At 44.6% G+C, this 57,671-nt stretch carries 46 protein-coding genes, 2 rRNA genes and 3 pseudogenes (2 of these 51 cut by a window edge); 34 read left to right on the top strand and 17 right to left on the bottom strand.

The annotated features are described in order from the left end of the window. Together AAC853_RS05185 and AAC853_RS05180 are read left to right on the top strand one after the other, a co-directional pair. On the top strand, window positions 1–152 hold the end of the coding sequence (locus AAC853_RS05185; protein ID WP_340613867.1) for a TetR/AcrR family transcriptional regulator. It extends 388 nt beyond the left edge of the window; only the last 152 of its 540 coding nucleotides appear in the window; its start codon lies beyond the left edge, outside the window; the stop codon is at window positions 150–152. Window positions 153–351: 199 nt separating this feature from the next. Continuing rightward, window positions 352–1,689 carry an NCS2 family permease gene (locus AAC853_RS05180; RefSeq protein WP_340613866.1) on the top strand — a complete coding sequence of 446 codons (1,338 nt, stop codon included), beginning with the start codon at window positions 352–354 and terminating at the stop codon, window positions 1,687–1,689. 62 nt (window positions 1,690–1,751) lie between these two features. On the opposite strand, the gene AAC853_RS05175 is transcribed toward AAC853_RS05180, so the two are convergent. After that, window positions 1,752–3,221, bottom strand: coding sequence for a glycosyltransferase family 39 protein (locus AAC853_RS05175; RefSeq protein ID WP_340613865.1), 1,470 nt, complete (start codon window positions 3,219–3,221; stop codon window positions 1,752–1,754). A gap of 146 nt (window positions 3,222–3,367) precedes the next feature. Here AAC853_RS05175 and yihI point away from each other — a divergent pair, with 146 nt between their 5' ends. From yihI to AAC853_RS05160, 3 genes are all read left to right on the top strand, one after another. Then, window positions 3,368–3,889 (top strand): Der GTPase-activating protein YihI, encoded by a 522-nt coding sequence (yihI, locus tag AAC853_RS05170; protein ID WP_340613864.1) that lies wholly within the window; start codon window positions 3,368–3,370, stop codon window positions 3,887–3,889. A 218-nt stretch (window positions 3,890–4,107) separates the two neighbouring features. Then, the gene (gene hemN / locus AAC853_RS05165; RefSeq protein ID WP_340613863.1) at window positions 4,108–5,481 is read left to right on the top strand and encodes an oxygen-independent coproporphyrinogen III oxidase; all 1,374 of its coding nucleotides are present in this window, start codon (window positions 4,108–4,110) and stop codon (window positions 5,479–5,481) included. 84 nt (window positions 5,482–5,565) lie between these two features. Then, on the top strand, window positions 5,566–5,892 hold the full coding sequence (locus AAC853_RS05160; protein WP_338884052.1) for a hypothetical protein: 327 nt from the start codon (window positions 5,566–5,568) through the stop codon (window positions 5,890–5,892). Between the two features lie 221 nt (window positions 5,893–6,113). Here the strand turns inward: AAC853_RS05160 and glnG are convergent, their stop codons facing one another. From glnG to glnA, 3 genes are all read right to left on the bottom strand, one after another. Continuing rightward, window positions 6,114–7,541, bottom strand: a complete 1,428-nt coding sequence (gene glnG, locus AAC853_RS05155; RefSeq protein WP_338884053.1) for a nitrogen regulation protein NR(I) — start codon at window positions 7,539–7,541, stop codon at window positions 6,114–6,116. 20 nt (window positions 7,542–7,561) lie between these two features. Continuing rightward, window positions 7,562–8,605 carry a nitrogen regulation protein NR(II) gene (glnL, locus tag AAC853_RS05150; RefSeq protein ID WP_422824192.1) on the bottom strand — a complete coding sequence of 348 codons (1,044 nt, stop codon included), beginning with the start codon at window positions 8,603–8,605 and terminating at the stop codon, window positions 7,562–7,564. Window positions 8,606–8,811: 206 nt separating this feature from the next. After that, a complete protein-coding gene (gene glnA / locus AAC853_RS05145) occupies window positions 8,812–10,221 on the bottom strand; it encodes a glutamate--ammonia ligase (protein WP_189759863.1) in 1,410 nt (469 codons plus the stop codon). A gap of 375 nt (window positions 10,222–10,596) precedes the next feature. On the opposite strand from glnA, the gene parS reads away from it, so the two are divergent. From parS to typA, 3 genes are all read left to right on the top strand, one after another. Next, window positions 10,597–11,046, top strand: coding sequence for a type II RES/Xre toxin-antitoxin system antitoxin (parS, locus tag AAC853_RS05140; protein ID WP_340613861.1), 450 nt, complete (start codon window positions 10,597–10,599; stop codon window positions 11,044–11,046). Then, the gene (locus AAC853_RS05135; protein WP_340613860.1) at window positions 11,043–11,507 is read left to right on the top strand and encodes an RES family NAD+ phosphorylase; all 465 of its coding nucleotides are present in this window, start codon (window positions 11,043–11,045) and stop codon (window positions 11,505–11,507) included. Before parS ends, AAC853_RS05135 begins: the two co-directional genes overlap by 4 nt. A gap of 145 nt (window positions 11,508–11,652) precedes the next feature. Continuing rightward, complete coding sequence (gene typA / locus AAC853_RS05130) at window positions 11,653–13,482, top strand: ribosome-dependent GTPase TypA (protein WP_189759866.1); 1,830 nt, start codon at window positions 11,653–11,655, stop codon at window positions 13,480–13,482. 122 nt (window positions 13,483–13,604) lie between these two features. On the opposite strand, the gene tnpA is transcribed toward typA, so the two are convergent. Next, entirely contained in the window at window positions 13,605–14,021 is a 417-nt protein-coding gene (gene tnpA, locus AAC853_RS05125) for an IS200/IS605 family transposase (protein WP_340614159.1), read from the bottom strand. 22 nt (window positions 14,022–14,043) lie between these two features. On the opposite strand from tnpA, the gene AAC853_RS05120 reads away from it, so the two are divergent. The 5 genes and pseudogenes from AAC853_RS05120 (at window position 14,044) to AAC853_RS05100 (ending at window position 17,958) form a co-directional block, all read left to right on the top strand. Continuing rightward, entirely contained in the window at window positions 14,044–15,252 is a 1,209-nt protein-coding gene (locus AAC853_RS05120) for an RNA-guided endonuclease InsQ/TnpB family protein (RefSeq protein ID WP_340613859.1), read from the top strand. A gap of 44 nt (window positions 15,253–15,296) precedes the next feature. Then, window positions 15,297–15,428 carry a hypothetical protein gene (locus AAC853_RS05115; protein ID WP_340613858.1) on the top strand — a complete coding sequence of 44 codons (132 nt, stop codon included), beginning with the start codon at window positions 15,297–15,299 and terminating at the stop codon, window positions 15,426–15,428. 51 nt (window positions 15,429–15,479) lie between these two features. Next, a complete protein-coding gene (locus AAC853_RS05110; RefSeq protein ID WP_340613857.1) occupies window positions 15,480–15,965 on the top strand; it encodes an NUDIX domain-containing protein in 486 nt (161 codons plus the stop codon). Between the two features lie 9 nt (window positions 15,966–15,974). Continuing rightward, window positions 15,975–16,475: a P-loop NTPase family protein gene (locus AAC853_RS05105; RefSeq protein ID WP_340613856.1), complete on the top strand. Its 501-nt coding sequence runs from the start codon at window positions 15,975–15,977 to the stop codon at window positions 16,473–16,475. Window positions 16,476–16,834: 359 nt separating this feature from the next. After that, window positions 16,835–17,958, top strand: a pseudogene (locus AAC853_RS05100) (ISAs1 family transposase). A gap of 145 nt (window positions 17,959–18,103) precedes the next feature. Here the strand turns inward: AAC853_RS05100 and AAC853_RS05095 are convergent. After that, window positions 18,104–19,492, bottom strand: a complete 1,389-nt coding sequence (locus tag AAC853_RS05095; protein WP_340613855.1) for a transposase — start codon at window positions 19,490–19,492, stop codon at window positions 18,104–18,106. Between the two features lie 151 nt (window positions 19,493–19,643). Beyond that, window positions 19,644–21,133 (bottom strand): annotated as a pseudogene (pitA, locus tag AAC853_RS05090) (inorganic phosphate transporter PitA). 308 nt (window positions 21,134–21,441) lie between these two features. On the opposite strand from pitA, the pseudogene AAC853_RS05085 reads away from it, so the two are divergent. Then, a pseudogene (locus AAC853_RS05085) lies at window positions 21,442–22,646 on the top strand (BaiN/RdsA family NAD(P)/FAD-dependent oxidoreductase). 84 nt (window positions 22,647–22,730) lie between these two features. Here AAC853_RS05085 and AAC853_RS05080 read toward each other — a convergent pair. After that, window positions 22,731–23,297: an Ail/Lom family outer membrane beta-barrel protein gene (locus tag AAC853_RS05080; RefSeq protein ID WP_338883966.1), complete on the bottom strand. Its 567-nt coding sequence runs from the start codon at window positions 23,295–23,297 to the stop codon at window positions 22,731–22,733. Between the two features lie 605 nt (window positions 23,298–23,902). Here AAC853_RS05080 and AAC853_RS05075 point away from each other — a divergent pair. The 5 genes from AAC853_RS05075 (at window position 23,903) to AAC853_RS05055 (ending at window position 30,671) form a co-directional block, all read left to right on the top strand. Then, window positions 23,903–25,033: a LuxE/PaaK family acyltransferase gene (locus AAC853_RS05075; RefSeq protein WP_340613854.1), complete on the top strand. Its 1,131-nt coding sequence runs from the start codon at window positions 23,903–23,905 to the stop codon at window positions 25,031–25,033. Between the two features lies 1 nt (window position 25,034). After that, window positions 25,035–27,455 carry an acyl-CoA reductase gene (locus tag AAC853_RS05070; protein ID WP_340613853.1) on the top strand — a complete coding sequence of 807 codons (2,421 nt, stop codon included), beginning with the start codon at window positions 25,035–25,037 and terminating at the stop codon, window positions 27,453–27,455. 15 nt (window positions 27,456–27,470) lie between these two features. After that, complete coding sequence (locus tag AAC853_RS05065; RefSeq protein ID WP_340613852.1) at window positions 27,471–28,715, top strand: phenylacetate--CoA ligase family protein; 1,245 nt, start codon at window positions 27,471–27,473, stop codon at window positions 28,713–28,715. An 11-nt stretch (window positions 28,716–28,726) separates the two neighbouring features. Beyond that, window positions 28,727–29,653, top strand: a complete 927-nt coding sequence (locus AAC853_RS05060; RefSeq protein WP_340613851.1) for a GNAT family N-acetyltransferase — start codon at window positions 28,727–28,729, stop codon at window positions 29,651–29,653. A 322-nt stretch (window positions 29,654–29,975) separates the two neighbouring features. Continuing rightward, window positions 29,976–30,671, top strand: a complete 696-nt coding sequence (locus tag AAC853_RS05055; protein WP_340613850.1) for a pirin family protein — start codon at window positions 29,976–29,978, stop codon at window positions 30,669–30,671. Between the two features lie 67 nt (window positions 30,672–30,738). On the opposite strand, the gene pckA is transcribed toward AAC853_RS05055, so the two are convergent. The 4 genes from pckA to AAC853_RS05035 all read right to left on the bottom strand — a co-directional run bounded on the left by pckA (window position 30,739) and on the right by AAC853_RS05035 (window position 36,006). Continuing rightward, on the bottom strand, window positions 30,739–32,358 hold the full coding sequence (pckA, locus tag AAC853_RS05050) for a phosphoenolpyruvate carboxykinase (ATP) (RefSeq protein WP_340613849.1): 1,620 nt from the start codon (window positions 32,356–32,358) through the stop codon (window positions 30,739–30,741). A 188-nt stretch (window positions 32,359–32,546) separates the two neighbouring features. Beyond that, complete coding sequence (hslO, locus tag AAC853_RS05045) at window positions 32,547–33,419, bottom strand: Hsp33 family molecular chaperone HslO (RefSeq protein WP_338883957.1); 873 nt, start codon at window positions 33,417–33,419, stop codon at window positions 32,547–32,549. A gap of 81 nt (window positions 33,420–33,500) precedes the next feature. Further along, window positions 33,501–33,920 (bottom strand): ribosome-associated heat shock protein Hsp15, encoded by a 420-nt coding sequence (hslR, locus tag AAC853_RS05040; protein WP_340613848.1) that lies wholly within the window; start codon window positions 33,918–33,920, stop codon window positions 33,501–33,503. Next, entirely contained in the window at window positions 33,901–36,006 is a 2,106-nt protein-coding gene (locus AAC853_RS05035) for an IgaA/UmoB family intracellular growth attenuator (protein ID WP_340613847.1), read from the bottom strand. The genes hslR and AAC853_RS05035 overlap by 20 nt, the downstream gene beginning before the upstream one ends. Before the next feature lie 350 nt (window positions 36,007–36,356). Between AAC853_RS05035 and nudE the strand changes: the two genes are divergently transcribed. Next, window positions 36,357–36,908 carry an ADP compounds hydrolase NudE gene (nudE, locus tag AAC853_RS05030; RefSeq protein ID WP_338883953.1) on the top strand — a complete coding sequence of 184 codons (552 nt, stop codon included), beginning with the start codon at window positions 36,357–36,359 and terminating at the stop codon, window positions 36,906–36,908. 329 nt (window positions 36,909–37,237) lie between these two features. On the opposite strand, the gene mrcA is transcribed toward nudE, so the two are convergent. Further along, window positions 37,238–39,769: a peptidoglycan glycosyltransferase/peptidoglycan DD-transpeptidase MrcA gene (gene mrcA / locus AAC853_RS05025; protein WP_338883951.1), complete on the bottom strand. Its 2,532-nt coding sequence runs from the start codon at window positions 39,767–39,769 to the stop codon at window positions 37,238–37,240. A 221-nt stretch (window positions 39,770–39,990) separates the two neighbouring features. Here mrcA and pilM point away from each other — a divergent pair, with 221 nt between their 5' ends. The 11 genes from pilM to trpS all read left to right on the top strand — a co-directional run bounded on the left by pilM (window position 39,991) and on the right by trpS (window position 49,673). Beyond that, window positions 39,991–40,839, top strand: coding sequence for a type IV pilus biogenesis protein PilM (pilM, locus tag AAC853_RS05020; protein WP_340613846.1), 849 nt, complete (start codon window positions 39,991–39,993; stop codon window positions 40,837–40,839). Continuing rightward, window positions 40,839–41,387, top strand: coding sequence for a PilN domain-containing protein (locus tag AAC853_RS05015; protein WP_340614158.1), 549 nt, complete (start codon window positions 40,839–40,841; stop codon window positions 41,385–41,387). Before pilM ends, AAC853_RS05015 begins: the two co-directional genes overlap by 1 nt. Next, a complete protein-coding gene (locus AAC853_RS05010; RefSeq protein WP_340613845.1) occupies window positions 41,377–41,916 on the top strand; it encodes a hypothetical protein in 540 nt (179 codons plus the stop codon). The genes AAC853_RS05015 and AAC853_RS05010 overlap by 11 nt, the downstream gene beginning before the upstream one ends. 107 nt (window positions 41,917–42,023) lie before the next feature. Beyond that, window positions 42,024–42,998 carry a secretin N-terminal domain-containing protein gene (locus AAC853_RS05005; protein WP_422824191.1) on the top strand — a complete coding sequence of 325 codons (975 nt, stop codon included), beginning with the start codon at window positions 42,024–42,026 and terminating at the stop codon, window positions 42,996–42,998. A gap of 443 nt (window positions 42,999–43,441) precedes the next feature. After that, entirely contained in the window at window positions 43,442–43,963 is a 522-nt protein-coding gene (aroK, locus tag AAC853_RS05000; RefSeq protein WP_038237472.1) for a shikimate kinase AroK, read from the top strand. A 45-nt stretch (window positions 43,964–44,008) separates the two neighbouring features. Beyond that, a complete protein-coding gene (aroB, locus tag AAC853_RS04995; RefSeq protein WP_338883947.1) occupies window positions 44,009–45,106 on the top strand; it encodes a 3-dehydroquinate synthase in 1,098 nt (365 codons plus the stop codon). A gap of 256 nt (window positions 45,107–45,362) precedes the next feature. Next, window positions 45,363–46,286: an SPOR domain-containing protein gene (locus AAC853_RS04990; protein WP_340613843.1), complete on the top strand. Its 924-nt coding sequence runs from the start codon at window positions 45,363–45,365 to the stop codon at window positions 46,284–46,286. 85 nt (window positions 46,287–46,371) lie between these two features. Further along, window positions 46,372–47,190, top strand: a complete 819-nt coding sequence (gene dam / locus AAC853_RS04985; RefSeq protein WP_338883945.1) for an adenine-specific DNA-methyltransferase — start codon at window positions 46,372–46,374, stop codon at window positions 47,188–47,190. Window positions 47,191–47,249: 59 nt separating this feature from the next. Further along, window positions 47,250–47,924 carry a ribulose-phosphate 3-epimerase gene (rpe, locus tag AAC853_RS04980; RefSeq protein WP_338883943.1) on the top strand — a complete coding sequence of 225 codons (675 nt, stop codon included), beginning with the start codon at window positions 47,250–47,252 and terminating at the stop codon, window positions 47,922–47,924. Next, window positions 47,924–48,646: a phosphoglycolate phosphatase gene (locus tag AAC853_RS04975; RefSeq protein ID WP_338883942.1), complete on the top strand. Its 723-nt coding sequence runs from the start codon at window positions 47,924–47,926 to the stop codon at window positions 48,644–48,646. The genes rpe and AAC853_RS04975 overlap by 1 nt, the downstream gene beginning before the upstream one ends. Before the next feature lie 4 nt (window positions 48,647–48,650). Further along, window positions 48,651–49,673, top strand: a complete 1,023-nt coding sequence (trpS, locus tag AAC853_RS04970; RefSeq protein ID WP_340613842.1) for a tryptophan--tRNA ligase — start codon at window positions 48,651–48,653, stop codon at window positions 49,671–49,673. Between the two features lie 60 nt (window positions 49,674–49,733). Here the strand turns inward: trpS and yiiM are convergent, their stop codons facing one another. Both yiiM and sodA read right to left on the bottom strand, forming a co-directional pair. After that, a complete protein-coding gene (gene yiiM, locus AAC853_RS04965; RefSeq protein ID WP_193852214.1) occupies window positions 49,734–50,405 on the bottom strand; it encodes a 6-hydroxyaminopurine reductase in 672 nt (223 codons plus the stop codon). Between the two features lie 130 nt (window positions 50,406–50,535). Beyond that, window positions 50,536–51,162: a superoxide dismutase [Mn] gene (sodA, locus tag AAC853_RS04960; RefSeq protein WP_340613841.1), complete on the bottom strand. Its 627-nt coding sequence runs from the start codon at window positions 51,160–51,162 to the stop codon at window positions 50,536–50,538. 377 nt (window positions 51,163–51,539) lie between these two features. Between sodA and acs the strand changes: the two genes are divergently transcribed. From acs to actP, 3 genes are all read left to right on the top strand, one after another. After that, entirely contained in the window at window positions 51,540–53,495 is a 1,956-nt protein-coding gene (gene acs, locus AAC853_RS04955) for an acetate--CoA ligase (RefSeq protein ID WP_340613840.1), read from the top strand. 105 nt (window positions 53,496–53,600) lie between these two features. Continuing rightward, entirely contained in the window at window positions 53,601–53,912 is a 312-nt protein-coding gene (locus AAC853_RS04950; RefSeq protein ID WP_189760227.1) for a DUF485 domain-containing protein, read from the top strand. After that, the gene (gene actP, locus AAC853_RS04945; protein ID WP_340613839.1) at window positions 53,909–55,558 is read left to right on the top strand and encodes a cation/acetate symporter ActP; all 1,650 of its coding nucleotides are present in this window, start codon (window positions 53,909–53,911) and stop codon (window positions 55,556–55,558) included. Before AAC853_RS04950 ends, actP begins: the two co-directional genes overlap by 4 nt. A gap of 77 nt (window positions 55,559–55,635) precedes the next feature. On the opposite strand, the gene rrf is transcribed toward actP, so the two are convergent. Continuing rightward, window positions 55,636–55,751: ribosomal RNA gene (rrf, locus tag AAC853_RS04940) — 5S ribosomal RNA — on the bottom strand. A gap of 87 nt (window positions 55,752–55,838) precedes the next feature. After that, a 23S ribosomal RNA gene (locus AAC853_RS04935) occupies window positions 55,839–57,671 on the bottom strand; it runs 1,077 nt beyond the window's last position.

The raw sequence follows: 57,671 nt of genomic DNA, 5'->3' as shown, positions 1-57,671 counted from the left end.
TGGATACAACGACGGAAGAAGGTCGTCAGGCACGTTTGGCGTTTTTAGCTACAGAAGGGGCATTTGTTCTGCGCTTTTTTGGCTTAATGGATATGACAGAGGATGAGTGGAGAGATATCTTTAACGACATTCTTGTTGCTATGTCACCCTGAATTGCTTTTGCAAGATTAATCGCGGACAAATCGAATAAAATATCGTCGCAAAATGAATCCCCTCAAGAATCATAATGTTATTTAACCTATTGATTACACGTATCGCAAACGTTTTCTTTTTTTGCCATTTCAGGGTAACGATTTATATAGGTTTCCTGTAGGATAAGCCGAAAACTTCGTTTTTTGGGAAACAATATACATGAGCACAATAAATTCTGGCTCTGCTCATCGTCAGGGCTTGCTTCAGCGCGTGTTTAAATTAGGGGAACATGGCACGACAGTTCGTACTGAAATCATTGCCGGTTTAACGACGTTTCTGACGATGGTTTATATCGTCTTTGTTAACCCGCAAATTCTGGCGGTGGCAGGTATGGATATTAAAGCCGTATTTGTCACAACCTGTTTAATTGCCGCCGTTGGCAGCATTATGATGGGATTGGTAGCGAATCTGCCTGTTGCCGTTGCACCTGCGATGGGATTGAACGCGTTTTTTGCCTTTGTTGTGGTCGGTGCGATGGGTATTTCGTGGCAGGTTGCCATGGGAGCCATTTTCTGGGGGGCAGTGGGACTATTTATATTGACTCTCTTTCGTGTCCGTTACTGGATGATCGCCAATATTCCATTGAGCCTGCGTGTGGGTATTACCAGTGGTATCGGCCTTTTCATTGCCATGATGGGGCTGAAAAATGCCGGCATTATTGTGCCTAATCCCGACACGATTGTCTCAATCGGCAACTTTGCTTCCCATAATGTCTTGTTGGGGACATTGGGTTTTTTCATCATTGCCATTTTAGCGGCACGTAGTTTTCATGCGGCGGTGTTGGTTTCAATTATTGTGACAACGGGTATCGGCTTGCTGATGGGATATGTGGAATATCACGGTATTTTTGATCTGCCCCCCAGTGTGATGAGCGTGGTAGGTAACGTAGATGTCAAAGGTGCACTGGATATTGCGTTGGCTGGTGTGATTTTCTCATTTATGTTGGTGAACTTGTTTGATTCTTCCGGCACATTGATTGGTGTGACGGATAAAGCGGGTATTGCCGACAGCAATGGCAAATTTCCACGCATGAAACAAGCCTTGTACGTAGACAGTATCAGTTCTATGGCGGGTTCTTACATAGGAACTTCTTCGGTTACCGCGTATATTGAAAGCTCGTCTGGCGTTTCTGTTGGCGGCAGGACTGGTTTGACGGCGATTGTCGTGGGTATTTTATTCCTGTTGGTGATGTTTATCTCTCCGCTGGCAAGCATGGTGCCTGCCTATGCCACAGCGGGAGCGTTGGTCTATGTGGGCGTTTTAATGACGTCCAGCCTGACAAGGGTGAAATGGAATGATCTGACCGAATCCGTTCCTGCTTTTATCACCGCGGTGATGATGCCATTTAGTTTCTCCATTACTGAAGGCATTGCACTGGGTTTTATCGCCTACTGTGCCATGAAATTGGGTACGGGCAAATGGCGTGAAGTTGGCCCATGTGTTTTTGCTGTGACACTATTGTTTGTATTAAAAATGGCGTTTGTGGATGCCCACTGAGCACGATTGAAACAGTGATTAAGAGAAAGCCTGACAGCAACTTATGTCAGGCTTGTTGATTATCATTGAATATTCTTAGGCGCGATAAAGCCAATACAAATAGTGTCTAACCCCGCACTGGGTTGGGCTTGGAAGGAAATCTCTTCTTTGTGACTGAGCACCAATGATGGCCATTGTGCAAGCGTATGCTGGAAACTTTCCTCCGCACAATTTTTTCCTCTCTCTCCCACTAGCAAGGCACCATATTTCATAATATTTTCCTGTTTGATATGGCGGTTATAGATATTCGGTGGCACACCTTTATCTAATTTCCAGGGTTGTATCGTTTTTGGGTGATAGTGGCTATAAAATGTCAGCCATTGATGCAGATATTCGCCACCCACATAACGCAATGGTGTTGGATACAGTTCGTTCCAGCGTTGATCAAGTTGGCTGGCAAGAGTTTTTATGCCAACAAATTTTTGTCCTGCATCACGGACATTTGCCATCATCACACCGACATAACCGATCAACACGAATACACCAAACACGACCAGCCCTCGTAATGTGCCTCGTAGGGGTTTGTTGGGGAATACCGTTATTGAGCCTGCCAACAGCGCCGGTGAAACGACCATAAAAGGTTGTACCCATTCAGTCATACGCCCACCCTGATTGAAGGAGAACCAGCCGTAAATAATCAGCAGGGGCAGCAGGATCACGATATTAGCCAGCGCATTGGTTTGTTGCCTGGGCCAGCCAATCCGGCCACCCAACAGATAAATAATGACACTGACGATAATTAACGGGTAGAACACGGAAAGTAGGGCGCGCGTAGTATGTAAATTGAATCCTTTTTGAATTTGGGAACCGACCCATTTAAAGGCGGCGAAATCGTTATGCACCAGCCACCAAACGTTCGGCAGTATCAGCGCGAACCAGATGACAATAGCAAGATAAAACAGCGGTTCCCGATAGTTGCGGCGTATTTTAGGCACGAACAGGGAGAGCAAAAAGACCGAGCCAACAATAGAAAGCGAAGAATATTTTGCCATCGTTGCCAGCCCTGTGGAGAGGGCGAATGCCAGCCACCATTTGGGGTGATCGTCAATGGCACGCAGGAAAAACAGCAATGACCACGGCCAGAGCATCACTAAAAGGTAATTGTCATTATAAGGAATGATATCAAAATTGATGACACCGGATAGGTTCAAAGTCAGCATGGCAAGCCATGCGAGTACAATTTTGCCCGTCAGCCGGAAAGCCAGTTGCCAAACCCCAAGCATCCCGATGGCAATAGCAACAAAGTGGGTGAAATACCAATAAAAACTGAGAGAAATGTCGCTGATAGTGATAGCGGGTAGCATGATGGCTCCCACTAGCCACGGATTTTTGGGTGAACCCCATTCCCCATTAATCCCCCAGTTCAAGGCTTCTACGGTATCATAGGGAACAGTGGGATCAAGAAAGTAACTTGCTATTATCCACAAAACGGCATAACCAGTGACCCAAAGATACAATGGCATGCGATAAGAAGAGGTATCAAAAAAACGCATGGTAGCCTGAAAATATTATTTTAGTTAAATCTATCCATAATACTAGACGAAATTTAAACAATAAGTGAATGGCATTGGATGTTAAAGGGAGTTTCTGTTAGATTCCGCCGAAAATATCTTGATAAAAATGAGTTGAGTCACACGCTATGAGCCTGTTAAAGAAAAAATCACCGGCGAAACCTTCCGCTGGTAAGCAAAAAAGAAAAAGCCGTGCAGAGCTGGATGCTGAAGGTCGCGAACGTAAACGCCAGAAAAAACAACGTGGCAAACCGTCAGGCAGCCGCCATAACGGTCATGACAGTAATAAAAAGCATTCAGTAGCCAGACAAGAAAAAGATCCACGTATCGGCAGTAAAGTTCCGGTTCCTCTGATCGTCGGTGATCAAGAGAGGGTAGTGAAACCAACGGCTAAACCGGCTGTAGAGAAACAGAAACCGCGCCTATCACCGCAGGAAGAGCTGGACATGTTGGAAAATGATGAACGATTGGATGACTTGTTGGCACGCCTTGAACAGGGGGAAAAACTGTCTCAGGAAGACAATGCTTATGTCGACAATATGCTCGATCGCATTGATACCCTGATGGAAGAGTTGGGTATTGCGCTGGAAGAAGAGGACGGCGAGGAAGAACCACAGGAAGATATTATGCAATTGTTGAAGGGTAAGTAGCGCCTTCATCAATGAATTGTGATCGTAAAAGGCGGGTTCATTCTGATAACCATGATATTAATAACCACAATATCAGTATGTTATTTATTGTGGTTATTGGGTAAACTATGGCGGCTATCGCAACGTAAACGTCGGTTGCGTATTATCATCATGGCACGACGTTTCGATTCCACGAAAATGTTGCGTTTTGATGGGCGAAAACAGCGGAAGGAATAAGCATGTCAGAGCAAGCCATTGTTTGGGATCTGCCTTTGATCCAAAAATACAACTATTCAGGTCCCCGTTATACGTCGTATCCAACAGCATTAGAGTTTAACCAACACTACGATGCATCTGCTTTTGCTCAGGCTGCTGTCCGTTATCCTGATCGTCCGCTTTCCCTCTATATTCATATCCCGTTCTGTCATAAGCTGTGTTATTTCTGTGGTTGCAATAAGCTGGTTACGCGCCAAAAGCACAAGGCGGATGACTATCTGAATGTGCTGGAAAAAGAGATTACTGCCCGTGCCAAATTATTTTCCCAGCGGAAAGTCAGCCAGATGCACTGGGGCGGAGGCACGCCGACCTATCTGGACAAAACGCAGATCAGTCGATTGATGTCGATGCTGCGTAGCCATTTCCATTTTCTGCCTGATGCTGAACTTTCCATTGAAATTGATCCGCGTGAAATTGAACTCGATGTCATTGATCACTTGCATCACGAAGGCTTTAATCGCCTGAGTATGGGGGTGCAGGATTTCAATAAAGATGTACAACGTTTGGTGAATCGAGAGCAGGATGAAGCGTTTATTTTCGCACTGATCAAGCGCGCCCGTGAAACAGGTTTTACATCCACCAGCATTGATCTGATTTATGGCCTGCCGAAACAGACACCTGAGAGTTTTGCCTTTACCTTGCAGCGGGTTTTAGCCTTGTCTCCTGATCGCTTAAGTGTCTTCAACTATGCCCACTTACCGAATTTATTTGCGGCACAGCGCAAGATTAAGGAGCAGGATTTACCCACTGCGGCGCAGAAGTTGGATATCTTGCAAGAAACGATTGCGACCCTGACAGGGAATGGTTATCAGTTTATTGGGATGGATCACTTTGCTCGTCCTGATGATGAATTGGCGATTGCGCAACGCCAAGGCATCTTGCACCGTAACTTTCAGGGATATACCACGCAGGGGGAATGCGATTTACTGGGTATGGGGGTTTCCGCGATCAGTATGCTGGGGGATAGTTACGCCCAGAACCAGAAAGACCTAAAAACTTACTATGCGGCGGTGGACGCACAGGGCCATGCTTTATGGCGTGGTTTATCCTTGACGCAAGATGATTGCATTCGCCGTGATGTGATTAAGGCATTAATCTGTAACTTTCGGCTGAATTTTGCGGATATTGAGCGGTGTTATGGGCTGAATTTCACGGATTACTTTGCCGAAGACCTGCAATTGTTGGCACCGTTGGCAGCAGATGGGTTAGTTGAAGTGACTGAATCGCAGATCCAGGTATCCCCGAAAGGGCGATTGCTGATACGTAATATTTGTATGTGTTTTGATAGCTATCTGCGTATTCAGATGCGGCAGCGGCAATTTTCGCGGGTGATATGAGGATTAAGCAGCTTGATTAACATTTATCAAATAATTGGTTAAAATTAATTCAGAAATCCGACTGCCTGAATAGGGGAGATTTATATGAGTGCTGAAATTAAGCTCCGTATTGCAGAGCTTCCTGAAGGACTGAGAGCGGTAATCAGGGAAGGGCAAGCCATTGTTATTAAAAATGCAGGTGAAGACACTATACAGGTAAGGACCTATCGGCGCTGGCGTCGTGAACAGATACCAGAAAAAGAAAATAATAAACCAGTAGTACAGAGACCCGTTGGTGTGTTGACCAAGCCGAAAAAAACATTGAGGCCGATTGGGGTTTTGACTGGAGAGTTACCCGTACCAACAGAAGAAGAGTTTGCTAAATATGATAGCGAAATCCTTTCAATGTTTGAGGGGAGAGATCAGGGCTGATGCGCTATTTGTTAGATACTCATATTCTGCTTTGGTATTTGGCTGCTCCTTCTAAACTAAAAAGGGAAATCAAGGAATTACTAAGAGATACAGATAATGACATTTATGGCTCAAGCCATATGTGAAAGTGTGGTATTAGTAACGAATGATGAAGCGATATTGACTCAGTTCGTTGATCTCTCGGAGTATTTACTCAGTAATAGGTAGTATTGTGGAGCCTGTTATAACCCCAATTCCTTCAATTTCCGCGTTATTGTATTTCTTCCCCAGCCCAGTAAACGGGCGGCTTCCTGTTTATGTCCGTTGGTATATTCCAGTGCGCAATTAAGCAAAGTGCGTTCCAGCAATGGTAAGGCATCGGCAAGGAGATCCGTTTTTCCCTCTTTTAAGGCATGTTGTGCCCATTCAGCCAACAGTTGTGGCCAGTTTTCAGGTAGCGTGGCGCGTGAAATCGGGGCGTTTCCTGTTTGTCCTGTCGATTGGTTGCTAATCAGGTCAGCGGGCAGATCTTGTACCAGTACTTCCTTACTTGCCGCCATCACGGTCAGCCAGCGACAAACATTTTCCAACTGGCGGACATTGCCTGACCATGGCAAGCGCATCAGGGCGAGTTCTGTATCAGGATGCAGCACCTTGGCTTCAACGCCCAACTCTTTGGCAGTTTGTTGCAGGAAATGGTATGCCAGGCGAGGTATATCTTCGATTCTGTCCCGCAAAGGCGGTAGCTGGATGCGGATCACATTCAGACGATGGTAGAGGTCTTCCCTGAATTTACCTTCTGTAACGCGTTGCTCAAGATTCTGGTGAGTGGCCGCGATAATACGGACATCCACCTTCACCGGTGCATAGCCCCCGACACGATAAAATTGCCCTTCAGCCAGAACCCGCAGCAGGCGAGTCTGGATATCCAGCGGCATATCACCAATTTCATCTAAAAACAGTGAACCCCCATTGGCTTGCTCAAAACGACCGTGACGTACTTGATTGGCACCTGTGAACGCACCTTTTTCGTGACCAAACAGTTCGGATTCAATCAGATCTTTCGGGATTGCCGCCATATTCAGGGCAATAAAGGGGGCTGAGGCGCGTGGACTGTGGCGGTGAAGGGCATGGGCAACCAGCTCTTTTCCTGTGCCGGATTCACCATTGATTAACACACTGATGGAGGAACGGGAAAGGCGGCCGATAATTCGGTATACCTCCTGCATAGCGGGGGCTTCTCCGATCATATCTGAAACCGATACCGGCAACCGTGGATTGGAGGCTGATTGATGTTGTTCCCGATAATGACTCAGTGCTCGTTCAACCAGCGCAACAGTTTCATCAATATCGAAAGGCTTTGGCAGATAATCGAATGCGCCATGTTGATAGGCACTGACAGCGGCATCCAGATCAGAATGAGCCGTCATAATGATGACCGGAAGCTGTGGATAGTTCTGCTTGATCTGGTTGAGCAAACTCAGTCCGTCCAATCCGGGCATACGGATATCCGACAGAATAACTTCTGGATGACCCTGTCCTAGCGCGGCCAATACGGTATCGGCATTTTCAAAACTGATACACTCCATCCCCGCGCCACTCAACGCCCGTTCAAGTACCCAGCGGATAGAACTGTCATCATCAACGATCCAAACTTTTCCTCGTTGCATTGTCACCCCCTACTTAACGGTTATTTCTTGATCGGCAGGTAAATGGAAAATTCTGTATGCCCTGGCCAACTGGTAAATTCAATTTTGCCCGCATGTTGGTCGATAAGATTACGTGCTATGGATAAGCCAAGTCCAGTGCCTCCTGCATACCCGCTGACCATCGGGTAAAAAAGCGTATCCTGAATATTGGGAGGAATACCAGGCCCATTATCTGCAATATCAATTCGGGCCGCCAAGCGGTAACGTACACCCTGTAAGGTAATCTGGAATGCGGTTCGCGTTCTCAGGGTGATCATTCCTCCTTTCTCATCCAGTGCTTGTAGGGCATTGCGGGTGATATTCAGCAATACCTGTTCAATCTGGTCAGGATAATGTGCCAGTTCAGGCAAACTCGGATCATAATCTTTAATCAGCGTGACATTGGCAGGCATTTCCAGTGAGACCAGTTGACAAACCCGTTCAACCACATGGTGAATGCTCTGACGGGTTTGGAAGCCAGGGTGCTGTGGCCCCAGCAATCGATCAACAAGGTTGCGTAGCCTATCTGCCTGCTCAATGATCACTTGGGTATATTCCCTCAAGGATGGATCTGGCAGTGCCTTGGCAAGTAACTGTGCAGCGCCCCGTAGTCCACCGAGAGGATTCTTGATTTCATGTGCCAGCCCCCGAACCAGTTCCCGCGCAGCCGCCTGCTGTGCTTGTTGGATCTGCTCTTGGCTTAACCGGCGTTGACTGTCCATAGATGCCAGTTCCAGCAGGATAAACTGTTCGGAAATTGGTTGGGCACTGAGCGACATGACATGAGAGTGATTATTAATCACTAATATGACTTCGTTATCGGTAAAGCTATGACCGTTGATCAAACTGGAACGCATCAATTCTGTATCCAGTGAAATATAGCTAAACAGGATAGGAAGAGGCGTGCCGAATAATTTACGGGAACTTTGTGCCAGAAGTTGCATAGCAGAATGATTGGCGTAGCGAATAATCAAATCATTATCCAATACCAAGACGTTGTTTATCTGTGAGTCGAGAATCTGTTCTGCTTTGGGCAAACTAACCATGGTCATTCAGTTCCTGCACTTTTTTGGTGCATTGTAGCTTATTTAAGCATAGTTCGATGAATCCTTTTGCTCAGCATATATCGTCAATCATGATGTAGTTGTGTATATGCGAGGAAAAAAGCCCATCCAAAGATGGGCCAAAAGTTTCACGGCAACAAAAAACACGAGTAATGCCATCACGTTATGCAACATTACCTAATAAAGCACTACACACTGTAATACAGTTCAAATTCCAGGGGATGTGGTGTCATGCGGACACGTTCAATTTCCCCGTTCAATAAATTGATATAAGCATCAATCGTATCATCAGTGAAAACACCACCACGCGTCAGGAATTCGCGGTCGGCATCCAATGCGGCCAGCGCTTCTTCCAAAGAAGAGGCCACGGTTGGGATCTCTTGGGCTTCTTCTGCGGGCAGGTCATACAAGTTTTTATCCATCGCGTCACCGGGATGGATTTTGTTGATGATGCCATCCAAACCTGCCATCAACAGGGCAGAAAAGGCCAGATAAGGGTTTGCTGCGGGATCAGGGAAACGCACTTCAATACGGCGAGCTTTAGCGCTGGCGACCACAGGAATACGGATAGAGGCAGAACGGTTACGGGCAGAATAGGCCAGCATCACCGGCGCTTCAAAACCAGGTACTAGGCGTTTGTACGAGTTAGTTGTTGGGTTGGTAAAGGCGTTTAACGCACGGGCGTGTTTGATGACACCGCCAATATAGTAAAGCGCCATTTCGGACAAGCCACCGTATTTGTCACCTGCAAACAGGTTAGTGCCATTTTTGGACAGTGACATATGACAGTGCATACCTGAACCATTATCGCCCACCAACGGTTTTGGCATAAATGTCGCGGTCTTACCAAATTTATGGGCAACGTTATGAACCACATATTTATAAATCTGGGTTTCATCCGCTTTTTTGGTCATGGTATTAAAGCGGGTGGCCACTTCGTTTTGTCCGGCAGTTGCAACCTCATGATGGTGGGCTTCAACGACCAAACCCATTTTTTCCATGGTCAGGCACATGGCTGAACGCAGGTCTTGGGAAGAATCCACAGGAGGAACCGGAAAGTATCCTCCTTTAATACCAGGACGATGGCCTTTGTTACCCCCTTCATAGCGTGTGCCGCTGTTCCAGGCGGCTTCCGTATCATCAATATGGTAGTAAGAGCCAGAGATGGAGCTGCCGAAACGGATATCATCGAACAAGAAGAATTCGGGTTCTGGCCCGAATAAAACGGTATCAGCAATATCGCTTGCCCGCAGGAAATCTTCTGCGCGTTTCGCAATGGAGCGAGGATCGCGGCTATAGCCTTGCATGGTGCCAGGTTCGAGGATATCGCAGCGCAGGATGAGGGTAGCGTCATTAAAGAAGGGATCCAGCATCGCGGTGCTTGGATCTGGCATTAACACCATGTCGGATTCATTGATACCTTTCCAGCCACCGATAGATGAACCGTCAAACATTTTGCCATCTTCAAAGAAGTCTTCATCAACTTGGTGGGCGGGAATAGTGATATGTTGTTCTTTACCTTTAGTATCAGTAAAACGTAAGTCAATAAACTTCACCTGATGTTCTTCAATCATGGACAAAACATGTTCAGCGGACATACTGGCTCTCCTGGTTACATTGGCCTGATAAAACGGAGCGAGAAATAAACCGTTTTATCTTAAAAGTTAAGGGCAATTGTGGATCTCGGTATGATCAATTTTATAGAACCACTATTAGCAGAGATAAATGCGAAAAGTGTGCCAATATTTAAAAATCATTTAATATCAATGTGATAAAAATGTATGGCAGAAGGGAAGAGAAATAAGATGAATAATATAGCGTGTAGCTTTAGGTGCTTTGCACCAAGTTGGTGATTTTCCATAATGTGATCGCATTATTATGGTGCAACTGGCCGACTGAAATTTCACAAATTTGCTTATCACGTAATCAATTGATATGTTGTTATTATATCAATTGAATATTTGGAGGCTCGCATGGTCTTTACTATCAAAGAATATCAGGCCACTCGTGATACCAACACCAACTTATGGAAAGCCGTTGGAATACCTTCCCGTGGTGCAAAATTGCACCAAGCCTTACGGGAAGGAATGCCCTATGCTGTCTACACCAAACTCGCTGATGTAGCAGGTCTGGAACTCAAGGAACTCGCGAAGTATGTCGCCATTCCCCAGGCTACGTTGCAGCGCCGAGCTAAACTAGGCCGATTCAAAACGGATGAGAGCGATAGGCTGTATCGCTTTGCAGAAGTTCTGAAAGCCGCGACTGCTCTGTTTGAAGGTGACACAGAGCGAGCTTGTCAATGGTTACTCAATCCTGCTCGTGGTCTTGGTGGTCGCAAGCCTGTAGAGATGATCGCCATCTCCGCTGAGGCGGAAGCTGTGTTGGACTTGATTGGTCGCCTGGAACATGGTGTCTTTGTATGAATGAGATTGTTGCTTACCGGCTTATCAAGAGGAAATGGCGGGGGACGGCTTTCGATGGTGAGGGAGCACGTCTTTACGGTGGTCGCTGGAATAGCCGAGGACGACCTTGTGTATATCTGGCGAGTTCGGAATCATTGGCATTGTTGGAAGTGATGGTTCACCTCAATGATTACAGCCTATTGCAATATTACGCGCTATTGGAAGTAAGGTTGCCCGCGGAGGCTGTTTTGCATTTCACTTCTGACCAATTGCCGGAAGATTGGCGGGATGAGCCGGCTCCACCATCAACAGCGGAAATTGGGGATGGGTGGTTAGAAAGTGGTGAAAGCCTTGCTTTGGCTGTCCCCAGTGTTGTTGTCCCGCGTGAGTTGAACTACATCATCAATCCGGCTCATCCTCTGTTCGAGCAGGTCACTGGCGATGCCGTTGAACTCGACTTCCAGCCAGATGGACGCCTATGATTTAGGTGTCCCCAACTTTTAATACCCGTGCAACCATCCAAAGTGTATAATGCTGCACTTTTGTTCGGCGGCGGCCAAGTAAAACAGAATTCTTTTTATGTACGTTTGAGTACATAAATGATTTTCGCGTTATCGGAATTTTTAAATGTCAAATGAAATTAGTAAGTTAAGAAATATAGCAATTATTGCTCACGTCGACCATGGCAAAACCACGCTGGTTGATAAACTCCTGCAACAGTCCGGTACTTTTGGGGAACGTGCTGCAACAACTGAGCGCGTGATGGATTCCAATGATCTGGAAAAAGAACGCGGTATTACCATCCTGGCAAAGAACACAGCCATCAAATGGAATGACTATCGAATCAATATCGTAGACACCCCAGGCCACGCCGACTTCGGTGGTGAAGTTGAACGTGTAATGTCAATGGTAGACAGCGTCCTGTTGCTGGTTGATGCGATGGATGGCCCAATGCCACAGACTCGCTTTGTCACCCAGAAAGCGTTTGCTCATGGCCTGAAGCCTATTGTCGTGATCAACAAAGTTGACCGTCCGGGTGCTCGCCCTGACTGGGTAGTGGATCAGGTATTTGACTTGTTTGTGAATCTTGGTGCAACCGATGAGCAGCTGGATTTCCCAATCATTTATGCTTCTGCACTGATGGGCGTTGCGGGTAACGATCATACCGATATGGCTGAAGACATGACTCCGCTGTATCAGGCAATCGTTGATCATGTTGAGCCACCAAAGGTTGACCTTGATGGCCCATTCCAGATGCAAATTTCGCAGCTGGATTACAACAACTACGTTGGCGTTATCGGTATCGGTCGCATTAAGCGTGGTATGGTAAAACCAAACCAAAATATCACTATCATCGATAGCGAAGGTAAAACTCGCAACGGTAAAGTTGGCAAGGTCTTTAGCCATCTGGGATTGGAGCGTATTGAGTCGGATAAGGCGGAAGCTGGCGACATTATCGCTATTACCGGTCTGGGTGATCTGAATATTTCCGATACCCTGTGCGAAGTCAATGCGGTTGAAGCGTTGCCAGCACTGGCCGTTGATGAACCTACCGTCAGCATGTACTTCTGTGTCAATACTTCTCCATTCTGTGGTCGTGAAGGTAAGTACGTAACTTCTCGCCAGATCCTTGATCGTCTGAAAAAAGAGCTGGTTCATAACGTAGCGTTGCGTGTTGAAGAAACTGAAGATCCAGATGCATTCCGTGTATCAGGCCGTGGTGAACTGCACTTGTCTGTTCTTATCGAGAACATGCGTCGTGAAGGTTTCGAGTTAGCGGTTTCCCGTCCAAAAGTGATTTTCCGTGAAATTGATGGCCGTAAGCAGGAGCCTTTTGAGCAGGTCACTCTGGATATCGAAGAGCAGCATCAAGGCGATGTCATGCAGGCATTGGGTGAGCGTAAAGGTGAAATGCGTGACATGCTGCCAGATGGTAAAGGTCGCGTTCGTCTTGATTATGTCATTCCAAGCCGTGGTCTGATCGGCTTCCGTACTGAATTCATGACCATGACTTCGGGTACGGGTTTGTTGTATGCCACATTCAGCCACTATGATGACATCCGCCCAGGTGAGATTGGCCGTCGTCTGAATGGCGTATTGATTTCCAATGGACAAGGCAAGGCGGTGGCTTACGCGCTGTATGGTTTGCAGGAGCGTGGTAAGTTGTTCCTGGGTCATGGTACTGAAGTGTATGAAGGCCAGATTATTGGTATTCACTCACGTTCAAATGACCTGACCGTTAACTGTCTGACCGGTAAGAAACTGACTAACGTGCGTGCATCAGGTACGGATGAAGCGACAACGCTGTCTCCACATATCAAGAAAACCCTGGAGCAGGCGTTGGAGTTTATTGACGACGACGAATTGGTTGAAGTCACTCCAGTGTCAATTCGCTTGCGTAAGCGTCATTTGACTGAGAATGATCGCCGTCGTGCAAATCGTAGCAAAGAAGTTTAATTTCTGGATTATGCATTGCATATGACAGTTTGAACATCAATAGCTTAGGGCATTTCGGTGCCCTGAGTTCTTTTATGATATCCCCCCTTCCTGCCATTTTTTTATCAGGCGCGGTTTTCCGACTAACCTGGTGTTTTCTGCTGCTCGATGTATTGCCGGATGATCGAGATCGGCGCACCTCCGCAACTACTTGCAAAATAGCTCGGTGTCCACAGAACGCCTTTATAGTAATAGCGTAGAGCAATATCTGGACGGTCACGCCGAAGCAGCCTGCTGGAAACGCCTTTAAGACTGTTGACCAGATTCGATACTGCGAGCTTTGGCGGGGAGTTGATCAGCAAATGCACGTGGTCGTATTCACCGTCCATTTCAACCAGTTCAACACCAAAATCAGCACATACGCTGCTAAAGTAGCTGCGTAGCTTTTCGATGGCATCAAGATCGAATATCTTTCGTCGATACTTGGCGACGAATACCAAGTGGACGTGCATCAGGAAAACACCGTGTCTTCCGCGTCGAATATCAGTTTCTTTTGTCATAGACCAAAGTATAATGATAGTCATGATACGACTTCAAGCCTTCAAATTCCAGTTAAGACCAAATGGTCAGCAGGAGCGCGATATGCGACGCTTCGCAGGGGCTTGTCGCTTCGTTTTTAACCGTGCACTGGCACTCCAGAATGAGAACCATGCAGCAGGGAATAAATATCTCCCCTACACCAAAATGGCTTCATGGTTGATTGAATGGAAATCCGTACCTGAAACACAATGGCTGAAAGAATCTCCCTCGCAACCGTTGCAGCAGTCACTGAAAGATCTGGAGCGCGGCTACAAAAATTTCTTCCAGAAGCGGGCTGCATTCCCCCGCTTCAAAAAACGTGGTCAACATGACTTATTCCGCTACCCGCAGGGCGTGAAGCTCGATCAGCCCAACAGTCGAATCTCGTTGCCAAAGTTAGGGTGGATAGGCTATCGCAACAGCCGTGAAGTCATTGGCGAAGTGAAAAACGTCACGGTCAGCCAGTCATGCGGCAAATGGTACGTCAGTATCCAGACTGAATACGAAGTGACTGACCCTGCTCACAATGCAGAATCAATGGTCGGACTGGATGCCGGAGTAACAAAACTTGCCACGCTTTCAGATGGCACGGTATATCAGCCAGTAAGCAGCTTCAAAGCAAACCAACGTAAGCTGGCAACACTCCAGCGGCAGTTGAGTCGCAAAGTAAAATTCAGCGCAAACTGGCAGAAACAAAAACGGAAAATCCAGTGTTTGCACTCGCACATTGCCAATATCCGGCGCGACTACCTTCACAAAGTCACCCGTGAAATCAGCAAAAACCACGCGATGATCGTCATTGAAGACTTGAAGGTCAGTAACATGTCGAAATCGGCAAAAGGCACGGCAGAGAAGCACGGAAGAAACGTCAGAGGCAAATCAGGCTTGAACCGCTCGATACGGGATCAAGGCTGGCATGAAATGCGCCGTCAGCTTGAGTACAAGCAGCTCTGGCGCGGTGGTCAGGTAGTGGCGATACCTCCGGCATACACCAGCCAGCGGTGTGCCTGCTGTGGTCATACGGCGAAAGAAAACCGTCAGACGCAAAGTCAATTCGTGTGTCAGGTATGCGGCTACACCGCGAACGCGGATGTAAACGCCGCACGTAATATTTTAGCGGCAGGACATGCCGTGCTTGCCTGTGGAGGGATGGTGCAGTCAGACCGCCCGTTGAAGCAGGAACCCACCGAGGTGAGTCAGGCTTCGGTCTGAACGCTGTAGGAATCCCCGTCCTTTAGGGCGGGGAGGATGTCAAAATGTCTCCTCCAAATATTTCTTTGATTGGTCTTAAAAAGCGCAATGAAGATGGTATGTTTAGTCAAGAGTTTCTACACTATTGGTGGCATGGTTTTTTGTGGACATCAAAGATCATGGAAAAAAAGGAATAAATGTGCGATGTGTGCAGGGCATAAAAACACCGCTGTATCGGAGTATAATTCGTGAATAAAAGTAATACGGTCACTGTTCGTATTTCAGCAAAAGCCATCATTATTCGCAAAGATAAGATTTTACTTGTAAGATATAAATCGGATTCAGATGAATGGTATACCCTTCCAGGAGGGGGACAAAGATTTGGAGAAACACTGACTCAAACATTAATTAGGGAATGTCTTGAAGAGACGACATACAAGATTAAACCAGCACGGTTGGTATTTGTTAGAGAATATATAGGAAGCAATCATGAATTCGCTGAATTTGATAAAGACGTTCATCAAGTTAAATTGATGTTTCTTGCTTCGATTACCGATAAGAATCCTGATATTCGTAACCTAAGTCACAATGCGGATAGGGATCAAATAGGTGCTCAATGGATCAGTCTGGGGGATGTGATAAACCTGCCAATATTTCCTTTAGCTCTGCGCCCCTTTATTGTAGAAAATAGTTTTTCCCGTGGTTCTCCTATTTATTTGGGGGATGTGAACTAAGGTTGAACGATGAAAATTTGTATAATAGGTCCATCTGGAGCAGGAAAGTCAACGATATTGAAGAAATTAGCAGATGAATTTAATGTTCCTGTATATGAATTTGACGAAATCTATTGGGATTTAAGTGGGACTCATTTCGTAAAAAATTCGGAAGAATTTATGGATATGCACATTAACAAAATTATTAATAAAATTGATTGGATTGTCGAAGGTGCATACGATAAACGCATGTATCAGCTCCTTACGGAATGCTCACTAATTCTAAAAATAGAAGTTCCATATTGGTTGAGAGTTATTCGATTGTTCAAAAGATTCTTAGTTTCAAAAATGATGGGAAAACAACCAAGAGAAACACTATGGAATACTTTACACCTTATTCTATTTTCGTACAAATATGATAAGAGGCTTGATAAGTTTCTTTATAAAAATACAATTTTTTCCAGTAAAATTGTTATAGCCAGCAATGTGTTATCGTGTATTAATGCAATACGAAAAATGAACACTCGTTAAGGTTATCAAAAATATGCATATCGTTTTATTTTATATTCCATTAATCATTTTATGGTTGAAAACGATTATAAATATAATTGGTTTAATTCAACTTAAACTGAGTGACTTTCATCATAGATATATTTATAATAAGGTTAAAACGAGTGAAAAACCGAAAAAAAATAACTCTAGACTGTTTATTATAACTCCGGCACTGAATGAGCAAGACCATAAAGACATGGGTATCTACACATCAATGAGGGAACCAAGGACAACTATTGCTATCCAGGGTGAGAGCGTGAATTTTTTGTTAACAAAATTTAGGGTTGACGGATAAGAAAAAACATCATCTCATCCTTCTTTTTTTAGGAAGTATTCTCATGAGCATCAATGCCTTTTCCCAATATTTCAGTACGTTAACAGACCCTCGCCAGTCGTCTAAGATCAGTTATCCTTTGTTTGATATCCTTTTTCTGGCAATTACATCCATCATCGCCGGCGCGGAAGGATGGGAAGATATTGAAGATTTCGGCGAAACGTATCTGGACTGGTATCAAAAAAAATCACTTTTCCCGAATGGAATACCGGGACATGATTCTATCGCTCGACTTATTTCTCGTCTCAATCCTGTTGAGTTTCAGCACTGTTTTATCCAGTGGGTTCAAGGGATTAATGAACGTTCTGAAGGGGAAATTATCGCCATTGACGGGAAAACATTGCGGGGAACTTATCACGGCAAGGATCGGCAGTCGATGTAAGTGCGTTTGCCACCCAGAATGGCGTTGTGATGGGGCAATTGAAGACAGACAAAAAGTCCAATGAAATCACTGCGATCCCTAAATTACTCCGTTTGCTGGATATCAAAGGCTGCCTGATAACGATTGATGCGATGGGATGTCAAACGAAGATTGCGGAACAAATTGTGCAGCAAGAAGGTGACTATCTTCTGGCGGTGAAAGGCAATCAGGAAACGCTGTATCACGCCGTCAAGAAGGCGTTGTCTGCGCAAGTCTCAGCAGTGAGTCATGCCGAAAATATCACGATAGAACAAGGGCATGGTCGTATAGAAGCGCGTGAATATCATGTATTGTCTGCACAAGCGTTATCTCAACCATTTCCTGAATGGAAAAACTTAAAAAGCATCGGCGTAGCAATCGGGTATCGAATTAATAATAAAGGAAAAGAGTCGCTCGATTATCGTTATTACATCAGTTCAGCGGAGCTAAACACGGATAAATTTGCGACCGCTGTCAGGAGCCATTGGGGGATCGAAACACGATTACATTGGGTTCTTGATGTCACTATGGGAGAAGATGCTTGCCTTATCCATCGGGGAGAATCGGCTGAAATATTGGGATGTATGCGTCATATCAGTGTCAATATGTTGCGGGCAGAAACAACCAAAAAAGCGAGTATTCGCCGAAAACAACGGCTTGCGAGCATGGATATTAACTATCTGGACAAGGTATTAGTCGCAGGATTTACGGTGTTGGGCAAGAAGTGAGCATTCACGCTCTTGCCCTGTATTGCTATCCCGATCAGTTCTTCCAGAGTATATATTCCGATATCAGCGTCAAAGTATTCAGCAACATAGTCAGCCCCGCCAGCAAGAGGGTGTCGTAAAAGGGGGAGGTCATTTTTGCAACACGTTAAGTTGAGATCCTCTCCCACTTTTCAGTGCCTGTTATTTGAACCAATAACAGGCTGAAAATCATCCATAATATCAGAGCCACTGCTCTTGATAAGTTATAGGCCATCGCATGCAGGATAAATTCCAGCTTTACCGCTGATAATCCTCTACGCCGAAAGCGCCCCAGTCCCTGAATTCCCCGCAAAGCTGAAAATACCGGTTCTACTCTGCTCTTTCGTTGACTCAATATCCGTTTTGACTCAGGGTTAGCCATATGCAACCGCAGTTCATCCCGCTTTTCATCTTCCCGATAGCGTTTTATTTTTCTTCCACCTTTGGCCCGTGTACATTGGGTTTTTTGCCGGCATTGGGTGCAATTGGCACTGCCATAGACCCGATAGCCTCGCGCTTTTTCTGACGCGGCCACGGTGCTTTTCAACGATAATGAATGATGGGCAGGGCAGAGATAAGTGTCTTTCTCAGCCTCATAGATAAATAACGATTTGGGGGAGATTGTTCGGGGGCTCTGCCGGGTTGAATTTTCAGAGCAAAACAGCGGGAGCTGATATTTTTGTGCCTCAGCCATCACCGCGTCATGGAAATAACCGGCATCCAACAACAATTTGTCCGGATGATATCCCGATAAATTGAAATTCTGCACCAATAAATCCGCCATTACCCGTGTCTCACTGGATGGATCTACGGTTTGGGCGACGATAATACGTCCTGTGTTGACTAAAACAGACGGTTTATAGGCTGTTGAAAATCCCTTTCCCCGCTTGAGTTTCTGGACGACAGCGTCTGGCTCTGTGGGATTAATACGTAACTGGCTACCATCTTTCCCCTTTTTTTCCCGGTTTTCTTGCCGGCGTCGTAATACTTCTGTGCCCTGTTCCAATTGCTGAAGACGTTTCTCTGTCTGCCCCGTGGCAGGCGCTGCACTGAGGGGCTTTTTTTCGCGGGAAATGGCTGCCTGAGTCAAAAGATGATAATGAGAACACATGGCCTCAATCACTGTCCCGTCACCAGCCAGACACGAAATACCGGATTGACTGCGGCGCAAAACAGATAAGATTCCCTGACTGACCCAAATACAGCCCAAATCTAAACGCGCCAAGCGTTCAAGTGCTCTGAGCGAACTCTGTCCTTTCATGATCCCATAAAGCAGGCTCCCCATCATGGAGCGGGGAGAATAAGGAGCCCTGCCTGTTGAAGCATAATGACGTTCGAAAGGTCCCCAGTCTTGTTCATCCAGGCTCTCCGCGACAATAAGTGCACTGCGTTCTCCCATTTGCTTGAGATAATCCCCAAGGGAAAGAGAGCCATCCAATACAGGTAAATGCTGCGCTTTGACAAATTGACGTTGGGTGTGAACAGACGATTCCAGTTTTCGGGTGAATAAGGTCATGAAAGATCGGCGCCTAAAGGAAGAGCGCCGATCTTAATGGATAACATGAGCTTTTACGACACCCTCGTTAGGGCGCGGCTGGTAAGAAAGCATTATAGGCGCATATGAAAACCCCCCAGCTATGCTGGGGGATACTTATTCTAAGATGTGATTAGATCAATTTCAGAGCGATCCAATACAGTAAGCCCGACAATGCAATGGAAATCGGCAACGTCAAAACCCACGCCAACATGATGTTCTTGATGGTCTTGCTCTGCACACCACCACCATCAACCAACATCGTCCCCGCTACCGCAGAAGAGAGCACTTGTGTCGTGGATACTGGCATACCCGTATAGCTGGCAACACCAATAGAAACCGCAGCAGTCACCTGTGCAGAAACACCTTGGGCGTAAGTCATGCCTTTTTTGCCAATCTTCTCACCGATAGTCACAGCAACTCGTTTCCAGCCCACCATTGTGCCTAAAGACAGGGCAAGAGCCACGGCAACAATGATCCATAATGGCGCATATTCCACCGTACTGAGCAAATCTTTACGCAGCTTATTCAGGAAACGTGCATCTTCAAGGCTGGTTTCTGGCAGCTTAGCCACAACGTTGGTTGTATCAGCAGCGCACATCAACATACGGCGCATACTGTTACGTTGATCGGGCGTTAATTCGTTGAAATTTTGAATACTCGCCAACATGCTTTCAGCCTTGTTCAGCACCACTAATGCGCGTGAACTATCGCAATGGAACGTCATATCTAGCTGATCTTCAACAGGAGAAATAGTTGGATTTAGCTCAATCGCATGAGTTAACGCTGGCGCATGTTGCCCATAATACTGTTGTAAGTGAACAACGGCATCACGAGTACGGGCAATATCATAACTGGTTGAACTCATATTGACGACAAACCCCGCAGGCGCGACACCAATCAGAACCAGCATAATCAAACCGATACCTTTCTGACCATCATTCGCTCCGTGGGAGAAACTCACACCAACAGCAGAGAGGATCAGGGCAGTACGTGTCCAGAATGGGGGTTTACGTTTGCCATCCTGTTTTTCACGCTCAACAGGCGTCATATGGATACGACGACGTTTTTTTGTACCACTCCAGTAGTGACGCAGTAAAAACACCATCGCGCCGGCAATGATCAAGCCAACAAGAGGAGACAGGATCAAGGACATGAAAATCTGTATCATCTTCGGAATATTCAACGCATCAACCACTGAAGAATTGGTCACTATCGCATTAGTCAGGCCGATGCCGATAATAGAACCAATCAACGTATGGGAACTGGATGCAGGAATGCCGAAATACCACGTACCTAAATTCCAGATGATCGCCGCCAGCAGCATGGAAAAGACCATAGCTAAACCATGGGCTGAGCTGACATTTAGTAAAAGATCCGTCGGTAGTAGATGCACAATCGCATAAGCGACACTTAACCCACCAAGGAGAACACCCAAAAAGTTAAAAACCCCTGCCATCACAACAGCAAGCTGTGAACGCATAGCCCGGGTATAAATAACAGTTGCTACTGCATTTGCGGTATCATGAAACCCATTGATGGCTTCATAGAAAAGCACAAACAACAGAGCAAGTACTAACATAAGGCCGGTATAAAATCCAGGCCAGTAAACAGATGTAGCATAAACGTTAAGCCAGTTAGTAGGACATGAACGCGGCGCATTATCAGTGACAAACGCTAACGGGAAAAGAGAAATATGACCTTTTTTTGATTTAATGACAAGAAACCGGTCAAATAGCATAAAAATCCTTGCATTTATTAACTATATCAAAGAGTTATTTAATTTTAATATTTTGATATTTTTTTAATGAAAAATAACTTTTTACCGCAGAAAGTTAGACCAAATGCCTATTTTTCTCCGTAGTTCGTGAACAGAGCCCTCACAATGCAGTGAATTCCCACAATAAACTCAGCTAAAAGAGACAAAACGAATGGAAAAATTTGATGTAGTTATTATTGGTGCTGGCGCTGCCGGCTTATTTTGTGCTGCACAAGCTGGGCAGTTGCCGGATTAAACGTTCTGGTACTGGATAATGGCAAAAAAGCCGGCCGCAAAATTTTGATGTCCGGTGGCGGACGCTGCAATTTCACCAATATGTATACCGAACCGGCGGCATATCTTTCTGCCAATCCCCATTTTTGTAAGTCAGCACTTGCTCGCTATACACAATGGGATTTTATTGATCTTGTTCAACGTTATGGTATTGCTTACCACGAAAAAACCTTGGGACAGCTTTTCTGCGACGACTCTGCCCAACAAATCATAGATCTGCTTTTGCAAGAGTGTGAAGCAGGTCAGGTAACAATCCGGCTTGCGCAGCGAAGTGACTCAAATCGAGAAACATGAGCAGGGGTTTGTTATTATCGGCGGCTGGAAAAAAGTAAGCGCACACTCACTTGTTGTGCATCCGGTGGGCTATCCATGCCTGGCCTGGGAGCGTCTCCTTTAGGTTATCGCATCGCGGAACAGTTTGGTCTTAATATCCTGCCTACTCGTGCGGCATTAGTGCCTTTTACCTTGCATAAGCCATTGCTGGAACAACTGCAATCCCTCTCCGGTGTCTCGGTTCCTTCGATTGTCACCGCAAAAGATGGCACTCTGTTCAGGGAAAATATTCTGTTTACCCACCGAGGACTTTCTGGCCCAGCTATTTTACAGATTTCCAGTTATTGGCAGCCCGGTGAGTATGTGAGTATTAACTTACTTCCTGATACAGACTTGGATACCTTTCTTGATAAAGAGCGTGAATCCCATCCCAAATCAAAGTTTGAAAAATACTCTTGGCCAAACTGCTACCCAAGCGTCTGGTGGAATGTTTACAGTCTCTTGGTCAGCTACCAGAACTGTCTCTGAAACAACTTAATTCCACACAGAAAAAGCGCTAATGGTCCTACCCTGCAATGCTGGCAGGTGCAACCTAATGGTACGGAAGGTTATCGTACAGCGGAAGTAACTCTTGGCGGCGTGGATACGCACGAGTTGTCATCAAAAACGATGGAAGCTCACAAGGTGAAGGGACTGTACTTTATTGGTGAAGTGGTCGATGTAACCGGTTGGCTTGGTGGGTATAACTTCCAGTGGGCTTGGAGTTCGGCGTGGGCTTGTGCACAGGCTTTGATATTCCCTAAAAATTGAGAATATTGGACAGAACAACACCCTAAATACTCATACATCAGTTTGATATTCAGGGTGAAGTTTTGGGATAGCTATTGGATCAAATTAGAAATGATAACCAACGCCAACTGTCCACGTTCCTGCTTTAGCCTGGTTTAAATCAGAATATTCGTAGGAAACATCAACAGCTAAACTTGCTGTCGGGTTAAATTGTAACCCTGTACCGTAGGCAACCGCTGTTTTCTTTTTACTCACACTTGGTTGTGCAAACATACGAGCTTTATCTTCAACATTAGCTGCACCAATCAAAGCATAGGCGCTGACATATTCATTGAAACGATATGTTGGGCCAGCCATCAATGATCGATAAGTAATGTCCTCGCTACCAACATCTAACCCATTGGAATAATGGTAGTATTTTATTTTTAGCTTGGTTTGTGTGACTGAGCTGATAAAGCCCCAGTTATCATTAATTTCATAACGGTATTTCAGGTTGAGGCCTCTTGGAGCTTTATCCAGATCCTTCAGGTTTAGTTCTTCTCCCTCAATCTGCATCTTCATATCGCTTTGGGCATAGCCTAATGAAAGGGTATGTTTGCCACTTGCATGCGCTGTAAATGAAGAAATAGATAACCCCGCAATGATAGCTGAAGTCAATAGCGCTTTTTTCATGATAAGTATCTCTTTATTGTATAAATCGCGCAGCAATATACATAAATCATAAAAAAACACAACGTAAAATATAACCCAATAAAAATAATTTATATAAAATAATCACAATTAATTATTATTATTTACACCGCATGTTATGGTGATACTTTTATTTCTTAAATTCTCACTAAAATAGGTATTTTCCCTACCCCCATTCACACACCAAAATAAACTCAATCCGTCATATATAAAAATAAATAATAAAATTGGTATATTAAATAATGATTACATTAAAGACAAAATATTAGATAAACAGTTTGATTATTATCGTTTGGTTTGAAATAATGCGCTCCGCAAACGCAGGACTGACATGAACTGTAAAACGGTAAAAAACATCTAATATTACCCGTGATATCGCTATTTTCAAAAATGACCACTGTCAGATCCAACATATCATCCTCCAACAACGCCCAAATAATTAAATTGAAACAGACACCATCATTCATTATATAAAATAATGAATTTAGTCTATCAAAAATAATTACACCCAACCTAATAATCAAATATTAATTAAGGTATTTTAATTAATAATTCTTTATAGCTGTTACTGAAGAATGAGTACTGATATGCAAAACTTACCTCACGTCAAAGCACTGTGTGCTATCACACATCCTTACCGTGCTTGTGCCGAATATGATGCATTATTTAATAACGCCATGTGTGAATTGACACTTTATCACTGCGAACATACTCCGGGTTACGCGCAGTGGCTGGCAGATCATGGCTTGGATAAACAGGCGCTAATGACCCTGGATGATTGGTCAAATCTGCCTTTGCTATTTGCCAATTATTTCAAACGTAACCTAATACTTAGCGATAGTGCACACGATGCGCTGGAACTGACGTCCTCTGGAACCACCGGACAAAAAAGCCGTATGCGCTATAATGCTGCCAGTATTGCGGCTGCCCAACATATGGTGGACTGTATTTTTGACTATTATGGCTGGAATACCCCTGATCAATCCTGTAACTACCTGCTGCTTAGCTATGAACCTGCTGGTGCCGTTACTCTGGGTACAGCCTATACCGATCAATTCCTGTGTAAATATGCGCCGGTAAATCGAGCTTATTATGCTTTGCGCCATAACGGACAAGGTAATGAATTCGATCCCTTCGGTACTATTACAGCACTCCAGCAATTTTCCCAAGAAGGATTGCCAGTGCGGATTTTCGGTTTTCCTGCCTTTTTGTGGTTCACCCTGCAAAGAATGGAACAAATGGGACTGCCAACACTAAAATTACATCCTGAATCGCTGGTTTTCCTCGGCGGAGGCTGGAAAACACATGCCGATAAATCCATTCCTAAAAAAGAACTATATCAACGAATAACCGAGCAATTAGGTATCCCTGATATTCGCTGTCGTGATGGTTATGGCTCCGTTGAACATCCAGTTCCTTATGTTGAATGTTCTCACCATCATTTCCACGTTCCAGTTTACGCCCGTGCCTATGTGCGCCATACCACTAACTTAACCTGCCAGCCTTACGGGAAACCGGGGTTTCTGCATCTTACCTCACCTTATATCACTTCCTGCCCAGCCCACAGCATCGTTACAAGTGACCTGGCTGTACTGCATTCCGGTGAAAGCTGTGGTTGTGAACTTGAAACAGATTGGTTTGAACTGCTTGGCCGCGCTGGCACTAGCAAAAGCCGTAGTTGTGCGATTGCCGCTTCAGAATTGATTAAGAGATCTTGATATGTCTTCCGTAAAAACCATGAATAATCCGATTTTTTCAGAGCAACTGGCAGAGCAAGAAATCGCGAAGTTGCGTGAGCGTTTACCTGATTTGCTGGCACATCCCCATACTTCTGAGCAGGTACTTGATTGCGCGCAACGCTTTGCCGAATATCTTTCCAATTTAGGCGAACATCCATTGTTTAATACCCAAATTAGGGAAGCGCTTATCGCTTTTTGCCAACGTGAAGCACTGGAAACCAAGCTGGAGCGGGAGCTTGGGCAAAACGCTTTTTCACTGCGTCGATTCGATTATAACCAGAACCGATATGAAACCTGGAAGCCATTAGGTGTGGTCGTCCACATTACGCCTTCCAATGCTGAACTTCTGCCTTTTATGGCCGTGATAGAGAGCTTGCTGGTGGGGAATATTAACTGGTTACGCCCAAGCAGTAACGACAACGGATTTAGTGCACAGCTACTGGCAGAATTTTTAGCCCACGATATTTCAGGTGATTTAGCTACCCGAATAGCCGTCTTACCATTGCCCGTGACGCAATTGTCCGAGCTGTTCAGTCAGGCTGATGCCGTTTCTGCCTGGGGCAGTGATTCTTCCCTGGCATCCATTCGTGCTCAACTTCCCGCAGGTTGCCGCTGGATAGATTGGGGACACCGTATCAGTATTGCCTGGTTAAGCCCTGACGCTGCCGATGATACCCAATTGGATGCATTGGCGGATGATATCTGTCGTTATGACCAACAAGCCTGTTCCAGCCCGCAATGTTTGCTGGTCGATAGCGATGACCCTGAAGTTTTACAACATATCGGACAACGCATGGCGGCCGCCTTGCAACGCCGTGCCGGATTGCATCCAGCCCTGAAACCGGATATTCAGGAGGCTGCTGAAATTACGACGCAAACGGCTTTCCAACAACTCGATTTTGCGTTTACGCAGGTTCGCGGTGAAATATGGCAAGCCGACGGCTGGCGAGTGATATGGCGACACGAAAAAGAATTAGCGGCGTCTCCTTTGTTCCGCACATTGCAGATACGCCCTGCGCCACGTCAACATTTGTGTTCTATTTTGCTGCCCTGGCGTAACTATCTACAAAGCTGTGCTTTGATTACCCGTCAAGAGCATATCACCGAAATGAGTCATACCCTGTTTGCTGCGGGCGTTAGTCGAATCACACCGGCGGGACAGATGCATGATGGTTATAGTGGTGAGCCACACGATGGCGTCTACGCACTATCGCGCCTTACCAAACGCGTATCTGTCAGCCTTGCGCCTGGTTTAATGGCAGGTTGCGCCCATCTTGATGTACCGCCATCGTGTCCACGCGGATTAGAAAACCGGCCTGTCATGAATAAGGCAGATTTTCAGGCATTGGTTCCTAACGATAAGGCTCGCCTGTTTTTCCGCAGTGGTGGCAGCAGTGGTACGCCTAAGTTGGCTGCTTATAGCTACCATGATTACCACCGGCAGATGCAAGCCGCAGCCGATGGCGTATTTGCCTCAGGGCTTGAACCTGCAACCGATCGCGTCATGAACCTGCTGTATGGCGGGAAGTTGTACGGTGGCATGATGAGCTTCTTCACCATTTTGGATAAATTGGGCGTGACACAATATCCAATGGGTGGCCCTACTGATAATGATTTTAGTGAAATCGCTGATTTTATCGTACATCAACGCATCAATACGCTGGTGGGTATGCCAAGCACGATACATCGGTTATTTCTAAATGAAGAAACCAAACTACGCCAATATGGTGGTATCCGTAAGCTATTACTGGGGGGCGAACACCTCAATATAAATCAACGAAACTTCCTGACCAGCTTTGGCGTTACCCTGATACGTTCAACAATTTACGGTTCAGTCGATGCTGGGCCAATGGGTCATGCGTGCGCAGCCAGCGAGGACGGTGTTTTCCATTTAATGGCTGATACTCAATGGCTAGAAATTCTCAATATAGAGAATGATCAACCCGTAGCAGAAGGTGAAACAGGTCGTCTGGTATTCACTTCCCGCCACCGTGAAGCACAACCCGTCCAACGCTACGATTTAGGGGATCTTGGTTGCTGGATTAATCAACCTTGTTCTTGTGGCCTGACTGCACCACGTTTCCGACTTAAAGAGCGCCACGGTTCCCTATTACGTGTAGGCAGTATTTTTTTCAATCTTGCTGATTTGTCTGAACAATTGGCATTACCCGTGCAATGGATAATCGACCATAACCGTGATGGTGTCGATAACATTCAGCTATGGGTTGATCATGTCGATCCCCACACTGTGCGCCAAAATTTATTGAAAGATCCCAAAATTGCCGAGGTTATTGCAGGAAACCTGCTGAATTTAGACGTTATTTCCACTTCAAGTGCAGAATTTCACCGCAATGAACATAGTGGAAAAACACCATTATTCATCGACTTGCGTAAATATTAATTGAGTAAAATTAAGATGATGACCAAAACGACATTGACTGATTTGCTCCATCATGCGCGCGAGCATTCTGCTTACTACCGAGAACGCTATCAGTCCATTCCCGATAATTGGGTTTTGGAAGATTTACCTCTTGTAGAGCCTAACCATTATTGGGCACATTCAAACGACTTACCAACTTGGCCTGTGCTGACTGCACCGCTGGAAGGCGGTCATGTGTTTAAAACAGGTGGCTCAACCAGCGAAGGACGCTTATCGGTTTTCAGCCAGCAGGAATGGAAAGCATTTATTCATTCCTTTGGCCAAGGCATTGCCCGCCAATTAAAAGCCGGAGATCGGGTGGCTAACCTGTTTTTTGCTGGCGATCTTTATACCAGCTTTATATTCATCCACGGCGCATTATCGAATGCACCCATCCCGATATTGGAATTTCCTTTCACCTGTAAAGTTGAAGATGAATTGCTGATTAACAATATTCGTCTTCACAACATTAATGTACTGGCAGGTGTTCCCGTGCAGTTAATCCGCCTGGCTCACTATTTGAAAGAGATGGGACAAACATTACCGATGGTGGAAACCATTCTCTATGGTGGAGAAAGTTTGTTTGATTCACAGGTCGCGATCATACGACAAGTTTTTCCTCACGCTCGTTTAGGTTCAATCGGTTGTGCCAGTGTCGATGCAGGTTTGATTGGTTTTGCTGATCCTGACTGCAAACAGGGCGAGCATCGCGTATTTTCTGACGAAACGATTATCGAAATCGTCGATGAAATCACTCACCAGCCCATTATGGAGTCAGAGAAACGTGGCTTATTAGTTGTCACTAACCTGCAACGACAACTTATGCCTGTGATCCGCTATCCTACTGGTGATATGGCTTACTGGTGCGAGCCAGAACAGCCAGGCCGTAAATTTGCCCTGCAAGGACGTGCTAATCAAGGCTATCGTATACGATTTGGCACCCTATCGTTATTCCCTGACGACTTAGCGACACAGTTATCACAACAAACTGAGCTTTTAGCCTGGCAATTGGAACTAAGCCAAAAAGCGGGGCAAGATCAAATTCGGTTGTTGGTAGCAAGCCTGCAAACTGTAGATATCGACAGAATACGACATCGGGTTATGGCCGCATTCCCGGGCTTAGAAGAGGCTTGCATACACCAAAATATGCTGGAGATCGTGCAAACCAATATTGATAGCATGTATACGCACCCACGATCAGGAAAGTTGCAGCGAGTTGTGGATCTACGTCGTTATAACTAAGGTTGAAATCGATGACTATCTTACCATCCACTATTCAAATCCGCAGCTATCAGCCAGGAGATGATAAAAAGATCAGCCAATTATTCCGTGAGGTTTACGGCGATTCGTATGTCTATCCTGACATTTATCTACCAAGGCTCATCAATGACTACCAGTCCACAGGGCAATGGTACTCTGCCTTAGCATTCCATCAAGGTTTACTTATTGGTCATGCTTCTCTGGTTAAAGATATGGTACAGAAAAATCAGGCAGAACTGGCTCTAATTGCGGTGTATCCTGCTTTTCAAGGTCACGGTGTGGCTAAGTCTCTGGGCAGTTATTTATGCCACTATGCGAAAGAGCAAGGCTATAATTTATTGACGATAAAACAGGTATGTTCACATCCTAAAAGCCAGTACATCGCCCAAAATTTGGGTTTCTACTCTACGGCACTGATGCTGGATTATGTTGATTCGCCATTTGGACTGCCAGAACCCGAAAGTATTATTCAAGGTATTTTACCGCTTAAATCATTGCCATTACCTAAACTAAACTGGCCCCAGCCCTGGCAAGGCTGGGTCGCCCAGGTCAGTCAATATGTTGGTGAATCATCCCTAAATTCACCACCAGTGTGCCAGCGCTCCATGATCTCCGAGCCATTTAGCATTGAAAAATCTGGCCGACGTTTGGAAATCACACTATACGAGGTTCATGCTGACTTTCTATCTGAGGTCATCGATCTTCCCTCTGGCCAGTTAATCTATTTGAAACTGCCAGCGTGTGAAGAAGCTCTGGAATTGTGCTCATTGCTGAAAAAAGGCGGATTTCGATTCGCCGGGCTTTGCCCGGACACGCATGATGGATGGTTTTTGCTGTGGCTACGGGGCTACCAATTAACGCCCTATCAATTTCATGATAGGGGTACTCAACATCTCTATCAGATGGAATTAGGGGGTTAATTAACCGCACAACTGACATGGCAAAAAGCGTATCTAAAGCAAGATCTCAACTTTGATTAAAAAAACGCTTTACAAATGATATTGAGAACGATTATCATTCTTAGCACTTTCAGTGCACCACCTTCAGGGTCCATGTGAAAGTACGACATTGCTCACATTGCTTCCAGTGTTTACTTTTATAGGCCAACTTTATGTTGGCTTTTTTTTCGTCTTATCATTGCTTTACTGTTATTCAAATTTTTTGAAAATTAAGATTAAATCTTCCATCTTTTCTATTTAATACCTTCAACTAGACTACAAAAAAACTTTGAAGGGTTTTGCAATGATCTACTTACGCCAAGCTTCAGAACGGGGCCATGCCAATCACGGCTGGCTGGACAGTTGGCACACTTTTTCATTCGCCAACTATTATGATGCAAATTTCATGGGATTTTCTGCTCTCAGGGTCATTAACGAAGATGTGATTGACGCTGGTCAGGGATTCGGTATGCATCCTCACAAGGATATGGAAATATTGACCTATGTGCTGTCTGGAACGGTGGAGCATCAAGACAGTATGGGTAACAAAGGGCAAGTGTCTGCGGGAGAGTTCCAGATTATGAGTGCAGGAACAGGCATCCGTCACTCAGAATATAACCCACAGCATGATAGCCAACTGCATCTTTACCAGATCTGGATCATGCCAGAAAAAACGGGACTCACTCCCCGTTATGAGCAACACCGTTTTGATACAATCGAAGGTCGCCAATTAATTCTCTCTCCTGATGCCCGTTCGGAGTCCCTAAAAGTTTTTCAGGATATGACATTATGGCGTTGGACGTTAAAAAACGGCGAAGATGGTGAATATAACATGGAAAAAACACGAAACATCTGGATCCAGATCGTTCGGGGTGAAGTGATAATCAATGGAGTGCGGGCTACCACCAGCGATGGTGTCGCTATTTGGGATGAATCCCATCTTCAGCTAACTGCAAATCAAGAAAGTGAGATATTGCTGTTTGACTTGCCCCCCAACTGATGTTGAGTCTCGAAAAAGAACTCTACTCAACCGAATAGAGTTCTTTCATCGAAAACTTAAAATTACATTACAGTTTAGGACCTGCTTTCACCAATGCAGCACCCGCAGCGGTATCCGTATATTTATCGAAGTTATCAATAAAGCGCTGAGCCAGATCTTTTGCCTTCACATCCCATTCGGATTTATCGGCATAGGTATTGCGTGGATCCAAAATGTGGGTATCTACGCCCGGCAAGGTCGTTGGTACGGCCAAATCAAAAATCGGCAGTTGAATGGTATCCGCATCTTCAATATCACCACTGAGAATCGCATCAATAATCGCACGGGTATCTTTGATGGAAATACGCTTACCCGTGCCATTCCAGCCAGTATTAACCAGATAGGCTTTCGCGCCCGATGACTGCATACGTTTAACCAGAACTTCCGCATATTGCGTCGGATGCAGTGACAGGAATGCCGCGCCAAAGCAAGCAGAGAAAGTAGGTGTAGGCTCTGTCACACCGCGCTCAGTGCCCGCCAATTTTGCCGTGAAGCCAGACAGGAAATGATATTGGGTTTGTTCTGGAGTCAAACGGGAAACCGGAGGCAGTACACCGAAAGCATCTGCGGTCAGGAAAATAACCTTGGTTGCGTGCCCTGCTTTTGAGATCGGTTTAACGATATTTTCAATATGGTAAATCGGGTAAGAAACACGGGTATTTTCTGTTTTGGAACCATCGTTGAAATCAACCGTACCATCCGCCAGTACAGTGACGTTTTCCAACAGGGCATCACGGCGAATGGCGTGATAGATATCCGGCTCAGCCTCTTTGGACAAATTGATAGTTTTCGCGTAGCAGCCACCTTCAAAGTTAAACACGCCGTCATCATCCCAGCCATGTTCATCATCACCGATTAACTTACGTTTTGGATCAGTGGAAAGCGTGGTTTTCCCTGTCCCAGAAAGACCAAAGAAAATAGCAACATCCCCCGCTTCACCCACGTTGGCAGAACAGTGCATAGAGGCAATACCTTTTAGTGGTAACAGGTAGTTCATCATTGAGAACATCCCTTTTTTCATTTCACCACCGTACCAAGTACCACCGATTAACTGCATACGCTCTGTCAGGTTAAAGGCAACAAAGTTTTCAGAATTCAGCCCCTGTTCTTTCCATTGTGGGTTGGTGCATTTAGCGCCGTTCATCACAATAAAATCAGGTGTAAAGCCAACTAATTCTTCGTCTGACGGGCGGATAAACATATTTTTTACAAAATGTGCCTGCCACGCCACTTCAGTGATAAAACGCACTTTCAGACGCGTATCCGCATTGGCTCCGCAAAAAGCATCAACCACAAACAAACGTTTGCCTGAAAGCTGCTGAGTAACCAAACCTTTTAGATGAGACCAGGTTTCCTGACTGAGCGGTTTATTATCGTTCTTTCCTTTGCCCTGATCAGCCCACCATACGGTGTCGCGGGTCACTTCATCACGGACAATATATTTATCTTTTGGAGAACGTCCCGTGAAAATACCTGTATCTACCGCGACAGCACCGAGGTTAGTCAATGTACCACGCTCATACCCTTGTAGCGTGGGTTGAGTCTCTTCAGAGAATAACAGTTCATAACTTGGGTTATAAACAATTTCACTAACACCATGAATACCATAAACCGCAAGTTCCTGCTCAGTAATGCCTGTAACGCTCATTTGTTGCTCCTGGTCGGTTATACTTTATCTCTGTGGGGGATAATAAATAATTATGACTAATTAACAGCGATTATTATCAAAAAATTGAAATCACATTACTTTTTTTAAGTTTATATGAGACACAGGACACGGAATGGCAAAGTCATTCGTAATAGAAAGGGCGTAATATAACGCCCTATGGAACCTAGTTAGTGCAACCGCGCTGTTTTTGCAGCTTTTATTTCGTTGATATCTTTCTCGTCGAAAACATAATGCATGCCGCAAAATTCACATTGCATGTCAATTTTGCCATCGTTATGCAAAATTTCCTGTAGATCGGCTTCCGATAATGTCACCAGGGTATCAGCACAGCGTTGCTGGGAGCAGGTGCAATGAAATGCAACTTGCTGAGGTTCATATAGCGTGACATCTTCTTCATGATAAAGGCGATGCAAAATCTCTTTCGCATCCAGCGTAAACAACTCTTCACCCTTAATGGTTGCAGTTAGTTGCACCAAATGGTCAAGCATCTCTTCGCTGCCTTCCTGTGCCCCAGGCAAGATCTGCAATAACATGCCACCTGCGGCTATTTTTCCGTCTTGAACACCAGTACGAATAAACAGGCGAGTTGGTAACTGCTCTGACTGCTTGAAATACGCATCCAGACACTCTGCTAACGTATTGCCTTCCAGCGCCACAACGCCCTGATAACGTTCGCCTTCTGTTGGAGTCACTGTGATCACCATATAACCATTGCCGATCATATCGTGCAGGCTACTTGCGGCATTCACTTCACCATCGATGCGCGCCGTGCCACGCATCTGTTGCAGATTGTTACCATTAATTACCGCCAGTTTGACCGGCCCATCCCCCTGGATCTGTACCGTGATATCTCCATTGAATTTCAAGGTAGCGGTTAACAGGCTGGTTGCGACCAACAATTCACCCAATAGCTGCTGTACCGGTTGGGGAAAATGATGATTCTCCAGCATCCGTTGGTAAGTTTCACTAACGGAAACAAGTTCCCCCCTGACAGAATGGCTTTCAAATAAAAAGCGGTGTAATTGGTCATGCTTGGTCATAAATCTCTCTCATTTCACTGAGACGGTTGTCCCCTTCGTCTTTCAAATTGCCCGTTTTTATTGGATACAACTTAAAATCGATTAAGTATTTTCCGACTCATTTAATTTTGCGTTCTTGAATTTTATTAGTGTACGCCGTTCTTTTTTATCTGGACGACGATCAGGATGCGGCATCGTAAGCGCATTCATTTTACGAGCTAATGCCATTTTTTCCCGATTGATAATGCTCTCCGCCGTTTCCTGATAAAGCTGTTGGGCTTCAGTAGCACTCCGCCTGTGACTGCACAATGCCAAGACGATCACCGTTTTTTCATCATTTCCCTGACGCAGTTTAATCTCTGCATTCAATTCAACCAGCTTACTCGGCTTACTCCGTTGCCCATTATAATGGACTTTTCCCCCTTCTATCATTTCACGTGCGAGGGGACGGGTTTTATAAAAACGGGCAGCCCACAGCCATTTATCAAGGCGAACAACCTGATCAGTGTCTAAATTCTGCATGGATATTTCTCCCATTAAAACAGTTATCGTAGTATTGGGTAATATGTTGGATACGCCGTCGGTTCTTCTGCTTTTTCTTGATAATCAATATGACGTTGACGATCAACGTTACCAGCAAGATCGCTAACAGCAAACAACTTCCCAAATAACGAATAATCGACGTAGAATCCGGTTCACGATGCAACATGATATGGCGCGTCCCATTGGGATCTTCTGACAATTTTGTCACAATCCCCTCGGTTTCAAATGGTGTCTTCATCAACAGTTCTAAAAGCCCCTGTAATTCCCGCCACCGATCTAAAGCTGAATGTTCGTATATGTATTGTGTCCGCATCGGGTATTCAACTAAAGTTTTTCCTTCATCGCTTAGTAATAAAACCCCTCCCGGAGAAGGGCTGTTTATAAGAATGACCATTCTATCGATCTCGCGATAGATAAATGATGCCGTAGTAGAATCAACCAGTTTTTCCAATGCATCAGCACTGATAGAACGCAACAACACCTTAGTTCCATCCAGCTTGCCATTTTCCGTGTCTTTCAACAATTCATCCCAATTTCTGGCATTTCCCAAATTGACTAAGGCATTTTTCAAACGGTCACAATCAGTATCGTTTTGGCACAATTTTTGTGTTTTTAAAATGATCTGGGAAAAATTGTTGAGCAAAGTCATACCTGATTTAGCAATAGCTACATTCAGACTGGAATTAATTTTACGCTCCACTGGATGTAACTGTTCACCCACCGCTGTAATCAGTGCTGAAGCACTTTCGACAATTTCAGACTCCAGCATAGGTAATGGAATTTCACTATTCCAATAGATACCCACACAATCAAATGGTGCAAATATTGTAATATTGGCTTTGGGCATGATATTGGGGGGAACATAGCACATTCCAACACCTTTGACCTTTAATACATCCCCTTCCTTCAACGGCATATTTTGTAGCTCATGAAAGCTGGTAATAACCTTGGTATTACTGCCATGTAACCAGGCAAAACTCAACCGCATGGATAAGTTCACCGGCTGGTAAAAGTAAAGCAACAGTATGGCAAATACAGAGAAAACCACCAACATCACATTCTTTCTACTACGTTGATAAGGATAGTACTTCTCTTCTTCATGCAAAGAGAGATAACGCCCCTGCCGTACAACATGGCAGTTGGTGTAAATGTCAATATCGGTATTCTGATCAAGATCATGGGAAATATAAGGTTCCCAATGGGCAGGATAAAGAAGATCAATGCCGCCCAAAGAGATATTATTTCTTTGATCCGGTTCAAATTCACTAAATATTCCCCATCGCTTCGGAATGCCGTTGAAACAATGGATATCGACTAATTTCCGACTAGAGGGCAATCGGAAATGAGACCAGAAACTCCCCAAAATAAACAGGAACGCCACTAATATTAACCACGGCAACATTGGTATAGGCACAAAAAGAGCAACAAACCACAGCGATAAACCAACACACATCAGGATACTTTCCTGAATACCCGTTGTTTTCCGCAGTCGGTATTCTTCTAATGTCTCCTTGCGGATATACAGTAAGTTAGCACTTGAATTGCCATTTTTTTGAATGGAAGCATGTCCGGTTTTTGCCGTTACTCTCGAGATGGACAGCTCTTGTTGATAATCTTTCAGAAAGTGGCCATTAATCGCGATGACAAGCGGCATGGATGCAGTTTGGACAATTTCAATCGTATTTTGCTGCGTGATAAATGGCTCAAACAATACTGGTAAATGTATTTCCGTTTCACCAAGATAATAGCGCCAATGATGCACTCCATTCGTTGCGGCAGAAAAACGGGTAATAGGGTGAGTAATGGTATAAACATCATCCTTTTTCACAGGGAGTACCGGACAATTAGCTCTGTGCCTACCATTTGTTTCCATCAGAAGACGGGCATTTTGCAAGTAAGATTCGATGGCTTGATATTCGTCGGTATTCAGTTTACGGCAAGCGGCTTTAGTCATTGACTGTAGATAACGCGCGTTACCAAGCTGCCTCCATCTGAAAATCAGAAAGGAAGCCATTATAATCAGACTAATAATAAAAATAGCCAATATAATGACCAATGAGCTCATTTTTTCTCCATGCTCATAATAGCAGTACAGAGATCAGTAGAATAACAATCTCGTAAAACACCCAGAATCGGGCTATTCCTATTCTTGTCTTCTATTTTTTAATTTTATTTACAAAAGGTTATATAATTTTTCTCATACCTTTCCATAAACTAAAGTCTTTTTACAAGGATAAGTAAGATAGCAACAAAAATACATTCAAGCGATAATCGCTGTTATTTACTAGCATAATCAGCCATATTAAAGCAAAACTTGGATGCGTAATTATTTCATCACAATACTTAATAAATACAGTAATATTTAAGTTAATTAACGCATTATTGTTTTCAACATGACAACCATCAGGGGCAAGCATGATTGATCTAAAAAAACCTAAGATACTGAATATAAATGACGTTGCCCGCTCACGCCTATTCAATATTCAATCTGTTGATCTTGAATTCAGTAATGGTGTAAAACGCGTTTATGAACGAATGAAACCAGCAAATCGTGAAGCAGTTCTAATTATTCCGGTTATCGGTGATGAATTAATTCTGATTCACGAATATGCCGTTGGCATCGAACAATATGAATTAGGTTTTCCAAAAGGTGCCATTGATGCTGGCGAGAATATTTTTGAAGCCGCCAATCGTGAATTGAAGGAAGAAATTGGTTTCGGTGCAGGAAAACTGGAACTGTTGACGAAATTGACGATGGCACCGTCCTACTTTTCCAGCAAAATGAATATCATGATTGCGCACGATCTCTATCCAGAATGTCTGAAAGGTGATGAACCTGAACCACTGGTGCAAAAACGCTGGCCAATCTCTGACATGATGTCACTACTAGAACACCCCGATTTCAACGAAGCCAGAAATGTGAGTGCCCTATTTTTTGCTCAACGCTACCTGCAAACAAAAAAATAATGGGAAACATTAATTAATGTATTCTTTAAAAACGAGTATAAAATTGATCTCTCTATACCAATTTTATACTCATTTTAAGTGAAATACGGAGATAAAGAATAAACACCTAAATAGAGTAAGGTTTAATTTGATATATGTAATAACTTTAATGATATTTATGAAAAATAACTCAGATTATTAAAAATAATAAATAAACAAATTAACTACACCTGTAAAATTAATTCGCATCATAATCATATCTTCCCCAGTAAATAACAAAAGGCCTCGCCAGTTCCCTAGCAAGGCCTTTTTATCTTTCATTGCCGTTATTTTGGCTACAGGAAGATCAATCAGAATAATTCACGGCTTTCACCATTTTCAGTGACAGTCGTTCCAACATCTGGTACAGCATATTCCGTCGGCTGAGTGCCATCAATGAAATATTCTTTACGGGTATTGCTACCACCGTTAGCTAACTTGCCTGTTGCCCGATCAATCGTGACAGAAACAATACCAGCAGGGGGTTCCATGACTTTCTCAGGAACACCTGCCAATGCTGCTTTCATAAAATCATCCCAGATTGGCTGAGCCGTTTTCGCACCACCTTCACCCTTTAATGCCGGAGTGCGCCCCAAACTTCGGCTATGTTCATCAAAGCCAATCCAGGCTGTTGCTACCCTATCTGGGCCATAACCGGAGAACCACGCATCTTTTGAGCTGTTGGTCGTCCCGGTCTTGCCACCAATATCACGACGCTTTAAATCACGGGCAGCACGCCAGCCCGTGCCCATCCAACCTGGCTCACCAAAGATATTGGTATTTAAGGCATCATGAATAAGGAACGCCAACGGTGTACTGATAACGTGGGGGGCATACTGTTGATCATCCACATGAACATTTCCCGATACGCTTTCTAACTCCGGTTGTGGTGGTAAAGCTGGATTTTGCGGCATATCAGAATGCGCCACGTTCTCAATGGAATCTTCAGATAATTCGATGGAACGTGCTGTTTCACCATAAATCACTGGAATATTTTCACATTGTGGACAAGCAAGTTTAGGTTTCGCTTCAAACAACACTTTCCCTTCATCATCTTCAATTTTGCTGATGAAGTAAGGATCAACCAAGTAACCACCATTTGCCATCACGGCATAACCGCGCACTAACTGTAGCGGGGTAAATGAAGGGGAACCCAGAGCCAAAGATTCTGTGCGTACAACGTTTTCACCCGGTAAACCAAAGCGCTTTAAGTAATCAGCAGCATAATCAACTCCCATCGCACGCATGGCTCGAACCATTACTACGTTTTTGGATTGCCCTAACCCCTGACGCAAGCGAATTGGACCATCGTAAGTCGGTGGTGAGTTTTTCGGACGCCAATCCGTTCCAGCTCCAGCATCCCAACGGCTGATTGGTGCATCATTCAGTAATGAAGCCAATGTCAGCCCCTTATCCATTGCAGCGGTATACAGGAATGGCTTGATATTGGAACCGACCTGACGCAATGATTGTGTCACACGGTTAAATTTACTCAATTCAAAATCAAATCCACCGACCAACGCTTCTATCGCACCATTCATCGGATTGATGGAGACCAGCGCCGCATTAACATCAGGAAGTTGAGCCAACCACCAGGTATCATTAACTTTTCTGATCCAAATTTGTTCGCCTGCCCGAATGACCTCATTGACACTACGTGGTACAGCGCCTTGTAAGCTGTCGGTTTTAAATGGACGTGCCCAGCGCACACCTGCCATTGTCAACTCAACTTTGCTACCATCCACCAGCATCACTTGTGCCTGGTTAGTACTGGATTGTGTCACAATGGCCGGTACCAGAGGACCATATTTAGGCAAGGTTTTCAGCTTATCGATAACTTGTGTTTGGCTCCATGCTGGCTGATTGGCTTTCCACAACACTTCCTGGGGACCGCGGTAACCGTGACGGACATCATAGTCAATCACATTGGAACGAACCGCGTTCACAGCCGCTAACTGGGTTTTGCGTGTGATAGTGGTATAGACCTTATAACCATCTGTATAGGCATTTTCACCATAACGATTGATCATTTCCTGACGAGCCATTTCTGTCAGATAAGGCGCAGAAAAAACGATTTGTGGCGCGTGATAACGGGCAACCAATTTTTCTTCTCTGGCTTCATCGTACTGGCGCCGAGTGATATATCCCTCTTCCAGCATCCTGCCCAATACTACATTGCGGCGGCTGATCGCACGATCATAAGAATAAAGTGGGTTAAACGTTGAAGGCGCCTTCGGCAAACCAGCAATCATCGCCATCTCACCTAATGTCAACTCGTTGACGTTCTTGCCAAAATAGACATGAGCCGCAGCACCAACACCATAAGCACGATAGCCGAGATAGATCTTGTTGAGATACAACTCCAGGATTTCATCCTTAGTCAATAATCGTTCGATCTTAATCGCCAGAAATGCTTCTTTCGCTTTACGTATCAATGTCTTTTCTCGGCTAAGAAAAAAGTTTCGCGCTAGCTGCTGAGTGATAGTACTCGCCCCTTGGGAAGCATGACCTGAAGTCATTACCACAGAAACAGCACGGATAACCCCAATAGGATCAACCCCGTGGTGTTCATAAAAACGGCTATCTTCCGTGGCAATAAAGGCTTTCTCCATTAGGGGAGGGATTTCTGACAAGGTAAGGGGTAAACGGCGTTTTTCGCCATATTGGGCTATTAATTCGCCATCAGCACTGAACACCTGCATCGGTGTTTGTAATCGGACATCCTTTAGTGTCGCAACATCGGGAAGCTGTGGCTCGATATATTTGTACAAACCAAAAATCGAGGCAACTCCCAATAAAATGCAAACAACAATAAGGATCAAAAAATACTTTATGAACTTCACCTGAAATTTCTCACGCCATGTTAATCGGGCAGTTTATAAACGATCAGTACGTAGTATAAAAGGCTTAGTATAAAGGGATTAGTATAAGGGCTGTACAACACTATATGTACAATAACGATATTTACAATAATAGATATCACCTTTGCCAATCCCGCTTTCATGTTTCATTAGGTTTTCATTAACTTGATGTTTTCGTTGATAGTAGATAAGGAGATCTCGATATGTATCCACCTAAATGGTATATCGGATTGGATGTCCAAGATCATTACATTCGTGCTCTTGCCGCCATTAAACGCCGTGACGGTTGGCAACTTCGGCATTGCTGGCAATATCACTTATCCAGCGAGATTATTTCAGGAGGACGGCTACAAGATCCTGAAAAATTACTCCGCATTTTAATGCAATGGCGAAAAATATTACCTAAGAATCTTAGCCTAAGATTAGCCCTCCCTGTTCAGCAAACCTTACAGCGACAGATCGCCTTGCCTGACTCTACTGCGTTGCAGGAGCCGGAACTCGGCTGGTTTGTGCACGCTAATGCTGAAAAACAATTTCCTGTCAGTGACCTGGCGTTGGATTATCGTGTTCATGGTCAGCAAATTTGCATCAGTGCAACTCGTCAAAAAGATCTCAACCTCTGGCTGAATCTGTTCGCAGAGATCAATTTATCCCTTGATGCCATTGATATTGCACCCTGTGCATTGCGTTATGTCGCCAAACTTGCGGGAGCGCCTGACGACAGTTGGTTGGTTCACAAACGTATGACAGATTGGCTATGGGTAGCTCCTGCTAACCGACCTTTCAGTTATGGCCTGGTAACTTCACAACCGGATTCCCATCTGACCCAGATCATCAACCAGCTCCCCATGACGCCAGAAACCGAAAATTATGCAATTTATTACAGCGATGAAGAACAATCGACATCAGTAAAAGCGATATCAGTGTCAACAAAATCAATCAATATCTGGCAACTCTTAATGGCATTCCGTCATTATCATCCCCCGCTGCCAGATAAAACGAATGCGTTCATTATTGCCGCAGGTTTAGCGCTCAGGCCGAGTGATCAGTGATGCATCAAGTCAATTTCTTACCCTGGCGACAGAAAAGGCTGAAACGTCAGTGCCAAACATGGGGAGCACTACTTTGCCTACAACTGACATTGTGGGCAGCAGTATTGGTGTTTATTTCTACGCTACAAACAAACCAGCTTAGACAATATCGCGGACAATTAACGGAAATGACTCACCAATTGACTCAATTACAACAAACCATCAGTACAACAGACCAAGCTATGCAACAGCACCAACAATTGTCACAACAATTACGGAAAAAACGCCTATTCATGGAACAGAATCAACGCTATTTACAACTATTTCGTCAACTTCCTCATTTGTTACCAGAGGACAGTTGGCTGACTGCATTTAGTGACGACAGTGGACAATTAATTTTTACCGCCCGCAGTCAAAGCTATACAGATATCTCTAATTTGTTGGATAACCTGACTGACGATACTTCGCTTATCAATGTGCAGCTAAGCAAAATGACCACGACAGAAGATCATTTTAAGGTTTTTACCATTGATGCAAATTGGTTGATGGGAGAGTCCGATGAGAAATAATTATCTTGAATGGTTTTATCGGCCTGTCTGGCAACAGCTTATCTTGCAACAATTGCTCATCATCTCACTGCTGTTGGGATTCTACTTTTTGGTTTGGCAGAAAAATCGGTATGAAATTCATACCCTCCAGAGCAATATTAAGCAGCAGCAACACAATACAGTACTATCTCAGCAAAAACTTGCTGAACTCCCCTCTTTGCCTGAAATGCAACAACAGATCCAACATATGACCACAAACCTTGCTCAAAGCAGCCATCTTTCATCCTCAAAAAATAATACGAGCATACTCAAACAACTGCATATACCACTAACCCATTCCGGCAGTCAGCTAGTGGAGTGGAAAATCCACAAAGAAAACGAACACGTTTTCTTGCATATCATGTTGTCGTTAAATTACGGCCAATTCCTCCATTTCTTGAATGAAATGCAAAAATTGCAATCACCGTTACTAATTAAGCATATTACAATTACTCCTGATGAGGATAACCTAATGGTTCGCATGGTTTTTTCAGATAAGGAGAAATCATGAACTCCCATCCTTGGATCCTCCTAATCTGCCTATTATTACCTCTATTCGGTTTTGCTACAGAAAATTCTGCTGCGAAAAACCGTACCGGAGAAGAGCCAGATTTCGAAATGCTAAGAGACCCATTCCAGCCCCCAATAATAGAGAATGCAACTGACTTTTCTCCAGCAGAGCAAAATGAGCAAGGACAAGAGATCGAATATCAGGTAATGACTTTGCAATATGCCGATGCAGAGCAAGTAGCAGAACAATTACAGCAAAATCATCCTGCATTACTGACAAAATGGGGAAAGGTTGAACACGACCCCTTAACTAATAGCCTGATCTTGGAAGATAAATTTGATGCCATTACTCGTATCAAAAACTGGCTAAAAGAAGTCGATACCCCGCAACAACAAGTACAAATTACCGCCCATATTGTTACCAGTAGCAGGGAAGCACTACATGAATTGGGAATTCATTGGGGAGTGAATGCCGATCCACACAATCAATCAATAGGTCTAAATCGCTTAAATCTACATCAACCGGCTGGCAACCAACGCCATAGGTTGGTACTAAATACCGCCCGCATTCATGCAAACTTGCTAGAACTAGAACTCAGCGCACTAGAACAGGAAAGCCAGCTCGATATCATTGCTAGCCCACGACTCACAGCTTCACACCAACAAACAGCCAGTATCAAGCAAGGTTCTGAAATTCCTTATATCGTTCAGAACAAGAATAAAACAACCGTCCAATTTAAAGAGGCAGTATTAGGTATGGAAGTGACTCCACATATTTTAAAGCAGGGAAAAATCCGACTCGCGCTAAAAATCAGCCAAAATGCCCCCGGTTTTCCCATCAATCAAGGAGGAAATGAAAATCTGGCTATCGATAAACAAGAAATAATAACCCAAGTTACGATTAAAAATGGGGAGACCTTGATTCTTGGAGGGATCTTTCAACAGAAAAAAACCGCAAGTTTACAAAAAGTTCCTTACCTGTCAGATCTTCCTCTATTAGGGGAATTATTTAACCAAAAAGGAGAGCAACATAGCCGCAGGGAACTCGTAATTTTTATTACGCCTCAATTGGCCGATATTTAACCAATAAAAATATTACATAAAAATCAATACATTAATAATGAAATTGTGTTTTTTCTGCCAAATCACCTACCGTTTTTCTTGGTCTGGCCTGTTTATGGATTTGACGCTGAGAGTAATTTAGCATACAAGGATTAACTAATTGAGTGAACAGATCTAACATCGCAAGCAAGAGCCTATATGCCCAATAGATTGCAAATTGCAGCAAAACAGCAAGTTGTAAGATGGAAGGTAGAGACAATAGGCTCTCAATCGGCCCGCAAAAGTATGAATCCGATGATTCAGTTCGTGCGAAATTTATATAGTTGCAATACAGGCTGATGTGCTGAGATAATTTTCCTATCTGATCTCACATTATCACTCATGAGGTTTCAGTTTAGGTCCCGTGGCTAATCTTATTGGCGGGGCGGGTTATCATTAACAACAGTCTTAGTAATACCAAAAACATGGCAGAGAAACGCAATATCTTTCTGGTTGGGCCTATGGGTGCCGGCAAAAGCACTATTGGTCGTCAGTTAGCTCAGCAACTCAATATGGAGTTTTATGACTCTGATCAAGAAATTGAGCGACGTACCGGAGCTGACGTGGGCTGGGTATTTGATGTGGAAGGCGAGGAAGGCTTCCGCGATCGCGAAGAAAAAATAATTAACGAACTGACTGAAAAACAAGGCATCGTATTGGCTACTGGAGGGGGATCTGTTAAATCAAAAGAAACCCGCAATCGCCTGTCTGCCCGTGGTGTGGTCGTCTACTTAGAAACAACCATTGAAAAACAGTTGGCTCGTACCCAGCGCGATAAAAAACGCCCTTTACTTCAAGTTGATGCACCAGCACGAGAAGTTTTAGAGAATTTGGCTGATGAGCGCAATCCTCTTTATGAGGAGATTGCTGATGTGACTATTCGCACAGATGAGCAAAGCGCCAAAGTCGTTGCTAACCAAATCATTGAACTATTGGAAAAAAACTGATTATAGCGAGTCCGCACGGCGGCAAATGATAAGGCGAAGGCTGATATGGAACAAGTGACTGTTACGTTAGGTGAAAGAAGCTATCCAATTACCATAGCCGAAGGGCTATTTTCTGACAGTGAGGCATTCAAACCCTTGCAAGCGGGTCAACAGGTCATGATAGTGACTAATGAAACACTTGCCCCCCTGTATCTTGAACAGGTGAAATCCACATTGCAGAGAATGGATCTTCGGGTAAATGAAGTTATCTTGCCTGACGGTGAACAGCACAAATCACTTTTTGTGCTCAATGACATTTTTTCCGCCTTGCTGGAAAATAATCATGGTCGTGACACAACCCTTATCGCCCTTGGTGGTGGTGTAATCGGTGATATGACGGGATTCGCCGCGGCTAGTTATCAACGCGGTGTCCGTTTTATCCAAGTACCCACCACACTGCTCTCTCAGGTTGACTCTTCCGTCGGTGGAAAAACAGGAGTCAACCACCCCCTCGGTAAAAATATGATAGGCGCGTTCTACCAGCCCGCTTCGGTTATTGTCGATCTCAATGGCCTGAAAACATTACCGGCTCAAGAGTTATATTCTGGTCTGGCTGAAGTCATTAAATATGGCATTATTCTGGATGGCGAATTCTTTGGCTGGCTTGAAGAGAATATTGAGAAATTACTGGCCCTCGACAACCAGGCAATGGCTTATTGCATCCGTCGTTGCTGCGAACTCAAAGCGTTGGTTGTTGCAGCTGATGAACAAGAACGCAGTGGAATGCGGGCTCTGTTAAACCTTGGCCATACCTTTGGACATGCGATTGAGGCTGAAATGGGTTATGGCGTCTGGCTGCATGGTCATGCTGTTGCTGCGGGTATGGTGATGGCGGCCAGGGCATCTGAACTTGTCGGCACATTCTCAGAACAGGACACCCAGCGTATTATCCGCTTGCTGGAACGCGCAAAATTACCTGTCAATGGCCCTGAAGCAATGTCTCCTGATGCCTACTTACCTCATATGATGCGTGACAAAAAAGTTTCTGCCGGGAAATTGCATCTGGTATTACCGACAGCCATTGGGGAAGCAAAACTTCGTTCTGATATTGGGAAAGAAGTTATATTGGATGCTATTCGTCTATCTCAGCTATCCTCCCGCTAGTTACACTGACTCTCTAATTAATTCCAACTTAACTCTGGCAGTAAAATTCACTGCCAGAGTTAAGTTGGAAGATGAAGGGAATTTCTGGATATGGCAAAATTTGCGCTGATAATAAAAGCTGAATGATGAATTATTCTCTAGCTGTTATGCTATACAATAGCGAGATTATCAAATAAAGCATCATCGGTTTTAGTTAGGTCAGACTGCCAAACTTCTTCAATAGCAATTGGCAGAACTATCTCTGTTAGGAGGGCATATGGACGAATTAAAATCAGAAAACAAACAAAAAACAGAAAGTGAATTAAAGCCTGATACTTCTGATCGCAGCCCTCAACGCTCCAGAAGCCAATTCAATCAACCTAAGCTCGCAATATCTCGCCAACAAATAATGATCGGTGTTGGCATTTTGGTACTTTTACTTCTGATTATTGCTATCAGCTCTGCATTGAAATCACCCACCGAGCATGAAAAACAGCAAAATGCAGCGGAAAAGAGTATTGACCTTTCTGGTTCTCCTTCACTTTCTACCAATACCCCTGGCAGCGAGCAAGAAAATCCATCAGAACCAGAAAATCATGGTGCACGTGAAATCAGTCCGCCCCCCATCAATAGTCCCCCCAGCAAAGATCTTCCTCCCGAAACTGAAACGGGTGGCTACAACCAACGTATAGAGTTACCCGGTGATATTTCTGATGCTTTGAATCAACAACAAAGCACCATTAATCATTCTGTGCAAAACAATCTGACACAACCGCAGGCCAAACCCACGACTTCACCTGTTGAACCAAGCAAACCAGAGAAGGTTACGCCACCAAAAATAGAGAATAAGGCCAGGGAAGACAATCACTCCAAAGCAGCTAGTCAATATCAGACCAATAAAAAGCATGTCACCGATGCTGGTGGTAATCTGCTGAATGCACCCGCAAATCGATTCACACTACAATTGAGTAGTGCCAGCCGTTCTGATACCTTAAGCGCCTTCGCGAAAAAAAATAACCTTGTTAATTACAAGGTTTATGAAACTAAACGCGATGGAAAAACATGGTTTATCTTGATCCACGGTAATTATGGTTCTGTTTCTGATGCTAAAAGAGCCATTTCCGCACTGCCTGCTGAAGTTCAGGCTAAAAAGCCTTGGGTCAGAAAACTACAACAAGTTCAGCAAGATCTGAAAAAATAAAACTATTTTGATTAGGCGCTGATATGCTGTCCTAAACAGAGTACAATCTGCGACTCTGAAATTATTGAATAACTAATTTGACGGCATGAAAAAAAAACGCGCTTTCTTAAAATGGGCCGGTGGAAAATACCCCTTGGTAGATGATATTAAACGTCATCTGCCAGAGGGCGATTGCTTGATTGAGCCATTTGTTGGCGCAGGCTCGGTATTTCTCAATACCGATTATGATTCTTACATTTTGTCAGATATCAATATCGATCTGATCAATCTGTACAATGCCGTAAAATCTCGTGCAGATGAATTTATTAATCATGCCCGTCCATTATTTTCATCGGAGTTCAACACTGCCGAAAACTTTTATCGTCTGCGAGAAGAGTTTAACAAAAGCAAAGATCCCTTTCGCCGCAGTTTGCTGTTTCTTTACCTGAACCGCCACTGCTATAACGGGCTTTGTCGCTATAATTCACGAGGTGAGTTTAACGTACCTTTTGGTCGCTATAAAAAGCCTTATTTTCCTGAAAATGAGCTTTACTGGTTTGCGGAAAAATCCCAAAAAGCCACGTTCATCTGCCAGCATTACGAAATAGCATTAAACAATGCCTCACAGGGTTCGGTGATTTATTGTGATCCCCCGTATGCCCCACTTTCAGCTACGGCTAATTTTACCGCCTATCATACGAATAGTTTTAATCTTCTCGATCAGGAAAATCTGGCGGATATTGCCTATCATATCTCGTCTCAAAAAGGCATTCCGGTACTCATATCTAACCATGACACACCGATGACACGAGAATGGTATCATCAGGCTTCCCTTTACATTGTTAAAGCCCGCCGGACAATAAGCAGAAATATTCTTGCCCGCAGTAAAGTTGATGAACTTTTGGCGTTATACTGCCAGGAGTGATTGAGGTTTCCAGCCCCTGAAATAACAGGGGATAAAACAATGAATTGGAGAAGATAACAATGAAGAAAGATTTTCTGATTGCCCCATCCATTCTATCCGCAGATTTTGCCCGATTAGGTGAAGATACCGCTAAGGTTTTGGCAGCAGGAGCTGATGTTGTGCACTTTGATGTCATGGATAACCATTATGTGCCAAATTTGACGATTGGCCCAATGGTCTGCCAGGCATTGCGCGATTATGGCATTACTGCGCCAATTGATGTCCATCTAATGGTAAAACCTGTTGATCGCATTATTCCTGATTTTGCTCAGGCTGGTGCAACTTATATCACTTTCCATCCTGAAGCGAGTGAGCACATCGATCGCACTCTGCAACTTATCAAGGAACATGGCTGCAAAGCGGGCTTGGTTTTCAATCCAGCAACACCGCTTAGCTATCTTGATTATGTATTAGATAAGTTGGATGTGATTCTGTTGATGTCTGTTAACCCAGGTTTCGGTGGTCAATCTTTCATTCCAGAAACACTGAAAAAACTGCGTCAGGTACGCAAAATCATTGATGACAGCGGATATGATATCCGTCTCGAAGTTGATGGGGGTATCAAACCCAATAATATTGCTGCGGCAGCTCAAGCTGGCGCAGATATGTTCGTTGCCGGCTCTGCCATTTTCAGCCAGCCAGATTATAAAGCGGTTATTGATGAGATGCGCCGCGAATTATCGAAGGTAGCATAATGAAAAGTGATGTCGTAAAAGGAATTCGTGCCATTGCATTTGATTTGGATGGCACACTCGTGGACAGTGCGGGCAGTCTGGCTGACGCTTTGGATCAGGCACTGATGGCCAAAGGCTTACCCGCTGCGGGCAAGGAAAACGTCGCTGTCTGGATAGGCAATGGTCCTGATGTCATGGTTGAGCGTGCATTAAAGTGGGCTGGAGCAGAACTGTCTGCCGAATCGCATCGCGAAACGCGCAAGCTGTTTGATAAATTTTATGAAATCAGTGTAACCGCAGGCAGCCAACTGTTTCCCCAGGTAAAAGAAACGTTGGCAGAATTGGCAAAACACCATTTGCCAATGGCGATTGTTACGAATAAACCCACCCCTTTTATCGCTCCATTGCTGGAATCATTAGGTATCAGTGAATACTTTTCATTGGTACTCGGCGGTGACGATGTTAAAGAGAAAAAACCTCATCCCGCACCACTTTATCTAACGATGGGTATGTTTGGTTTGCATAAAGAAGAATTGCTTTTTGTTGGCGATTCCCGTAATGATATTTTGGCTGCGCAAGCGGCAGGTTGCCCATGTATAGGCTTAACCTATGGCTATAACTACGGAGAGTCGATAGCATCAAGCCACCCAAATTATGTATTGAACCATTTTTCGGATTTACTCCCAACTATTGGACTATCCACTTTGAACCCATTATCCAGTCTGAAAATACAGGAAGCTTAATAAAATGAATGAACCCACTGCAATGAAGCCAAACTCCCAAAAACCTATTGTATTCAGCGGCGCACAACCCTCCGGTGAATTGACCATCGGTAACTATATGGGGGCGTTACGTCAGTGGGTTAAAATGCAAGATGAATACGATTGCATCTATTGCATCGTTAACCAGCACGCCATTACTGTGCGTCAAGATCCCAATGAACTGAAAAAACGCACGCTGGATACGCTGGCGCTTTACCTTGCCTGTGGTATTGATACCATCTTCGTTCAGTCACATGTGCCACAACATTCCCAGTTAAGCTGGGTGCTAAATTGCTACGCTTATTTCGGTGAGCTAAGCCGCATGACTCAGTTCAAGGATAAATCAGCCCGCCATGCAGAAAATATCAATGCTGGCCTGTTTGATTATCCGGTTCTAATGGCTGCTGATATTTTGCTTTATCAGGCTAATCAAATCCCTGTGGGTATTGACCAAAAGCAACACCTTGAATTAACCCGTGATTTGGCGCTGCGGTTTAACGCTTTATATGGCGATATTTTCACTGTTCCAGAGCCATTCATTCCTACTGGTGGTGCTCGCGTGATGTCATTGCAAGATCCAAGCAAGAAAATGTCGAAATCGGATGATAATCGCAATAACGTCATTGCCCTGCTGGAAGACCCTAAATCCGTCGCCAAGAAAATTAAACGCGCGGTCACCGATTCTGACGAGCCACCTTGCGTGCGTTATGATCAGGAAAACAAACCCGGCGTTTCCAACTTACTGGATATCCTCGCTGGTGTAACAGGTAAAACTATTCCTGAATTAGAAGCCGAGTTTGAAGGTAAAATGTACGGCCATCTGAAAGGAGCCGTCGCAGATGCGGTAAGTGAAATGCTGACAGGCTTACAGGAACGTTTCCATCATTTCCGTAATGATGAAGCTTTACTTAACCAAATTATGGCAGAAGGTGCGGCCAAGGCTCAGGCTCGCGCCCAGGCAACCTTGGATAAAGTCTATGAAGCGGTAGGCTTGATCGCCCATCCGTAACAGCCGATTCTATATCAATGCCAAAGGGTATCCATTTCCCCCTTTGGCATATAAATTCCGTTAATTACCCAATAAACGACGATTAAAATCCTCAATTTTTCCATGCAATATGCGCTTTTGCATCGTCAGATTCCAACTGGCAGACAGCCCAGCAGCCCCCATTAAACGACGATACAGCTCTTCATCAAATGGGTTATGAAAAGCAATGGAAATAGCTTCCTTAACAGAAACATCGCTATTACGACTTAACAGTTTTATCGGTTCACCAGCACTGACCAAACCAGGAGAGATAACTCGATATAACCAACCACATCGCCCATTATTTTGCATCATCGCAGCAAACTCATTGATGTTTGTAATAAAATTGAGTTTATAACATGGAGAACGTGGTTGAGTTACTTGAATCAGAGCTTCACCCCAGTGGAAAATATCACCAATATAGACATTATCTTCTGTCATGCCTTCTGTAGATATATTTTCACCAAACAAGGGAGAGGCAAATAATTCCGCCAATTCAGGAAATTGCCTTTTCCAAAATAGGTAATGCTCACCTGGATAATGGCAAAGCGCACGATCAGTGCCACCATGAAAGCGAGTTTCCGCTTGTTCATCGCCTTCTAGCCCAAGAGAGGTTAGCTGTAAACGACCATTCACCACCAGTTTATTGATCGCACTGAAACCCAATGTTTCTGATGATGATATTTTGCCTCTATATATTTGTGGATAATACATTCTTTATTCCCTCTCAATGAGCTAATGGAGATGTACACGTATTATCCAGGCATAATAACCAAGATTACAGACAATAAGAATGCGGGGCACAGCAATGACCCGCATTCTTATGAAAAAATAATAGGTGGGATTATTTCGTTTTTTCTTCGTAACGTTTTGCTGCTTCATCCCAGTTGACTACATGCCAAAATGCTTTGATGTAATCAGGGCGGCGATTTTGATATTTCAGGTAATAAGCGTGCTCCCATACATCCAGACCCACAATCGGGTAACCAGAAGCGCCCGCTATTTCTTCACCCATTAGTGGGCTATCCTGATTAGCTGTTGAAACAACAGCAAGTTTGCCATCTTCTTTCAGTACCAACCACGCCCAGCCAGAACCAAAGCGAGTTGCTGCCGCTTGTTCAAATTTTTCTTTGAAGCTGTCAATACTGCCAAAATCACGCTCAATCGCGGCTTTCAAAGCACCATCCAATACTGTGCCTAATTTTAAACCTTTCCAAAATAGGCTATGGTTCGAGTGACCACCGGCATTGTTACGAATAAAAGTGCGTTTATCAGCTGGAATTTTATCAAGCTGCTGAATGAGTTCATCGATATGAAGTTCGCTTAATTCTGGAAAGGCTTCCAGAGCCGTATTCGTGTTAGTGACATACGTCTGATGGTGTTTAGTATGGTGAATTTCCATCGTTTGTTTATCGAAATGAGGCTCTAGCGCATCATAGGAGTAAGGTAGAGAAGGCAATGAATGGCTCATATCATATCTCCAGTTGTTTAGAATTTAGAATATATAAAGCTCACACCTTGTGAACAACATGATTATAGTGAATTGAACAATAATGAAAATGATTATCAATTCCATGTTATTGCTGTGGTTTCCTTTATACATTCACGTTTCATACCTTCTCACAGATAAAAATATCAATAATAAACTTAAATAACAGAATATAAATCCAATTAAAATAATAAACTCATTACTTAGTATTGATTAAATCTACAGCATTAAATGATCATTCCATAAAATTTATTCTCTTTATTGCGTGATCTTCCGCGCAAAAAAGAAACAAAAATTCTTCTTACACTTTAGTTAACCTTGTTTTGACATAGTATTAACAATTGCAAGGAGATAAAAATATGACTCAAATAATCAAGCATCTTATTCCTGCTGATATTGCAGATACGGCCCTGATAAGCAAGCAACAGTACCTATATGACTATCAAAGGTCATTACAAGACCCAGAAGGTTTCTGGGGTGAAAAAGGTAACGTAGTTGACTGGATTAGGCCCTACACCAAGGTCAAAAATACCTCTTTCGATCCTGGGCATATCAGCATCCGCTGGTTTGAAGATGGCACCCTGAACTTAAGTGCCAATTGTCTTGATCGCCATTTGCAAGAACGTGGTGATCAAACTGCCATTATATGGGAAGGAGATAATCCCGCAGAATCTCGCCATGTTACCTATCGAGAATTACATCATGACGTCTGCCAGTTTGCTAATGTATTGAAAAAACTGGGGATCAAAAAAGGCGATGTTGTGGCTATCTATATGCCAATGGTGCCAGAAGCCGCCGTCGCAATGTTGGCCTGTGCCCGTATCGGAGCGATCCATTCCGTCATTTTTGGTGGCTTCTCTCCTGATGCCATCGCTGGCCGAGTGATCGATTGCAACGCTAAGCTCGTGGTTACCGCAGATGAAGGCTTGCGAGCAGGCCGCACAATCCCATTGAAAAAAAATGTCGATGAGGCGCTCAACCATTCTGACGTTACTAGTGTGACTCACGTGGTTGTTTTCAGGCGTACCGGAAATGCCAAAAACTGGAATGACAATCGTGATTTATGGTGGCACGAACTGACCGAAAGTGTGAGTGCTGAGTGTCCCGCTGAAGAAATAGGTGCCGAAGATCCATTATTCATTCTTTATACTTCAGGCTCTACAGGTAAACCTAAAGGCGTCCTGCATACGACGGGGGGTTATTTAGTCTACGCATCTTTAACGTTTAAATACACGTTTGACTATCGTCCAGGAGAGATTTACTGGTGTACCGCCGACATAGGGTGGGTAACAGGGCATAGTTACCTGCTATATGGGCCTCTGTCTTGCGGAGCCACCACTTTAATGTTTGAAGGTGTCCCCAACTATCCCAATGTTAACCGTCTTTGTCAGGTGGTTGATAAGCATAAAGTGAATATTCTTTATACTGCGCCAACCGCTATCAGAGCATTGATGGCCGAAGGTGATAAAGCCATAGAAGGTACTAAACGTACGTCATTGCGCATTATGGGATCGGTGGGCGAACCTATTAATCCAGAAGCATGGGAATGGTATTACAAAAAAATAGGTAACAGTAAATGTCCTATCGTAGATACATGGTGGCAAACCGAAACCGGTGGATTCATGATCACACCGTTACCAGGCGCTACCGATCTCAAAGCAGGCTCCGCCACTCTGCCGTTTTTTGGTATTAGTCCAGCCTTAGTTGATAATTCCGGTGAAATTTTAGAGGGCGTGAGTGAAGGCAATCTCGTTATCACGGATTCCTGGCCAGCACAGGCACGAACGTTGTATGGCGATCATGAGCGTTTTGAACAGACTTATTTTTCCACTTTCAAGGGAATGTATTTCAGTGGCGATGGTGCTCGACGTGATGAAGATGGCTACTACTGGATCACTGGCCGTGTTGATGATGTTCTGAATATTTCAGGCCATCGTTTGGGAACCGCAGAAATTGAATCAGCCTTAGTTGCATACCCCAAAATTGCTGAAGCTGCCGTTGTTGGTATCCCGCATCATATCAAAGGACAAGCTATTTACGCCTATGTCACGCTAGTTCATGGTGAAGAACCTTCTCCTGAGCTGTATACCGCAGTCAGAGATTGGGTTCGTAAAGAAATCGGCCCAATTGCAACACCTGATATCCTTCATTGGACAGACTCTCTGCCCAAAACGCGTTCTGGAAAGATTATGCGGCGTATTTTGCGCAAAATTGCTTCTGGTGATACCAGCAATTTAGGAGATACCTCCACGCTGGCCGATCCGGGTGTTGTTGAAAAACTGCTGGAAGAAAAACAATCCATCAATATGTCGTAAAACATATGCGCCGCCGTAAGGCGGCCCTAAATAACGTATCACCAAAAGTACGGAGCCTTATCTGGGCTTAAGGTGTGGCGTTTAAAATCAACAGGAGATACTCCAATGAGTGACGACATTTATCAAGAGATTGAAAATAACTCTCGCTTTAAGGAGCTAGTTAAGAAGCGAGGGCGTTTTGCCTGGCTGTTATCCATCATTATGTTAGTGCTTTATGTTGGTTTTATTTTCCTTATTGCTTTTGCGCCTGAATGGCTTGGAACACAACTTCATGAAAATACTAGTGTGACGCGGGGAATTCCTGTAGGAATTGGCATCATCTTCATATCTTTCATACTGACTGGAATTTATGTAATCAGGGCGAATGGTGAATTTGATCGTCTAACGTCAACCATTCTCAACGAGGTGAGAAAATGAAAAAAAGCGTATTATTATTTTCCTCCCTCTTCCCTATCCTAGCTCAAGCAAGTGCCATTTCAGGTAATGTAGAAAAACAACCTTTGAATATTCAGGCAATTATCATGTTCCTGTTATTCGTCGGGTTAACACTGGGTATTACTTACTGGGCTTCAAAGCGGACTATTTCACGCTCAGATTATTATACCGCTGGCGGTCGTATTACTGGATTCCAAAATGGTATGGCGATAGCAGGTGACTATATGTCTGCCGCCTCGTTTCTGGGTATTTCAGCGTTAGTTTATACCTCTGGCTATGATGGGCTGATCTATTCCATTGGCTTTCTGGTTGGCTGGCCAATTATTCTATTCCTGATTGCTGAAAGATTAAGAAATTTGGGGCGGTACACCTTCGCTGATGTCGCTTCTTATCGGCTGAAACAACGCCCCATTCGTACCTTATCTGCAATGGGTTCGTTAGTTGTTGTTGCGTTATATCTAATAGCTCAGATGGTCGGAGCTGGAAAACTGATCGAGTTACTATTCGGATTAAATTATTATGTCGCTGTTGTCTTAGTCGGTATTTTGATGGTGCTTTATGTCTTATTTGGCGGAATGCTGGCGACAACATGGGTCCAGATTATTAAAGCCGTTTTGTTACTGGCAGGAGCAACATTCATGGCTATGATGGTCATGAAAGCGGTTAATTTCAATTTTAATACCCTGTTTAAAGAAGCTATTGCAGTACACTCCCTTGGACCTGCCATCATGAGTCCCGGAGGATTGGTATCTGATCCTATCTCTGCACTCTCTTTAGGATTGGCATTAATGTTCGGTACTGCAGGGTTGCCTCATATTGTCATGCGGTTTTTTACCGTCAGTGATGCTAAAGAAGCGCGTAAAAGTGTTTTCTATGCAACGGGCTTTATCGGCTATTTTTATATCCTAACGTTTATTATCGGATTTGGTGCAATTTTATTGGTCAGTGCCAACCCTGCATTCAAAGACACAACCGGTGCATTAATTGGTGGTACAAATATGGCCGCTGTCCATCTGGCAAACGCCGTTGGCGGTGATTTTTTCCTTGGTTTTATCTCTGCCGTTGCTTTTGCCACTATTTTAGCTGTAGTAGCCGGGTTAACACTAGCAGGCGCTTCCGCAGTATCTCATGATCTCTATGCCAATGTGATTAAACGAGGGCAAGCTAATGAACGAGATGAGCTAAAAGTCTCAAAAATTACCGTCGTTATTTTGGGATTGGTTGCTATTGGCTTGGGTATTTTATTCGAAAAACAAAACATTGCCTTTATGGTTGGTTTAGCTTTCTCCATTGCTGCAAGTTGTAATTTTCCTATTATTTTATTGTCAATGTATTGGAGCAAGCTGACTACACGTGGAGCGTTAGTTGGTGGATGGTTGGGATTACTGACAGCGGTTGTATTAATGCTCCTAGGCCCTACGATTTGGGTTAGTATTCTTGGTCATGAAAAACCTATCTATCCTTATGAATATCCAGCTCTGTTTTCCATGTTTATCGCATTTATCGGAGCTTGGTTATTTTCAATTACCGATACTTCGGCACAAGGAATGCAGGAAAGGAAAATGTTTAGCAATCAGTTTATCCGCTCGCAAACAGGTATTGGTATCGAACAGGGGAAAGTGCATTAACTTATAGTTAATTGTTTTGCTTTTTCCCAAACGCAAAAAAGCCATCCGGTAACGGATGGCTTTTCTGACTAATTGATGTCTGGCAGTGCCCTACTCTCACATGGGGAGACCCCACACTACCATCGGCGCTACGGCGTTTCACTGCTGAGTTCGGCATGGGGTCAGGTGGGACCACCGCGCTATTGCCGCCAGACAAATCCTGTTTTCAATCCCGAACAAGCTGCTTTTCTACGCTGAAACCCGTCTCTCTTTCCACTCCCGAAAACCCCTTCGGTGTTGTCAGGTTAAGCCGCACGGTTCATTAGTACCGGTTAGCTCAACGTCTCGCAACGCTTACACACCCGGCCTATCCACGTCCTCGTCTCGAACGTCCCTTCAGTACCCTCTAGGGGTAAGGGAAGACTCATCTTAAGGCAAGTTTCCCGCTTAGATGCTTTCAGCGGTTATCTCTTCCGCACTTAGCTACCGGGCAGTGCCATTGGCATGACAACCCGAACACCAGTGGTGCGTCCACTCCGGTCCTCTCGTACTAGGAGCAGCCCCTTGCAATCTTCCAACGCCCACGGCAGATAGGGACCGAACTGTCTCACGACGTTCTAAACCCAGCTCGCGTACCACTTTAAATGGCGAACAGCCATACCCTTGGGACCTACTTCAGCCCCAGGATGTGATGAGCCGACATCGAGGTGCCAAACACCGCCGTCGATATGAACTCTTGGGCGGTATCAGCCTGTTATCCCCGGAGTACCTTTTATCCGTTGAGCGATGGCCCTTCCATGCAGAACCACCGGATCACTAAGACCTACTTTCGTACCTGCTCGAGCCGTCACTCTCGCAGTCAAGCTAGCTTATGCCTTTGCACTAACCTCACGATGTCCGACCGTGATTAGCTAACCTTCGTGCTCCTCCGTTACGCTTTGGGAGGAGACCGCCCCAGTCAAACTACCCACCAGACACTGTCCGCAACCCGGATAACGGGCCGGCGTTAGAACATCAAACATTCAAGGGTGGTATTTCAAGGATGGCTCCATGCAGACTGGCGTCCACACTTCCAAGCCTCCCACCTATCCTACACATCAAGGCTCCATGTTCAGTGTCAAGCTATAGTAAAGGTTCACGGGGTCTTTCCGTCTTGCCGCGGGTACACTGCATCTTCACAGCGAGTTCAATTTCACTGAGTCTCGGGTGGAGACAGCCTGGCCATCATTACGCCATTCGTGCAGGTCGGAACTTACCCGACAAGGAATTTCGCTACCTTAGGACCGTTATAGTTACGGCCGCCGTTTACTGGGGCTTCGATCAAGAGCTTCTCGCCGAGGCGATAACCCCATCAATTAACCTTCCAGCACCGGGCAGGCGTCACACCGTATACGTCCACTTTCGTGTTTGCACAGTGCTGTGTTTTTATTAAACAGTTGCAGCCAGCTGGTATCTGCGACTGGCCTCGGCTCCGGACGCACGTTCCTTCACCTAACGCCAGCGTGCCTTCTCCCGAAGTTACGGCACCATTTTGCCTAGTTCCTTCACCCGAGTTCTCTCAAGCGCCTGAGTATTCTCTACCTGACCACCTGTGTCGGTTTGGGGTACGATGGACCCGAATCTGGAGCTTAGGGGCTTTTCCTGGAAGCGGGGCATCAGCAACTTCAGCACCGTGGTGCCTCGTCATCGTGCCTCAGTGTCATGGCCAACCGGATTTGCCAAGTTAGCCCACCTACACACTTAAACCGGGACGACCGTCGCCCGGCTTGCCTAGCCTTCTCCGTCCCCCCATCGCAATTCGGGCCCGTACAGGAATATTAACCTGTTTCCCATCGACTACGCTTTTCAGCCTCGCCTTAGGGGTCGACTCACCCTGCCCCGATTAACGTTGGACAGGAACCCTTGGTCTTCCGGCGAGCGGGTTTTTCACCCGCTTTATCGTTACTTATGTCAGCATTCGCACTTCTGATACCTCCAGCCCACCTCACAGTGGACCTTCAACGGCTTACAGAACGCTCCCCTACCCAGCAACACTTAGTGTCGCTGCCGCAGCTTCGGTGCATGGTTTAGCCCCGTTACATCTTCCGCGCAGGCCGACTCGACCAGTGAGCTATTACGCTTTCTTTAAATGATG

The organism is Xenorhabdus thailandensis (assembly GCF_037996785.1).
Lineage (GTDB): Bacteria > Pseudomonadota > Gammaproteobacteria > Enterobacterales > Enterobacteriaceae > Xenorhabdus > Xenorhabdus griffiniae.
This window is presented reverse-complemented; position numbering and strand designations above follow the sequence as displayed.

Coding starts and splice junctions, on each gene's coding strand:
- AAC853_RS05180 (WP_340613866.1), top strand. CDS start 352: ATGAGCACAATAAATTCTGGCTCTGCTCATCGTCAGGGCTTGCTTCAG.
- AAC853_RS05175 (WP_340613865.1), bottom strand. CDS start 3,221: ATGCGTTTTTTTGATACCTCTTCTTATCGCATGCCATTGTATCTTTGG.
- yihI (WP_340613864.1), top strand. CDS start 3,368: ATGAGCCTGTTAAAGAAAAAATCACCGGCGAAACCTTCCGCTGGTAAG.
- hemN (WP_340613863.1), top strand. CDS start 4,108: ATGTCAGAGCAAGCCATTGTTTGGGATCTGCCTTTGATCCAAAAATAC.
- AAC853_RS05160 (WP_338884052.1), top strand. CDS start 5,566: ATGAGTGCTGAAATTAAGCTCCGTATTGCAGAGCTTCCTGAAGGACTG.
- glnG (WP_338884053.1), bottom strand. CDS start 7,541: ATGCAACGAGGAAAAGTTTGGATCGTTGATGATGACAGTTCTATCCGC.
- glnL (WP_422824192.1), bottom strand. CDS start 8,605: ATGGTTAGTTTGCCCAAAGCAGAACAGATTCTCGACTCACAGATAAAC.
- glnA (WP_189759863.1), bottom strand. CDS start 10,221: ATGTCCGCTGAACATGTTTTGTCCATGATTGAAGAACATCAGGTGAAG.
- parS (WP_340613861.1), top strand. CDS start 10,597: ATGGTCTTTACTATCAAAGAATATCAGGCCACTCGTGATACCAACACC.
- AAC853_RS05135 (WP_340613860.1), top strand. CDS start 11,043: ATGAATGAGATTGTTGCTTACCGGCTTATCAAGAGGAAATGGCGGGGG.
- typA (WP_189759866.1), top strand. CDS start 11,653: ATGTCAAATGAAATTAGTAAGTTAAGAAATATAGCAATTATTGCTCAC.
- tnpA (WP_340614159.1), bottom strand. CDS start 14,021: ATGACAAAAGAAACTGATATTCGACGCGGAAGACACGGTGTTTTCCTG.
- AAC853_RS05120 (WP_340613859.1), top strand. CDS start 14,044: ATGATACGACTTCAAGCCTTCAAATTCCAGTTAAGACCAAATGGTCAG.
- AAC853_RS05115 (WP_340613858.1), top strand. CDS start 15,297: ATGTCTCCTCCAAATATTTCTTTGATTGGTCTTAAAAAGCGCAATGAA.
- AAC853_RS05105 (WP_340613856.1), top strand. CDS start 15,975: ATGAAAATTTGTATAATAGGTCCATCTGGAGCAGGAAAGTCAACGATA.
- AAC853_RS05095 (WP_340613855.1), bottom strand. CDS start 19,492: ATGACCTTATTCACCCGAAAACTGGAATCGTCTGTTCACACCCAACGT.
- AAC853_RS05080 (WP_338883966.1), bottom strand. CDS start 23,297: ATGAAAAAAGCGCTATTGACTTCAGCTATCATTGCGGGGTTATCTATT.
- AAC853_RS05075 (WP_340613854.1), top strand. CDS start 23,903: ATGCAAAACTTACCTCACGTCAAAGCACTGTGTGCTATCACACATCCT.
- AAC853_RS05070 (WP_340613853.1), top strand. CDS start 25,035: ATGTCTTCCGTAAAAACCATGAATAATCCGATTTTTTCAGAGCAACTG.
- AAC853_RS05065 (WP_340613852.1), top strand. CDS start 27,471: ATGATGACCAAAACGACATTGACTGATTTGCTCCATCATGCGCGCGAG.
- AAC853_RS05060 (WP_340613851.1), top strand. CDS start 28,727: ATGACTATCTTACCATCCACTATTCAAATCCGCAGCTATCAGCCAGGA.
- AAC853_RS05055 (WP_340613850.1), top strand. CDS start 29,976: ATGATCTACTTACGCCAAGCTTCAGAACGGGGCCATGCCAATCACGGC.
- pckA (WP_340613849.1), bottom strand. CDS start 32,358: ATGAGCGTTACAGGCATTACTGAGCAGGAACTTGCGGTTTATGGTATT.
- hslO (WP_338883957.1), bottom strand. CDS start 33,419: ATGACCAAGCATGACCAATTACACCGCTTTTTATTTGAAAGCCATTCT.
- hslR (WP_340613848.1), bottom strand. CDS start 33,920: ATGCAGAATTTAGACACTGATCAGGTTGTTCGCCTTGATAAATGGCTG.
- AAC853_RS05035 (WP_340613847.1), bottom strand. CDS start 36,006: ATGAGCTCATTGGTCATTATATTGGCTATTTTTATTATTAGTCTGATT.
- nudE (WP_338883953.1), top strand. CDS start 36,357: ATGATTGATCTAAAAAAACCTAAGATACTGAATATAAATGACGTTGCC.
- pilM (WP_340613846.1), top strand. CDS start 39,991: ATGTATCCACCTAAATGGTATATCGGATTGGATGTCCAAGATCATTAC.
- AAC853_RS05015 (WP_340614158.1), top strand. CDS start 40,839: ATGCATCAAGTCAATTTCTTACCCTGGCGACAGAAAAGGCTGAAACGT.
- AAC853_RS05010 (WP_340613845.1), top strand. CDS start 41,377: ATGAGAAATAATTATCTTGAATGGTTTTATCGGCCTGTCTGGCAACAG.
- AAC853_RS05005 (WP_422824191.1), top strand. CDS start 42,024: ATGCTAAGAGACCCATTCCAGCCCCCAATAATAGAGAATGCAACTGAC.
- aroK (WP_038237472.1), top strand. CDS start 43,442: ATGGCAGAGAAACGCAATATCTTTCTGGTTGGGCCTATGGGTGCCGGC.
- aroB (WP_338883947.1), top strand. CDS start 44,009: ATGGAACAAGTGACTGTTACGTTAGGTGAAAGAAGCTATCCAATTACC.
- AAC853_RS04990 (WP_340613843.1), top strand. CDS start 45,363: ATGGACGAATTAAAATCAGAAAACAAACAAAAAACAGAAAGTGAATTA.
- dam (WP_338883945.1), top strand. CDS start 46,372: ATGAAAAAAAAACGCGCTTTCTTAAAATGGGCCGGTGGAAAATACCCC.
- rpe (WP_338883943.1), top strand. CDS start 47,250: ATGAAGAAAGATTTTCTGATTGCCCCATCCATTCTATCCGCAGATTTT.
- AAC853_RS04975 (WP_338883942.1), top strand. CDS start 47,924: ATGAAAAGTGATGTCGTAAAAGGAATTCGTGCCATTGCATTTGATTTG.
- trpS (WP_340613842.1), top strand. CDS start 48,651: ATGAATGAACCCACTGCAATGAAGCCAAACTCCCAAAAACCTATTGTA.
- yiiM (WP_193852214.1), bottom strand. CDS start 50,405: ATGTATTATCCACAAATATATAGAGGCAAAATATCATCATCAGAAACA.
- sodA (WP_340613841.1), bottom strand. CDS start 51,162: ATGAGCCATTCATTGCCTTCTCTACCTTACTCCTATGATGCGCTAGAG.
- acs (WP_340613840.1), top strand. CDS start 51,540: ATGACTCAAATAATCAAGCATCTTATTCCTGCTGATATTGCAGATACG.
- AAC853_RS04950 (WP_189760227.1), top strand. CDS start 53,601: ATGAGTGACGACATTTATCAAGAGATTGAAAATAACTCTCGCTTTAAG.
- actP (WP_340613839.1), top strand. CDS start 53,909: ATGAAAAAAAGCGTATTATTATTTTCCTCCCTCTTCCCTATCCTAGCT.